Annotated in this window: 59 protein-coding genes, 1 other RNA gene and 1 other annotated feature (1 of these 61 running past the window's edge); of the genes, 52 read left to right on the top strand and 8 right to left on the bottom strand. The window is 42.0% G+C overall.

All coding sequences use genetic code 11. The features are described from left to right. The 3 genes from CUU66_RS23990 to CUU66_RS04765 form a co-directional block, all read left to right on the top strand. Positions 1-304: hypothetical protein (locus CUU66_RS23990; protein ID WP_374702972.1), on the top strand; the 304-nt coding region annotated here is incomplete at its 5' end. Then, a complete protein-coding gene (locus tag CUU66_RS04760) occupies positions 294-1,283 on the top strand; it encodes a phosphotransferase (RefSeq protein WP_180955156.1) in 990 nt (329 codons plus the stop codon). The genes CUU66_RS23990 and CUU66_RS04760, both read left to right, overlap by 11 nt. 79 nt (positions 1,284-1,362) lie before the next feature. Further along, positions 1,363-2,028 (top strand): YhcN/YlaJ family sporulation lipoprotein, encoded by a 666-nt coding sequence (locus tag CUU66_RS04765; RefSeq protein WP_101640536.1) that lies wholly within the window; start codon positions 1,363-1,365, stop codon positions 2,026-2,028. Positions 2,029-2,069: 41 nt separating this feature from the next. Here the strand turns inward: CUU66_RS04765 and CUU66_RS04770 are convergent, their stop codons facing one another. Next, a complete protein-coding gene (locus tag CUU66_RS04770; RefSeq protein WP_101640537.1) occupies positions 2,070-2,726 on the bottom strand; it encodes an SIMPL domain-containing protein in 657 nt (218 codons plus the stop codon). 147 nt (positions 2,727-2,873) lie between these two features. Between CUU66_RS04770 and CUU66_RS04775 the strand changes: the two genes are divergently transcribed. From CUU66_RS04775 to yajC, 6 genes are all read left to right on the top strand, one after another. Further along, a complete protein-coding gene (locus CUU66_RS04775; protein ID WP_257967900.1) occupies positions 2,874-3,413 on the top strand; it encodes an intercompartmental signaling factor BofC in 540 nt (179 codons plus the stop codon). A gap of 227 nt (positions 3,414-3,640) precedes the next feature. Continuing rightward, complete coding sequence (gene ruvA / locus CUU66_RS04780; RefSeq protein WP_101640538.1) at positions 3,641-4,252, top strand: Holliday junction branch migration protein RuvA; 612 nt, start codon at positions 3,641-3,643, stop codon at positions 4,250-4,252. A 12-nt stretch (positions 4,253-4,264) separates the two neighbouring features. Then, on the top strand, positions 4,265-5,266 hold the full coding sequence (gene ruvB, locus CUU66_RS04785; protein ID WP_101640539.1) for a Holliday junction branch migration DNA helicase RuvB: 1,002 nt from the start codon (positions 4,265-4,267) through the stop codon (positions 5,264-5,266). 275 nt (positions 5,267-5,541) lie between these two features. After that, entirely contained in the window at positions 5,542-6,570 is a 1,029-nt protein-coding gene (queA, locus tag CUU66_RS04790) for a tRNA preQ1(34) S-adenosylmethionine ribosyltransferase-isomerase QueA (RefSeq protein WP_101640664.1), read from the top strand. A 34-nt stretch (positions 6,571-6,604) separates the two neighbouring features. Beyond that, positions 6,605-7,744: a tRNA guanosine(34) transglycosylase Tgt gene (gene tgt / locus CUU66_RS04795; RefSeq protein WP_101640540.1), complete on the top strand. Its 1,140-nt coding sequence runs from the start codon at positions 6,605-6,607 to the stop codon at positions 7,742-7,744. Positions 7,745-7,771: 27 nt separating this feature from the next. Further along, positions 7,772-8,062: a preprotein translocase subunit YajC gene (yajC, locus tag CUU66_RS04800; protein ID WP_101640541.1), complete on the top strand. Its 291-nt coding sequence runs from the start codon at positions 7,772-7,774 to the stop codon at positions 8,060-8,062. Between the two features lie 137 nt (positions 8,063-8,199). Here the strand turns inward: yajC and CUU66_RS04805 are convergent, their stop codons facing one another. Beyond that, on the bottom strand, positions 8,200-8,580 hold the full coding sequence (locus CUU66_RS04805) for a TIGR04086 family membrane protein (protein WP_101640542.1): 381 nt from the start codon (positions 8,578-8,580) through the stop codon (positions 8,200-8,202). Between the two features lie 119 nt (positions 8,581-8,699). After that, positions 8,700-10,262 (bottom strand): stage V sporulation protein B, encoded by a 1,563-nt coding sequence (gene spoVB, locus CUU66_RS04810; protein ID WP_101640665.1) that lies wholly within the window; start codon positions 10,260-10,262, stop codon positions 8,700-8,702. Between the two features lie 182 nt (positions 10,263-10,444). Here spoVB and CUU66_RS04815 point away from each other — a divergent pair, with 182 nt between their 5' ends. From CUU66_RS04815 to dtd, 7 genes are all read left to right on the top strand, one after another. Continuing rightward, the gene (locus CUU66_RS04815) at positions 10,445-10,744 is read left to right on the top strand and encodes a post-transcriptional regulator (RefSeq protein ID WP_101640543.1); all 300 of its coding nucleotides are present in this window, start codon (positions 10,445-10,447) and stop codon (positions 10,742-10,744) included. A 223-nt stretch (positions 10,745-10,967) separates the two neighbouring features. Continuing rightward, complete coding sequence (gene secDF, locus CUU66_RS04820) at positions 10,968-13,223, top strand: protein translocase subunit SecDF (RefSeq protein ID WP_101640544.1); 2,256 nt, start codon at positions 10,968-10,970, stop codon at positions 13,221-13,223. A gap of 1,050 nt (positions 13,224-14,273) precedes the next feature. Continuing rightward, positions 14,274-14,591 (top strand): LapA family protein, encoded by a 318-nt coding sequence (locus CUU66_RS04825; protein WP_101640545.1) that lies wholly within the window; start codon positions 14,274-14,276, stop codon positions 14,589-14,591. 66 nt (positions 14,592-14,657) lie between these two features. Next, positions 14,658-17,021 (top strand): single-stranded-DNA-specific exonuclease RecJ, encoded by a 2,364-nt coding sequence (recJ, locus tag CUU66_RS04830; RefSeq protein WP_101640546.1) that lies wholly within the window; start codon positions 14,658-14,660, stop codon positions 17,019-17,021. Then, positions 17,012-17,524: an adenine phosphoribosyltransferase gene (locus CUU66_RS04835; protein WP_101640547.1), complete on the top strand. Its 513-nt coding sequence runs from the start codon at positions 17,012-17,014 to the stop codon at positions 17,522-17,524. The genes recJ and CUU66_RS04835 overlap by 10 nt, the downstream gene beginning before the upstream one ends. Before the next feature lie 270 nt (positions 17,525-17,794). Next, on the top strand, positions 17,795-19,990 hold the full coding sequence (locus CUU66_RS04840) for a RelA/SpoT family protein (protein WP_101640548.1): 2,196 nt from the start codon (positions 17,795-17,797) through the stop codon (positions 19,988-19,990). A gap of 21 nt (positions 19,991-20,011) precedes the next feature. Beyond that, a complete protein-coding gene (gene dtd / locus CUU66_RS04845; protein ID WP_101640549.1) occupies positions 20,012-20,458 on the top strand; it encodes a D-aminoacyl-tRNA deacylase in 447 nt (148 codons plus the stop codon). A 241-nt stretch (positions 20,459-20,699) separates the two neighbouring features. On the opposite strand, the gene CUU66_RS04850 is transcribed toward dtd, so the two are convergent. After that, positions 20,700-22,499: an SH3 domain-containing protein gene (locus CUU66_RS04850; RefSeq protein WP_101640550.1), complete on the bottom strand. Its 1,800-nt coding sequence runs from the start codon at positions 22,497-22,499 to the stop codon at positions 20,700-20,702. 160 nt (positions 22,500-22,659) lie between these two features. Here CUU66_RS04850 and CUU66_RS23995 point away from each other — a divergent pair, with 160 nt between their 5' ends. The 5 genes from CUU66_RS23995 (at position 22,660) to CUU66_RS04870 (ending at position 27,626) form a co-directional block, all read left to right on the top strand. Beyond that, positions 22,660-22,836 (top strand): hypothetical protein, encoded by a 177-nt coding sequence (locus CUU66_RS23995; protein ID WP_180955157.1) that lies wholly within the window; start codon positions 22,660-22,662, stop codon positions 22,834-22,836. 64 nt (positions 22,837-22,900) lie between these two features. Next, positions 22,901-23,135 (top strand) — a binding site (T-box leader). A 102-nt stretch (positions 23,136-23,237) separates the two neighbouring features. Beyond that, complete coding sequence (gene hisS / locus CUU66_RS04855; RefSeq protein ID WP_101640551.1) at positions 23,238-24,509, top strand: histidine--tRNA ligase; 1,272 nt, start codon at positions 23,238-23,240, stop codon at positions 24,507-24,509. A gap of 15 nt (positions 24,510-24,524) precedes the next feature. After that, complete coding sequence (aspS, locus tag CUU66_RS04860; protein WP_101640552.1) at positions 24,525-26,300, top strand: aspartate--tRNA ligase; 1,776 nt, start codon at positions 24,525-24,527, stop codon at positions 26,298-26,300. Between the two features lie 62 nt (positions 26,301-26,362). Beyond that, a non-coding RNA gene (gene ssrS, locus CUU66_RS04865) (6S RNA) lies at positions 26,363-26,549 on the top strand. A 300-nt stretch (positions 26,550-26,849) separates the two neighbouring features. Further along, positions 26,850-27,626 (top strand): tRNA threonylcarbamoyladenosine dehydratase, encoded by a 777-nt coding sequence (locus tag CUU66_RS04870; protein WP_101640553.1) that lies wholly within the window; start codon positions 26,850-26,852, stop codon positions 27,624-27,626. 48 nt (positions 27,627-27,674) lie between these two features. On the opposite strand, the gene CUU66_RS04875 is transcribed toward CUU66_RS04870, so the two are convergent. Then, the gene (locus CUU66_RS04875) at positions 27,675-28,964 is read right to left on the bottom strand and encodes a replication-associated recombination protein A (RefSeq protein ID WP_101640554.1); all 1,290 of its coding nucleotides are present in this window, start codon (positions 28,962-28,964) and stop codon (positions 27,675-27,677) included. Positions 28,965-29,188: 224 nt separating this feature from the next. Here CUU66_RS04875 and cymR point away from each other — a divergent pair, with 224 nt between their 5' ends. The 18 genes from cymR to CUU66_RS04965 all read left to right on the top strand — a co-directional run bounded on the left by cymR (position 29,189) and on the right by CUU66_RS04965 (position 48,645). After that, positions 29,189-29,608 (top strand): cysteine metabolism transcriptional regulator CymR, encoded by a 420-nt coding sequence (cymR, locus tag CUU66_RS04880; RefSeq protein WP_101640555.1) that lies wholly within the window; start codon positions 29,189-29,191, stop codon positions 29,606-29,608. A gap of 31 nt (positions 29,609-29,639) precedes the next feature. Continuing rightward, on the top strand, positions 29,640-30,794 hold the full coding sequence (locus CUU66_RS04885) for a cysteine desulfurase family protein (RefSeq protein ID WP_101640556.1): 1,155 nt from the start codon (positions 29,640-29,642) through the stop codon (positions 30,792-30,794). Positions 30,795-30,806: 12 nt separating this feature from the next. Continuing rightward, positions 30,807-31,922, top strand: coding sequence for a tRNA 2-thiouridine(34) synthase MnmA (gene mnmA, locus CUU66_RS04890; protein ID WP_101640557.1), 1,116 nt, complete (start codon positions 30,807-30,809; stop codon positions 31,920-31,922). A gap of 130 nt (positions 31,923-32,052) precedes the next feature. Beyond that, positions 32,053-32,748 (top strand): tetratricopeptide repeat protein, encoded by a 696-nt coding sequence (locus CUU66_RS04895; protein WP_257967903.1) that lies wholly within the window; start codon positions 32,053-32,055, stop codon positions 32,746-32,748. A gap of 30 nt (positions 32,749-32,778) precedes the next feature. Continuing rightward, positions 32,779-35,193, top strand: coding sequence for an SF1B family DNA helicase RecD2 (recD2, locus tag CUU66_RS04900; RefSeq protein ID WP_101640559.1), 2,415 nt, complete (start codon positions 32,779-32,781; stop codon positions 35,191-35,193). 79 nt (positions 35,194-35,272) lie between these two features. Further along, on the top strand, positions 35,273-35,710 hold the full coding sequence (locus CUU66_RS04905; protein ID WP_374702973.1) for a PRC-barrel domain-containing protein: 438 nt from the start codon (positions 35,273-35,275) through the stop codon (positions 35,708-35,710). 20 nt (positions 35,711-35,730) lie between these two features. Next, the gene (locus CUU66_RS04910) at positions 35,731-35,925 is read left to right on the top strand and encodes a hypothetical protein (RefSeq protein WP_101640666.1); all 195 of its coding nucleotides are present in this window, start codon (positions 35,731-35,733) and stop codon (positions 35,923-35,925) included. 1,040 nt (positions 35,926-36,965) lie between these two features. Further along, positions 36,966-37,964: an AI-2E family transporter gene (locus CUU66_RS04915; protein ID WP_101640667.1), complete on the top strand. Its 999-nt coding sequence runs from the start codon at positions 36,966-36,968 to the stop codon at positions 37,962-37,964. 369 nt (positions 37,965-38,333) lie between these two features. Next, positions 38,334-40,967, top strand: coding sequence for an alanine--tRNA ligase (alaS, locus tag CUU66_RS04920; protein ID WP_101640561.1), 2,634 nt, complete (start codon positions 38,334-38,336; stop codon positions 40,965-40,967). 213 nt (positions 40,968-41,180) lie between these two features. Then, entirely contained in the window at positions 41,181-41,450 is a 270-nt protein-coding gene (locus CUU66_RS04925) for an IreB family regulatory phosphoprotein (protein WP_101640562.1), read from the top strand. 1 nt (position 41,451) lies between these two features. Continuing rightward, positions 41,452-41,874: a Holliday junction resolvase RuvX gene (gene ruvX, locus CUU66_RS04930; RefSeq protein WP_101640563.1), complete on the top strand. Its 423-nt coding sequence runs from the start codon at positions 41,452-41,454 to the stop codon at positions 41,872-41,874. 13 nt (positions 41,875-41,887) lie between these two features. Continuing rightward, positions 41,888-42,175 (top strand): DUF1292 domain-containing protein, encoded by a 288-nt coding sequence (locus CUU66_RS04935; RefSeq protein WP_101640564.1) that lies wholly within the window; start codon positions 41,888-41,890, stop codon positions 42,173-42,175. A gap of 409 nt (positions 42,176-42,584) precedes the next feature. Further along, on the top strand, positions 42,585-43,715 hold the full coding sequence (gene mltG, locus CUU66_RS04940) for an endolytic transglycosylase MltG (protein WP_101640565.1): 1,131 nt from the start codon (positions 42,585-42,587) through the stop codon (positions 43,713-43,715). Between the two features lie 150 nt (positions 43,716-43,865). Continuing rightward, positions 43,866-44,525 carry an O-methyltransferase gene (locus CUU66_RS04945; protein ID WP_101640566.1) on the top strand — a complete coding sequence of 220 codons (660 nt, stop codon included), beginning with the start codon at positions 43,866-43,868 and terminating at the stop codon, positions 44,523-44,525. A 112-nt stretch (positions 44,526-44,637) separates the two neighbouring features. After that, entirely contained in the window at positions 44,638-45,327 is a 690-nt protein-coding gene (gene udk / locus CUU66_RS04950) for a uridine kinase (RefSeq protein ID WP_257967905.1), read from the top strand. A 250-nt stretch (positions 45,328-45,577) separates the two neighbouring features. After that, on the top strand, positions 45,578-46,054 hold the full coding sequence (gene greA / locus CUU66_RS04955) for a transcription elongation factor GreA (protein ID WP_101640567.1): 477 nt from the start codon (positions 45,578-45,580) through the stop codon (positions 46,052-46,054). Positions 46,055-46,153: 99 nt separating this feature from the next. Next, positions 46,154-47,866 (top strand): peptidoglycan D,D-transpeptidase FtsI family protein, encoded by a 1,713-nt coding sequence (locus CUU66_RS04960; protein ID WP_257967901.1) that lies wholly within the window; start codon positions 46,154-46,156, stop codon positions 47,864-47,866. A gap of 128 nt (positions 47,867-47,994) precedes the next feature. Continuing rightward, positions 47,995-48,645 carry a YrrS family protein gene (locus tag CUU66_RS04965; protein WP_101640569.1) on the top strand — a complete coding sequence of 217 codons (651 nt, stop codon included), beginning with the start codon at positions 47,995-47,997 and terminating at the stop codon, positions 48,643-48,645. A gap of 101 nt (positions 48,646-48,746) precedes the next feature. Here the strand turns inward: CUU66_RS04965 and CUU66_RS04970 are convergent, their stop codons facing one another. Continuing rightward, positions 48,747-48,953, bottom strand: a complete 207-nt coding sequence (locus tag CUU66_RS04970) for a DUF2536 family protein (protein WP_101640570.1) — start codon at positions 48,951-48,953, stop codon at positions 48,747-48,749. A gap of 141 nt (positions 48,954-49,094) precedes the next feature. On the opposite strand from CUU66_RS04970, the gene CUU66_RS04975 reads away from it, so the two are divergent. The 11 genes from CUU66_RS04975 to CUU66_RS05020 all read left to right on the top strand — a co-directional run bounded on the left by CUU66_RS04975 (position 49,095) and on the right by CUU66_RS05020 (position 55,251). Then, a complete protein-coding gene (locus CUU66_RS04975; RefSeq protein WP_101640571.1) occupies positions 49,095-49,733 on the top strand; it encodes a class I SAM-dependent DNA methyltransferase in 639 nt (212 codons plus the stop codon). Between the two features lie 16 nt (positions 49,734-49,749). Then, positions 49,750-50,448 (top strand): 5'-methylthioadenosine/S-adenosylhomocysteine nucleosidase, encoded by a 699-nt coding sequence (gene mtnN, locus CUU66_RS04980; RefSeq protein WP_101640572.1) that lies wholly within the window; start codon positions 49,750-49,752, stop codon positions 50,446-50,448. Positions 50,449-50,582: 134 nt separating this feature from the next. Further along, positions 50,583-51,506: a PLP-dependent cysteine synthase family protein gene (locus CUU66_RS04985; RefSeq protein WP_101640573.1), complete on the top strand. Its 924-nt coding sequence runs from the start codon at positions 50,583-50,585 to the stop codon at positions 51,504-51,506. Position 51,507: 1 nt separating this feature from the next. After that, positions 51,508-52,641: a bifunctional cystathionine gamma-lyase/homocysteine desulfhydrase gene (locus CUU66_RS04990; RefSeq protein ID WP_101640574.1), complete on the top strand. Its 1,134-nt coding sequence runs from the start codon at positions 51,508-51,510 to the stop codon at positions 52,639-52,641. A gap of 101 nt (positions 52,642-52,742) precedes the next feature. Continuing rightward, positions 52,743-53,006 carry a YrhC family protein gene (locus CUU66_RS04995; protein WP_101640575.1) on the top strand — a complete coding sequence of 88 codons (264 nt, stop codon included), beginning with the start codon at positions 52,743-52,745 and terminating at the stop codon, positions 53,004-53,006. Positions 53,007-53,459: 453 nt separating this feature from the next. Further along, on the top strand, positions 53,460-53,600 hold the full coding sequence (locus tag CUU66_RS24000) for a YrzI family small protein (protein WP_180955159.1): 141 nt from the start codon (positions 53,460-53,462) through the stop codon (positions 53,598-53,600). Between the two features lie 36 nt (positions 53,601-53,636). Next, complete coding sequence (locus CUU66_RS05005; protein ID WP_101640577.1) at positions 53,637-53,777, top strand: YrzI family small protein; 141 nt, start codon at positions 53,637-53,639, stop codon at positions 53,775-53,777. A gap of 39 nt (positions 53,778-53,816) precedes the next feature. Next, entirely contained in the window at positions 53,817-53,957 is a 141-nt protein-coding gene (locus CUU66_RS05010) for a YrzI family small protein (RefSeq protein WP_101640578.1), read from the top strand. 21 nt (positions 53,958-53,978) lie between these two features. Continuing rightward, positions 53,979-54,116, top strand: coding sequence for a hypothetical protein (locus tag CUU66_RS24005; protein WP_180955160.1), 138 nt, complete (start codon positions 53,979-53,981; stop codon positions 54,114-54,116). A gap of 26 nt (positions 54,117-54,142) precedes the next feature. Continuing rightward, positions 54,143-54,283: a YrzI family small protein gene (locus CUU66_RS05015; protein WP_101640579.1), complete on the top strand. Its 141-nt coding sequence runs from the start codon at positions 54,143-54,145 to the stop codon at positions 54,281-54,283. A gap of 134 nt (positions 54,284-54,417) precedes the next feature. Continuing rightward, positions 54,418-55,251: a GNAT family N-acetyltransferase gene (locus CUU66_RS05020; RefSeq protein WP_101640580.1), complete on the top strand. Its 834-nt coding sequence runs from the start codon at positions 54,418-54,420 to the stop codon at positions 55,249-55,251. Between the two features lie 53 nt (positions 55,252-55,304). Here the strand turns inward: CUU66_RS05020 and sigK are convergent, their stop codons facing one another. Continuing rightward, entirely contained in the window at positions 55,305-56,018 is a 714-nt protein-coding gene (gene sigK, locus CUU66_RS05025; protein ID WP_101640581.1) for an RNA polymerase sporulation sigma factor SigK, read from the bottom strand. 444 nt (positions 56,019-56,462) lie between these two features. On the opposite strand from sigK, the gene CUU66_RS05030 reads away from it, so the two are divergent. Further along, complete coding sequence (locus tag CUU66_RS05030; protein WP_101640582.1) at positions 56,463-56,879, top strand: hypothetical protein; 417 nt, start codon at positions 56,463-56,465, stop codon at positions 56,877-56,879. 177 nt (positions 56,880-57,056) lie between these two features. Here the strand turns inward: CUU66_RS05030 and CUU66_RS24010 are convergent, their stop codons facing one another. Continuing rightward, on the bottom strand, positions 57,057-57,218 hold the full coding sequence (locus tag CUU66_RS24010) for a hypothetical protein (protein ID WP_180955161.1): 162 nt from the start codon (positions 57,216-57,218) through the stop codon (positions 57,057-57,059). A gap of 347 nt (positions 57,219-57,565) precedes the next feature. Here CUU66_RS24010 and CUU66_RS05035 point away from each other — a divergent pair, with 347 nt between their 5' ends. Beyond that, on the top strand, positions 57,566-57,671 hold the 5' end (the start) of the coding sequence (locus tag CUU66_RS05035) for a sulfurtransferase (RefSeq protein ID WP_101640583.1). It continues 257 nt past the right edge of the window; the window shows 106 of its 363 coding nt (coding positions 1-106); it begins with the start codon at positions 57,566-57,568; its stop codon lies beyond the right edge, outside the window.

Consider the following 57,671-nt stretch of genomic DNA (forward strand, 5'->3'; position numbering starts at 1 on the left):
TGGCCAGGGCCAGTCGGGATATGGAACACAACGCTTTGGTGGCCAGGACCCAGCGGGATATGGATCCCAAGGTTATGGTGGGCAGGGACAGCCGATTTATGGTATGCAGCAGCCATCAGTACAGCAGGGAATTCCAGTTGAAAATGTAATGAGTCCTCCTGATACGCAGGGAAGCAGGGGTGCACAGCCTGGGCATCCGCCCTCTTTGGGGGCAGCTGATTTTTCCCAGCTCAGTCCATTCATTCAGCAAAAGCCCTTTAGTTCTTCAAAATATGCTGATGAAAGTGCGGACCATGAGCGCTAAGCCTAAAGGAGACAGTGCCTTCCGCACTCGTCTCCTTGCTTATTTAAAGGATCACGGATTTGACGTGAAAAAGATAAACAAAATTCGTGAAAACGTGTATAAGATTCAAACTCAAAGAAGGATTTATTTTTTTAAAGGGTTTTCAAGCTTTAGAAAATATGAAACACAAAAAGCACTAACTAAACTTCTTAGGCAATACGGCTTCTATAAGACCTATAAATTTTTATTTGATATCCAGCCTTTCGAACATAAGGGTTATTATTATGGGTTTATTGAATATTTGAAGCCTCATAAAGAGGAATTCCGTTTCAATACAAGGAAGAACCGGGCAGAAGGCTTGAGGGTGCTGGGAGAACTCCACCGGGCAACTGGAAAAATAATGAATGACCAGCGGTTTTACTATCCCATCCCGAAGTATAATCAAATTGCGAAATGGAAGCAGAGACTTGAAGAGTTTGAGAGTGTTTCACATATTGTTGCCCAGTATGTTCCAGAGCAGGTTATAAACCAAGCGATCATGTGGGGCAAATGGGCTATCAAAGGTGCTAAGGAACACGAAATTCACTTATATCAAGAACCTGATGTGATCACACATGGAGATGTAGCTTACCACAACTTTTTACGGGTTCAAACCGGGGAAGTCTATCTGATTGACTGGGATTTGATCTCCAAGGCACCGCCTATCATCGACTATCTGCAATTTGCCAACCGAATTCTTCCATCGATCAACTACTCTTATAAAGAGTTATGGTCATATCCGGCTTTTAGAAATCTAAAAAATAATCCTGCCTTTTTATACGGATTAGGCTTTCCTTCAGACATATTCAGGGAATGGAACAGGCTAGTGAGGGAGAACCTTCTTGCCAGCCAGTCACATATACACTCAGTATGGAAACTGACCGTGGAAGGGTTTGACAACAGAATTAAATTTCAGGAGCACCTTATGGAAAGGATCGCTCATATGACAGGGAAACGTTGAAATGCTGTACTAAATTTGCCTTTTTTATAGATACTAAAAGTGAGCATTTCGCTCGGTGTCTATAGAGGAGGTTTTTTAGTTGAGTAAGATAAAATGCTTTTCAGCAGCAGCTTCAGTTTTATTGCTCCTCAGCGCATGCGGAAAAAATGAAACGGAGTATGGGGCTGCCGGAAATCATCCAGTTTATAATACAGAAAGAGACTTTGTTACCAATAGCAGGGATGGAATTGTGCCCCGGCTTTTGTTTGGAGGAACAGGCAAACGAGATCGAGATGAGCAAGATTACCCTTCTCATACGGACAATGCCGTCTATCAGGGAGATGGACACAGTAGAAGGGATCAAAATTACCACGAGCATCTGGGGAGAAATAATAAGCAGGGAGGGGGCATGGATGTCCGTTCGTCTTACTACACTGCTTATGAAGGGAAACTGACAGAAAGACTGGAAAGAGCAGCGATTCAAAATCATAATGTAAGTACTGCAAGAGCAGCTGTTTATCAGGACAGAGTTATTGTTGCTGTTATTCTGTTTAAAAATTCAAATAAAGATAAAACCAGCAAAGAGCTGGAAAAATCCTTGCAGTATTCAGCTGAAGGAAAAGCGGTTACCGTTGTGACAGACCCTGGGACGTATAATCGTATTGATACCCTTGACAATGAATTAAGGGATGGTGGACCAAGAAGTATGGTTGATTCGGATCTGAAAGATTTATTCCGGAATATCCCAAACCGATCCAGTCAATAACGTGGGTAAGAGCAAAGCTTAAGCGGCCTTGCTCTTTATGTTTAGGGCTGAAGTGATCCTGAGTAGCGAAAGAGAGCTGATACTCTAGCAGCAATCTGTGTTTGGCCCGGTTCGATAGATGTGGCTGCTACGGCAGCAGACTGAAGGCCGAGTACTCGAGGCTGGGGTTCATTGTCTGTCAGTTCAATGATTTCAAATGGTTCCAATATGATTTTTGCATGAACTGACTTAGCGATCGATGATGCTTTATTTTGCGCATCCTGCACAGCAAGTGTAAGAGCTCTTTGGTAATGAACCGAAGATTGAGAAACTTGGAAGGTAACGTTTGAAAAAAAATTGGCTCCATTGGCTGCCGCAGCATCAATAACGGTCCCGGCAAGCTCTGTCCTGAGATTCGAAACCCTAAGCAGATGAGTTACTCTGTAGCCCTTGAAGACTTGTTTTCCTTCCGCAAAGTCATAGAGGATATCCATTTTATATTCACTAGTTTGTATTTGATCCCTCTGTACCCCGTTTTTAATAATGGCAGCAATAACCGCAGATATTTTCGCTGCATTTTCAGCTTGAACTGCTGCTGCTGAATTTCCTTCTGTAATAACTCCTACAGTTATAGAAGCCTTATCCGGCTGAACCATAACAGCGCCTATTCCGTACACTCTTATAGAAGGATGCTTTTCTCTTTTAACGCGAGTCTGCATGACATCCCCTCCTCTCCTGGTATTAGTAATCAATATATGTACTGACCGGAAAGGAGATTCAAATTAAGTGTAAGTCAACTTAATGGATATATTTTGAAATGAGGGGCAAGATACTCATAAAAGTCCTATGTATAAAGGTGATCTAAGGTGAAAATATATACCATTATCGTAAGCTGCTTTTTTATCATGATGAGCTCTTCACAAGCAGTCTCGGCTGCAGCCATTCGTGAGATATCTTCAGGGACCAATGATTCCACAACATTGATTTCAAAGCATAACAGCGGCAAGCCAGTTGAGAAGGAAGTTATTTTACAGCGTGTCTATGTGGACGGGGATATCAGTGAAGAATCAATTATGGAAACGATTTGGTCCATGGAGGACTTTCGGGCTCAGTACACAGGCTGGCAGCTGATTTCCCAAAATGATAAGAAGATCGTCTTCCAAAAAGAAATAAATGACATCTCTCCACTGTTAAAAACCAATGGCTATTTCGGTTTAAGTGATGATGGTACATTAACCATATTCAACGGCAGACCCAGCGAGTCTCATATTATCCAATCCTTTTTCCAGCTTGATATAAAGAAGCTTGAAGGCAGGACCCAGAAAAAACTGTATGATGGGATTAAGATATCTGACAAAAAACATTACAATGACGTGCTGGAAACGTTCAAAATGTATACAAAATAAGGGCTGCTGGCGGGCAGCCTTTATTGATATTGCAGATTATGGTGCTGACTTTAAATCCCCCCATTTTTCACCATTCTTGACCAAATCCATTTCTTTGACCTGGATCGATTTCTCCTTTTGGCTTATGTTCATATCGAACAAATGTTCATGGGTTGACTATCTTTTTATAAACTTCTTCTGAATTGTATGGTAAAATGATGTACAGCAAATCAGAGGAGCGAACGTATTTGTACGATTTTATAAAAGGTACGGTCGATTATGTCGGACCGGAATACATAGTTATTGAGAATAATGGAATCGGGTATCAAATCATGACACCTAATCCTTTTGTTTTTACGAAAAAAGGGAATGAGAGCGTCACTGTCTATATTTATCATTATGTAAGAGAAGATATTGCGGCACTTTACGGCTTTGGTTCCCGCGAAGAAAAGGCTTTATTCACAAAGCTTTTGAACGTTACAGGAATCGGGCCAAAAGGTGCGCTGGCGATCCTTGCTTCCGGTCAGGTAGAGCAGGTTGTCCAGGCGATAGAAAATGAAGATGAGAAGTTCCTGGTGAAATTTCCGGGTGTGGGCAAAAAAACGGCCCGTCAGATGATTCTGGATCTGAAAGGGAAGCTTGAACATATCGTTCCGGAATTCTTTCCTAATCTGTTCAATGAAGGCAGCCAATCTTTCTCAACAGGGAGTTTTTCGGAAGAGCTTGAAGAAGCGCTGCTGGCCTTAAAGGCCTTGGGATATTCGGACAAGGAAACACAGAAAGCTGCAAAAGAGCTCAGCAAAGAGAATCTGTCTACCGAAGAGTATATCAAACGAGCGTTAAAGACTCTGCTGAAATAGGGGGGAATCGGCATGGAGGATCGTATTGTTAAACAAGAAGCTGACCTCACTGAATTATCCTATGAATTAAGTCTGCGTCCTCAGAATCTCAAGCAGTACATTGGACAGGAGAAAGTAAAGTCTAATCTTGAAGTGTTCATTGAAGCTGCCAAAATCCGTGAAGAAACGCTGGATCATGTTCTTTTATATGGGCCGCCTGGGCTTGGGAAGACGACACTCGCGGCAATTATTGCGAATGAAATGGGAGTCAATTTACGGACCACTTCCGGCCCGGCGATTGAGAGGCCCGGCGACCTGGCAGCCATATTAAGCGCCTTGCAGCCTGGAGATGTTCTGTTCATTGATGAGATTCATAGACTGCCGAGAACTGTTGAAGAAGTGCTCTATCCCGCCATGGAAGATTTCTGCCTCGATATTGTCATCGGGAAAGGGCCATCGGCAAGGTCTGTAAGAATTGACCTTCCGCCTTTTACTCTGGTAGGAGCCACTACACGCGCTGGTTCTCTGTCGGCTCCTCTCCGGGATCGTTTCGGTGTACTTAGCAGGCTGGAATATTATACAGTAGAACAGCTGAAACAAATAGTAATCAGGACGGCAGAAATACTGGATACAGATATTGCTGGCGAGGCGGCAGACGAGATTGCCAGAAGGTCAAGAGGGACACCTAGAATCGCCAACCGGCTTCTCCGGCGGGTCCGTGATTTTGCGCAGGTAAAGGGAGACGGCTTTGTCACGGTTGCTCTTGCAGACCATGCCCTTGAATTAATGCAGGTGGACCGTTTAGGATTAGACCATATTGACCATAAATTACTTAAAGGGATTATTGAACGCTTCCGCGGCGGCCCGGTCGGCCTGGATACCATATCAGCTACCATCGGTGAAGAATCGCATACCATTGAGGACGTATATGAACCTTATTTACTGCAAATCGGATTTTTGCAGCGGACTCCCCGCGGGCGGATCGCCACCCATCTTGTATACGAGCATTTTAATATAGAGGTTCCATCGCAATGATTTACCATGCGGACTATTGCACACACAGGAATTATCTTCTTTAAAATAATGACAGAGTGAACCGAGATATATTATCTTGTTAAAGGCTACATTAAAGTCCATTGTGGTTTTTGCCTAATGTTGATGGCGGAAAGTGCGAAACTTAGCGGACAGCGAGTGCGTGCCAGCTGTATATTGACCAGAAGAAGGATCATGTATAGTCAGTTTAGTTAGTTTATATGTATATTTCTTTCGTTTCAGATGAAAGAGCAGCTTTGAAGAACGGAGTTGTAAACATGAAAGTAGATTTATTTGATTTCCACTTACCGGAGGAATTGATTGCACAGACACCGCTTGAACAAAGAGCGGAAAGCAGATTGATGGTGCTGGATAAGGAAACCGGCGAAATTAACCACGAAATTTTTAAAAATATCAAGAATTACCTAACACCTGGTGATGTCTTGGTCTTGAATGATACGAAGGTGCTTCCAGCAAGATTATTCGGAATCAAGACGGATACCGGCGCTAAAATTGAGGTTTTGCTTTTGAAACAGCAGGAAGGTAATAAGTGGGAGGCACTTGTTAAACCTGCTAAACGGATCAAAGAAGGAACGGAAATCCTATTTGGAGACGGCCAGTTAAGGGCAGTCTGTGAGGATGTAGGTGAGCATGGTGGAAGGATCCTGAATTTCCACTATGAAGGCATTTTTTATGAAGTACTGGAGGAGTTGGGCCAGATGCCGCTCCCTCCATACATAAAAGAACAGCTGGAAGATCAAGACCGGTATCAAACCGTCTATGCCAGAGAAAGAGGATCTGCTGCGGCTCCGACAGCAGGCTTGCATTTTACAGAGGAATTACTGGCTGAAATTCAGGAAATGGGAGTTCATATCGCTTTCATAACTCTGCATGTTGGTCTCGGTACATTCAGGCCAGTCAGTGTGGAGGATATTGATGAACACGAAATGCACTCTGAATATTACATTATGACTGAAGGTACCGCCCGCCTTTTAAATCAAGTAAAGCAAGAGGGAAATAGAATCATTACTGTAGGCACAACTTCTACAAGGACTCTAGAATCCATTGCAGCAAAGAATGGGGGAGTTTTTAAAGAAGAGAGCGGCTGGACGAATATTTTTATTTATCCAGGGTATGAGTTTAAAGCAATAGATGGGATGATTACTAATTTCCACCTGCCAAAATCGACTCTTATCATGCTGGTGAGTGCGCTTGCCGGGAGAGACCATATATTGCATGCCTATAATACAGCGGTAGAAGAGAGATACCGCTTCTTTAGTTTTGGAGATGCCATGTTTATCCGCTGATAAACATGCATCCCTTTGGAAGGAGATACACCACTTGAATCCGATAAGATACGAACATATTAAAACATGTAAACAGACCGGTGCCCGTCTGGGTATTGTACACACCCCGCATGGTTCATTTGAAACACCGGTATTTATGCCTGTGGGAACATTAGCTACCGTTAAAACCATGTCGCCTGAAGAGTTAACGGCTATGGGTGCAGGAATCATTCTCAGCAACACATATCATCTCTGGTTAAGACCCGGAAATGATATTGTAAGGGAAGCAGGCGGACTGCACAAATTCATGAATTGGGATAAAGCCATATTAACCGACTCAGGCGGTTTCCAGGTTTTCTCACTAAGTGAATTCCGTAAGATTGAAGAAGAAGGAGTCCACTTCAGAAATCATTTGAATGGAGATAAACTTTTTCTTTCGCCTGAAAAAGCAATGCACATTCAAAATGACCTTGGATCGGATATCATGATGGCATTCGATGAATGTCCGCCATTCCCAGCCACGCATGAATATATGAAGAAGTCGGTTGAACGGACATCACGCTGGGCAGAACGCTGCCTGAATGCCCATAACCGCCCGCAGGATCAGGGCTTATTCGGAATCGTACAGGGCGGGGAATATGAAGACTTAAGGAAAATGAGTGCTAAGGACCTGACTTCACTGGATTTTCCTGGATATGCGGTTGGCGGCCTTTCTGTCGGCGAACCAAAGGATGTCATGAACCGAGTTCTCGAATTTACAACACCGTTATTGCCAGCTGATAAACCAAGATATTTAATGGGTGTAGGTTCTCCTGACTCATTGATCGATGGTGCGATCAGAGGAATTGATATGTTTGACTGTGTGCTTCCTACGCGGATTGCCAGAAACGGCACATTAATGACAAGCAATGGCCGTGTAGTAATAAAAAATGCTAAATATGCCAGAGATTTCGGGCCGCTGGATGAAAATTGCAGCTGTCATGTTTGCCAGAATTATTCAAGGGCATATATCCGCCATCTGATCCGTTGTGAAGAAACGCTTGGAATTCGTTTAACGACTTACCATAACCTTCACTTTCTGGTAAACTTAATGGAGCAAGTCAGACAGGCTATCAGGGAAGACCGCCTTGGAGACTTCAGAGAAGAATTTTTCGAGCGTTATGGATTTAATAAGCCTGATGCTAAAAACTTTTAATTATTGAGATAGAAGGGAGGAAATATCATGGGTTCATTAGGATCACTTATACCATTGCTGCTAATGTTTGTTTTGTTTTACTTTTTATTAATCCGTCCTCAGCAAAAACGTCAAAAAGCCGTACAGAGTATGCAAGGCGGTTTAGCAAAAGGAGATAAAATTGTTACCATCGGAGGGCTTCACGGAATCGTGGATTCTCTTGATGAAAACAAAATGATCATCCGCTGCGGTGACGGAAGCAGACTTACATACGATAGGGCTGCTGTCCGTGAAGTAACGGAAAAAGCTCAAGAGAAGAATGTTTCTCTAGAAAAATAAGTAAAGAGATCCAGCCTGGCACTACTTTTGCTGCTGAATGGATAAGTGATAGCAAGGTAACAACTAATCATAAGGCAGGCAGCCTGGAGCTGGTCCACAAGAAAAGCGGCAATCCCGTAAGGGTAGCCGCTTTTTTTTTAATCAGAACCGCTGCTTAGATTCACCCCGAGTATTGCACCCATCATCGAAGTGATGATAAAGCAAATGTAATAGATCAGCTGTTTGAGAGTAAACAGAGTATCATGTCCAAGATATTGAAAGAGAAGGACCACAACTGCGTAGGCAAGACCGGTTCCGCCGCCCAGCAGCCATCCCTGTTTTTTACCTTTTCCTCCGCTGATAAAACCGCCCGCAAACATAGAGATAAATGACATGATCATTATGGGGTACGTCAGGGAAGACTCTGTCATGGATGTGAAGCGAAGCAAAATAGAAAAAATAAAACTTGAAAGAATCGCTAATATGAAAATAGAACCAACGCCATATAATACTGCACTCCCCATTTTCCTTGATTCCATCTGGATTCCACTCCTTTTATAGTATATATCTTTATACGCGTACAATTTTTACTTTCTATATGTCAGTACAAGCATATTCCCCGATGTGAATATGTAGAACAAGGTAAGGTCAAAAAATCCTATCTAAAAAAAACAATAAGCAGCAGCCTTCCGAATAAAGGGATTCTTCTGGCTTCTTCCTTGCTGATTAATTTAAAGAGAAAAGTCAGGCTTACAAAAAGGATTGTGATAATCAGAATTGTAGCAATTAGCTTTAGATTAGAATCCATTCCTGACAGTAACTGATAATAGCTATAGTGTCCGATGAACCCGGCCGGAACCATAATCAAAAAGGTAAATAAGTAGGGGCGGATATGAATGCTCATATTGATCTTCTTCATGATGGTTGCGTAATGAAGCATCGTTACCAGGACTGTACTGACTGCTATTCCTGCTGCTGCACCCATGATGCCAAACTGCTCCTGAGAAGCAAAAATGAAAATCACAGCCGTTTTCAAAATTGCCCCGATCAGACTGTTGTACATGGCCGCTTTAGCTAAGTTAAGAGCCTGAAGAGTTGCCTGCAGGGGCGCCTGGTAATAGGAAAAGATAAAAAAGGGAGCAAGAAATTTAATGAATACTGCAGCATGGGATGTTCCGTATAGTGCCTCCATCAGCGGATCAGCCAGGATATATAAAACCAATGCTGAAAGTGCTCCTGTAATAAACGAAAACCGTAGAGCCTGCTGAAGGCGGTGTTCCACCAGCCTGGTGTTGCCCATATAATTGGCTTCACTGATGGCCGGTACCAGCGAGGTTGATAAAGAATAGGTAACAAAGGAAGGCAGCATTAACAGCGGCAGTGCAAAACCGGTCAATTCCCCATATTGCTTGGTTGCCAGGGAAGAGGCTACTCCAGCAATTGCAAGGCTTTGTGCGACGACAATTGGTTCGACAAACCAGGAAAGTGACCCTATCAGCCTTCCTCCGGTCGTCGGTAAGGCAACCTCCATCAGCTCCCCGAACGTGCTTTTCCCGGATTTAACAGATTGAAAGAAATTTTTTCGGAATTTGAAATGCTTCTTAAGCTTGAACATGGTCAATAGGTAAAACAATGATATTAATTCACCGACCACATTAGCAAACATAGCCGCCGCAGCTGCATATTCTACACCGTATGGAAGGAATTTAGCAGTCAGAAAAGCAACAAGCGAAATTCGGACTATCTGCTCAAGAACCTGGGAATAAGCGGCAGGCTTCATATTCTGCCGGCCCTGAAAGTACCCTCTTAATACAGAGGAAATGGCCACTATTGGTATAATAGGAGTCATGGCCAAGAGTGGATATACAATTCTTGAATCCGTAAACAAGTAGTCTGAAAGCAAAGGAGCTAATAATAGGAGGAGCGGTGTGAAAATTATGGATAAGCCTACGGTTGTACTTAATGAAACAACCAATATTTTCTTTACCTTCTTCTCATCCTGTTTGGATAATGCTTCGGCAACACATTTCGAAATTGCGACTGGCAAGCCCAGCTGAATTATGGATATTACAAGGATCAAAGACGGAAATGCCATCATGAATAGGCCTACACCTTCTTCACCTATAGAACGAGCGACAACAATTCTATTTATAAATCCTAGAATTCTTGTAACTAAGCCAGCGGCCAAAAGAATCATGGTTCCTTTTAGAAACTTTGACAACATGAATCCCTGCCTTCTCAAAAATAGTGATTTCATATACAATTAACTATATGCAGGCAGGTGGACAAAGCATGACATGTCCAAAGGAAAAAGATAAAGCAGCAGAGCTCTCTTTCTCTTAAAGACCGGCAGTTCGTAATGATGTTTTACAAGGTGAATACTAAACGATTGGGGCGTTTCCTATGACGAATGTGCATCCATACCAGCATTTTAGAGAAAAAGTACAGCCCGCACTGCAATGTAAACTGGATGAGTTTTCCCTGCTTGGCTACGGAGATGTAAAAGAAGAAGAACTGTGGTTATTTTTAACAAAGAAAAAGTGGAAACGACCTAAGGAAGAAGTATACTTGTTTGAAGTTGTGGAGGACATCCTTTCCTTGGGTGTAGGGGAATATATGAATTTCACGACAATTGAGGCGTTTAAACAGCCTACCTGGTTTAGTGAAGAAGGGAAGAAGGAATTGAAAGAGCTGCTATTCTAAACGATAGGCGCGCGAAAAACCAAATTGACAGTGCTTTTAAATTAACTCATAATGGTCTTTGTATGGTTTTTCCTGCCACATATTCCAAGAATAATATGCCTGGCACATGCCAGGTTTCTTGATAATGAGATACACTTAAATGTTAGGAGTGATGCGGGGTTATTGTGAAAAACTTATAGGTAAGTACTATTTTTTAGAAAGTAAAGAGGGGGCAAAAAGCATAATGGTAAAAAGAGCTAGAATCGTTGCCTTTTTTATCTTGTTGCTTGCATTACTGGCAACTATAGGAACCACATCAAATGGGATATTAAAAAAGATAAATCTAGGTTTAGACCTACAGGGCGGCTTTGAGGTTTTATACCAGGTAAAGCCTGAGAAAGGCAAGAAAGTAACAGAGGCTACGCTGAAAAGCACCGCCAGTGCACTCGAAAAGCGTGTCAATGTATTAGGTGTGAGTGAACCTAATATCCAAATTGAAGGAAAAGACCGCATCCGTGTACAGCTGGCAGGTGTAAAAGACCAGGATAAAGCAAGGGAAATCCTGTCCACACAGGCTAAACTCACTTTCCGTGACTTCAATGATAAGGTTATGCTGAGCGGGGCGGATCTGAAAGCAAACGGAGCGAAGCAGTCTTTCTATGAAAATACTCCCGCTGTTGAAGTAACCCTAAAGGATGCAAATAAGTTTGGAGAAATCACAAAAACCATTTCTGGGATGCCGGCGCCTACCAATGTCTTGGCAATCTGGCTTGATTTTGAAGAAGGCAAAGATTCATTCCAGAAAACGGATACGCATGATAACATGATTTCTGCGCCTTCCGTTACAAAAGTCATTGATCAAAATACGGTGTTCATCACAGGTAACTTCAAAATGGAAGAAGCCACTGAGCTTGCCAATCTTCTTAATGCAGGTGCACTTCCTGTTGAATTGGATGAAAAGTATTCAACTTCAGTTGGTGCCAAGTTTGGTGAAGAAGCGCTACATAAGACAATTGAAGCAGGGATAATCGGAATAGCAGCAATATTCTTATTCATGATGGCATATTACCGTTTCCCGGGCGTGCTTGCGGTCATAACACTTGCTGCTTACATTTACCTGACACTACTTGTATTCCAGTTAATGAATGGTGTATTGACGCTTCCGGGTCTTGCGGCATTAGTGCTTGGAGTCGGGATCGCAGTTGATACCAACATCATCACCTATGAACGGATCAAAGATGAAATCAAGATAGGAAGGACGATTAAATCAGCATTCGCAGCTGGTAATAAGCATTCCTTTATCACCATTCTTGATGCCAATTTAACCACCTTGCTGGCAGCCGGAGTCCTTTTTGTTTTTGGGACAAGCTCTGTCAGAGGTTTTGCCACAATGTTAATCATTGCAATCCTTATAAGCTTCATTACCAATGTATTCTTCTCTAGAATATTGCTTGGATTATGGGTGCAAAGCGGATTCTTAAATAAAAAAGCCGGCTGGTTTGGAGTTAGAAAGAAAGACATTCATGATCTGAAAGACTCTGGTGATCCATTCAGCATGCCAACCAGATTTGATAGAATTGACTTTGTGAAACATCGTAAAAAATTCTATATCTTCTCGGCAGCTATAACGGTGATCGGGATTGTGTTCCTCTTGGTGTTTAAGCTGAATCTTGCAATCGATTTTACAAATGGAACCCGGATTGAAATCCCGGCAGATAAAAGTCTGACTGCGACTGAAATCGAGGAGGAGTTTAAGAGCCTTGATTTTGAAACAGATGACGTCATTTTATCCGGAAATAATAACACCACAGCTGTAGCCAGATTGCAGGATGTCCTGACTAAGGAAGAAATCTCCAAAGTGAAAGACCACTTTGAAGACAAATATGGTTCTGAGCCAGCTATAAGCACGGTATCACCAACAATTGGAAGGGAATTAGCTAAAAATGCCATTTATGCATTGTTAATTGCATCTGCAGGAATCATTATTTACGTGACCCTGCGCTATGAATGGAAGATGGCCTTCCCAGCCGTTCTGGCCCTATTGCATGATGCTTTCTTTATCATTACGGTCTTCAGTCTATTGCGTATGGAAGTAGATATCACCTTTATCGCTGCTGTATTGACGATCGTCGGGTATTCTATAAATGATACGATTGTTACTTTTGACCGGATAAGAGAAAATATGAAGAAGAAAAGAAAAATTAAAGACATCAAAGAACTTGAAGACATTGTTAACCTGAGCTTAAGACAGACGTTTGGACGTTCAGTTAACACTGTATTAATGGTAATCATTCCTGTCATTGCCCTCTTGTTCTTTGGAAGCGGAACGCTGTTCAATTTCTCTTTCGCGTTACTATTGGGCTTGCTTTGCGGAGTTTATTCATCCCTATTTATTGCTTCCCAGATCTGGCTTGACCTTAAAGAAAAGGAAATTAAAGAAAAAGGCAGTCTTATCACTTATGTAGAAAAGAAAAAGAGCAGCTCTGAACCACAAGTATAATCATACGAAACCTGCAGATTGAGAAATCAGTCTGCAGGTTTTTTTATTACTTGATAAGCATAAAAGTTGCTTGATGAGGAATTACCCTAAAGGGTAAACTAAGCTTGTGGATAAGGCATTACAATATGGAGCAGGCATGAAACATATGGGATAAACATAAATCCTATTTTAAAAGCATATACTCGATAAGATAAGCATAAATCCCATTTGAAAAGCATATGCTTGATAAGATAAGCATACAATTCGGCAGGATAAGCATAAAACTAAATAACATAAGCATAAAGAAGGAAAACATAAGCATAACTGCCAAAAACCTAATCATAAAATACTGAAACATAAGCATAACCCCATCGGCTTATCCGATATTCGTTGTAAAACACCTCCAAACCCCGCCAAAACCACCTCTTTATAAATGCCTATTGAACTGCAGAATAAAAAAAATGAGAAAAAATTATAATTCTTCTCAAAAAAACTCCTTTTTCTTATGAAAAGAACTCCAAGTTTTATGCTGCACGACCGCAGAGACTGTACAAGCCAGCCAATTGCCACGTGTCGTGGGTGAACTTGGTAAATACGTCTATTCTTCTGTCTACGCAAGTCCTTCGTCAGCCAGCAAGTCTTTTTTACGGTGTTTGCCTTTTATAAGTGAAGGGTAAAATCATCCTTCACACCTTTCTCCGCATATCGCTGCCAGCTGCAAACTGCCACCCAGTCAGCCTGGGGGAGATCTCCAACTGCCTTGCTCCAGTCAGCAAGTCTTCTTTAACTGTGTCAGCCATTCTAGTATTGTATATACCTAAAAATTATTAACACATTCCCCGCTCATCTCGTTCTCAGCAGCGAACTGCCACCCAGTCATCAAGCCTCTTTTATCAATTATCCGCTTTTCTAGGTAGACAGGCAGGCTCTAATAATCATTTGCATTTCTTGTTTTTGCAAAGTTTTTTTTAAAGAGGCCCCTTGTCCGGCTTTTCTTGTTCCAAGAGTTTTATCTATCGGAATTAGGGAAAATGAATTCATAGTCATACTGCTTGTAAAGGGGGAATTAATATGAAGGTACAATGGATGTTCATAATAGCTTTAGCCTTTGCTTTGCTTGTGTCTGCCTTTGCTGCTATAAATATTGAAAACGTCACGGTCGACTATTTCGCCGGCACCTCGAAGCTTCCTCTTATTGTTGTGATCCTAGGTTCAGCATTGATGGGGGGAGTTATCGTGGGATGCCTGGGCCTTCTTAAAGTATTTTCTTTGAGAAGGGATATTAGAAAACTAAAGAGAGACAGGGATGAAAAAGAAGTTCAGATTGAGCTCGCAGAACGTTCGATGGAAACAGATGTGCAGGGTGACCAAACATTGGATAGACCCTGAATTCTAATACACATTGAAACCCCTTAGCCACTTTTGTATAATAAGGAAGGTTAAGGGGTGAATGGTATGCTTAAATCAAAAACTCGCTGGATCGTAAATGAAACAGACAGCGAGATTATTAATGGACTAATTCAGCAGTTAAATATAACACCTCTAGTTGCAAAATTACTGGTGAACCGTGGGTTAACAAATACTGAATCTGCACGGTCTTTTTTATTTAATAGCGAAGAACCCTTTCACGATCCATTTCTCTTTGATGATATGGGACAGGCTGTCGATCGAATACATAGCGCGATAGCTAATAAGGAAAAGATATTAATTTTTGGTGACTACGATGCAGACGGTGTCAGCAGTACTTCTGTTTTGATGATTACATTGAAACAAATGGGCGCCGATGTAGATTATTACATTCCAAATAGATTTACTGAAGGGTACGGACCTAACATCCCTGCATTTGAACAAGCTGTAAATAAAGGCTTCAGGCTGATAATCACTGTGGATACAGGTATTTCTGCAGTGAAGGAAGCTGAATTTTTACAGAATGCAGGCGTTGATTATATTATTACAGACCATCATGAGCCGGGGGCCGAGCTTCCGGCTGCTCTGGCTATTATTCATCCGAAGCTCCCGGGAAGCAATTATCCCTTTAAGGATCTGGCGGGAGTCGGGGTAGCCTTTAAATTGGCCCATGCCCTGAAGGGAGAGCTTCCTGAAGAGCTCTTAGATATTGCTTCTATCGGAACAATTGCCGATCTGGTTCCGCTTTTTGGAGAGAACAGGCTGATTGCAGCGAAAGGTATCCAAAAGCTGAGACAAACAAACCGGCCAGGATTCCTGGCGATGTTCAAGAAGGCTAATATTAAACAAAGTGAGATTAATGAAGAATCAATCGGCTTTGGTCTTGCACCTAGAATCAATGCAGCTGGCAGGCTTGACAGTGCATACCCTGCAGTGGAGCTGCTGCTGTCGGATGACAGTGGAGAGGCTGAGTCCCTTGCTGCTGAAATAGATGCGATGAATAAAGAACGGCAGAAAATTGTGAGCGAGACTGTTGAGCAGGCAGTCCGGGAAGTCGAAGAATACTATCCGCCTGAAAGCAATGGAATTCTTGTGATTGGAAAAGAAGGATGGAATCCGGGAATCGTCGGAATAGTAGCTTCGAAGCTTGTAGATAAATTTTACCGGCCTGCGATCGTTCTGAGTTTTGATCAAGAGAAAGGTATTGCCAAGGGATCTGCAAGAAGCATCGAAGGCTTTGACTTGTTTGCTAATTTATCTAAGTGCCGCGACATCCTTCCCCATTTTGGAGGCCATCCAATGGCTGCAGGAATGACACTCGCGCTTGGTGACGTGGAAGAACTAAGAACAAGGCTGAATAAGCTGGCGGGTGAACAGCTGTCGGAAGAGGATTTCACTCCGATCACAAAGCTCGACAGCAGGATTACACTAGAAGAAATCACGCTTCCCGCGATTGAGGAATTGCAGATGCTCGCACCTTTTGGAATGGGCAATCCAAAACCGCGTATATTAATTGAATCAGTTCCAATGAATTCTATAAAAAAAATTGGCGCCGATCAAAGCCATCTTAAAATTATCCTTGATAATGGGTCTGCGGCACTGGACGGAGTAGGCTTTGGACTCGGGGTCCACTATGATCATATTTCTCCGTATTCCAGGGTATCGGTAATCGGGGAGCTTTCCATCAATGAGTGGAATAATGTCAGAAAGCCCCAGATTTTTCTGGCTGATCTGTCTGTATCCGAGTGGCAGCTGTTTGACTGCCGGGGAGTCCGCCCAGCTTCTAAATGGCTTTCCCATATTCCCGAGAGCACATTACATGTTATTGTGTTTAATGAGAATACATTAGACAGTTTTAATGAGGATTTAAAGAACAAGACGGTTCTTTTTGATGGGAGCCATGATAACATGGAATTCCTGGATGGCAAAAACATCGTTCTATTTGATATGCCGAAAAGCAGTGCCGTTCTTGAAAAATTACTAAAGGGCCGCCGGCCGGAACGGATTTATGCACATTTCCACCAAGAGCAGAGCCATTTTTTCAGCACCAGGCCGACCAGGGAGCATTTTAAATGGTATTATGCATTCCTCTCTAAAAGAGGAACATTCGATTTGAAAACACATGGCGATCAATTGGCAAAATACAGAGGCTGGACGAAAGCAACCGTTGAATTTATGTCACAGGTGTTTTTTGAATTAGAATTTGTTAGAATAGACAATGGATTGATTACACTAAATAAGAATGTGAATAAACGGGAATTGAGCGATTCAGATACATATCGCCAAAAGCAGGAGCAATTTGAATTAGAACAGGAATTGCTTTATTCCTCTTACCGTGAATTATATGATAAGTTTAATCAATTAATAGAAGAAACCGCAGTCCTTGAGGAGGATCATAAACAATGGATTTAAAGCAATATATTACAATCGTTCCAGATTGGCCAAAACCAGGAATTAAGTTTAAAGATATAACTACTCTTATGGATAATGGCGAAGCGTACAAGTACGCAACAGACCAGATCGTGGAGTATGCCCGGGAAAGGCAGATCGATGTAGTAGTGGGTCCTGAAGCTAGGGGCTTTATCATCGGGTGTCCGGTGGCTTATGCGATGGGAGTTGGCTTTGCTCCTGTGAGAAAAGAAGGAAAGCTGCCTCGCGAAACCATTAAAATGCAGTATGGCCTTGAATATGGAAAAGACGTACTCACTATTCATAAAGATGCAATCAAGCCTGGACAGCGTGTTTTGATTACGGATGATCTCCTGGCAACTGGAGGTACTATTGAAGCTACGATTAAATTGGTAGAGGAGCTTGGCGGCGTTGTAGCTGGAATAGCTTTCCTTATTGAACTTTCTTACCTTGATGGAAGAAACAAGTTAAACGACTATGATATTTTAACTCTTATGACATATTAATTACAAAAAATGTAAAGGCACTCTATTAGCAAATAGAGTGCCTTTTCTGTTAAAATGATAAGATATACACTTATTGGTCAAAAAATGTCCGAATTTGACAGGGAAATTATGAGAAGAATGGCAAAACCGGTTATTTCCCCTTTACAGATTGAACTTTTACTTTGATAATAGTTACAATCAGAAAAAATAAATTCAAACCAGATTTTCGAAATGGAATATACTACAACTTATCTTTGTGCGGATAATTCTTATATATAAAAAGGTGATTGAATGGCAAATGAACAAATATTAAGTGCAGATCAGGTAATTCAGAAAGCAAAGGAATACCTAGGCGCTGAAGATGTCGAATTTTTGGAAAAAGCCTTTAGATACGCTGAAAACGCTCATAAAACCCAATTCCGTAAATCAGGTGAACCATACATTATCCATCCGGTACAAGTAGCAGGCATTTTAGCAGATTTGCAAATGGATGCGTCTACTATAGCTGCCGGTTTTTTGCATGATGTGGTGGAGGATACAGAGGTAACTTTAGATGACCTTAAAGCAGCCTTTGGCAAAGAAACAGCCATGCTGGTTGACGGAGTTACGAAGCTGGGGAAAATTAAATATAAGTCCCAGGAAGAACAACAGGCAGAAAACCACAGGAAAATGTTTGTAGCAATGGCCCAGGACATTAGAGTGATCCTGATTAAACTTGCAGACAGGCTGCATAATATGCGGACCCTTAAACATCTGCCGCTGGAAAAGCAGCGCCGGATCTCCAATGAAACACTTGAAATATTTGCTCCGCTGGCACACCGTCTGGGGATTTCAAAAGTTAAATGGGAGCTTGAAGACACCGCATTACGATATTTGAATCCTCAGCAATATTACCGGATTGTTAATTTAATGAAGAAAAAACGCGCTGAGCGTGAAGAATATCTCGATGACGTTATAGAAGAAGTGCGGTCCCAGGTAACGGATGTAAATATCCATGCTGAAATTTCAGGCCGGCCGAAGTATATATACAGTATATATCGTAAAATGGCCCTGCAGAATAAGCAGTTTAGTGAGATTTATGATCTGCTGGCAGTCCGGATTGTTGTGAACAATATTAAAGACTGCTATGCAGTACTCGGGATTATCCACACATGCTGGAAGCCAATGCCCGGCCGTTTCAAAGACTATATTGCCATGCCCAAACCCAACATGTATCAATCGCTTCACAGAACTGTCATAGGGCCTAAGGGAGACCCTCTTGAAGTCCAGATCCGTACAACAGAAATGCACCGTATAGCGGAATTCGGGATCGCTGCCCACTGGGCATACAAGGAAGACAAAAAAGCAGATTCACCTTCACAGCTTGGCAATAAACTAAGCTGGTTCCGAGAAATCCTGGAATTCCAGAATGATGCAACGAATGCAGAGGAATTCATGGAAGGCCTGAAAATCGATTTATTTTCCGATATGGTTTATGTATTCACCCCTAAAGGAGATGTTATAGAGCTTCCTTCAGGGTCCGTTCCAATTGATTTCTCCTACAGAATTCACTCGGAAATCGGGAATAAAACGATTGGTGCGAAGGTCAATGGGAAGATGGTCACTCTTGATTATAAGCTTAAAACAGGGGACATCATTGAAATTTTAACTTCTAAGCATTCATATGGACCGAGCCAGGATTGGCTTAAGCTTGCCCAGACCTCCCAGGCCAAGAACAAAATCCGTCAGTTCTTTAAGAAACAAAGACGAGATGAAAACCTTGAAAAAGGAAAAGAGCTAGTAGAAAAAGAAATCCGCAATATGGATTTTGATTTGAAAGAAATTTTGACACAAGACAATATTAGAAGAGTTGCTGACAAGTTTAATTTCTCTAATGAGGAAGATATGTATGCTGCAGTAGGGTATAACGGCATAACTGCCGCTCAGATCGCAAACCGCCTTACTGAAAAATGGCGCAAACAAAAAGAGAAAGAACAGGAAACAACCATTAAAGAATCAGTAGCTGATCTTAAAACGTTCCCTAATTACAGGAAAAAGGAATCCGGTGTCAGGGTCCGTGATATTGATAATCTTTTAATCCGTCTGTCCAGATGCTGCAACCCTGTACCTGGAGACGATATTGTCGGCTTCATTACAAAGGGAAGAGGAGTTTCAGTCCATCGATCCGACTGTACAAATCTTCAGAGTGAAGAAGCGGAAGACCGCTTAATACCAGTTGAATGGGAAGGCGGCCTGAATGACCACAAAGAGTACAATGTGGATATTGAGATAAACGGCTATGATAGAAGCGGTTTATTGAATGAGGTCTTGCAGGCAGTAAATGAAACTAAGACCAATATATCTGCAGTGTCTGGCAAATCAGACCGGAATAAAGTGGCTACCATCCATATGTCCATTTCCATAAACAATGTGAATCATCTGCAGAGGGTTGTCGAAAGAATCAAACAAATTCACGACATTTATGCCGTTCGAAGAATTATGAATTAAAGATGAAGAAGGAAGAGATGTATGAGAGTCGTTTTACAGCGTTCCGGAAAAGCGTCTGTCAAAGTAAATGACAGGATAATCGGCCAAATAGATAGAGGCCTGGTCCTCCTTGTCGGGGTTACTCACGACGATACAGAGGAGGACGCAGTCTATCTTGCAGAAAAGATCGGAAATCTCCGTATTTTTGAGGATGAGAATGAAAAGATGAATCTTTCCCTCAACGATGCGGGAGGTTCGATTCTTTCTGTTTCACAGTTCACTTTATATGGAGACTGCCGTAAAGGCAGAAGGCCAAACTTCATGGCTGCGGCAAAACCTGATACCGCAAATAGGTTATATGAGAAGTTTAACGCGAAGCTTCGGGAAAATGGTTTTACAGTCGAAACAGGTGAATTCGGAGCAATGATGGAAGTGAGCCTGGTCAACGACGGCCCGGTAACATTGATTGTTGATAGTAAAGAAAGATAGATTGTGTAAGGCCAGGTTCTTTAGGGGACCTGGCTTTTCGTATGGTGAAGAGTCCATCCCGAAAAAGTAATAGGACACCATTTCTCTTAGTCTTTGAAATAGGCTGTTTTTGCAAACTCGGCTGCTACCTGAAAAAGAGGTTGATTGGAGCGCAAGGCATGCTCGCTTTCCGCGGGGCGGTGAGCCTCCTCCTCTTCACTAGCGGGGTCTCACCTGACTCGACCGGCTGCAGCCAGCACGCTTATTCATCCTTAAAATAATGGGCCAGTCCATTAAATATGCCAGTCGCAGCTGCCTCCTGGTACCTGCCGCTGACGATGGTCTCTTCTTCCGCAGGGTTGCTTAGATAGCCCAGTTCCAATAGCGCTGCTGATCTTTTGTTTTCCCTCAGAACATGATAATCACCTTCTCTTACTCCCCTGTCCTTCAGCTTCACATACTGACTGAGAGAATAATGCAGCTCTTGGGCCAGGGTTTCTTGATAGCCATGAAGATAATAAGAGGTAAATCCGTTTGCGTTATCTTCGGGAGATCCGTCGTAATGGATACTTATAAACGCATCGGCACTGTAACGGTGAGATATACTTACTCTAGATTCTAAGGATATGTATGTATCGGTGCTTCTTGTGAGAATGGCATTTGCTCCTGCCGCCTTTAGTTTGTCGTACAATAAAGATGCTGTCCGGAGAGTAATGTTTTTTTCAAGGTTCCCTTTTAATCCTGTGGTCCCATTGTCTCTGCCGCCATGTCCTGGATCTATAATGATCGTTTTGTTCTTTAAATGTAGGTCTGCACCCGGCTTTTTCACTTGAGGACCGAAGCCGTCAATAGAAACCATCCAGCCGGCAACCCATGCTGTTTGACTGTTGTTCCGTTTGATTTGATACCAATCATTCTTTATGGAAAGAGCTGTGTATATCTCTCCTTCCTCTGCTCTTTTAATCACATTAGAATTTGCATCTGCTTTTTCTCTTAAACTTGTTCCGTTATATAAAATTTTAATTTTGTTTCCCTTGATTACCTTTTTAGCTGATTGCTGTTCATTACTAGAATTTTTTTCTATATACCATCCAGCAGCCCACCCGGTTTTTCCTGGCTGTAATCGAATTTTTACCCAGCTGTTTTTTTCATCTAAAATGGTATATTGATTACCATTGGCAGCGGTATCAACCACCTTCCCATTTAATGATGGCGTATCTCTGATAACCAGGCGTTCTGCCGTAATGGTAGCAATCGTGTCCTGGGACTCATTGGAAGTGGGGCTGTCAGTGTCAGCGAATGAGTTAACCTCCGCAAATGCTGAATGTATCCAGCCTGTTCCCCTTTGATAATTGACCTTGATCCAGTCACCGTCATTCCCTTCAATCGGCAAGCTTGTACCTTTATTCACCTTGCCAAGAATGCTGCCGTCTTTACTAGGAGTTTCCCTGACATTTACCTGATCAGCTCTAACCACTGCAATTTTCAAATTAGCCTTCTTCGTCTTCTTCGTCTTTGGCTTTTTTTCCTTTTCGTCAGCTTCGCTTTTTGTTAGAAATTCCGCTGCCGCCCAGCCTATGATCTCGTCCGTTTGAATCTTAACCCAATTTTCATTCTTTTCGAGAATTTCGGCTTCTTTTCCTTCTGTAAGGCTGCCGATTACTTGAAACTGTTTTCCAGGTCCATTTCGTATTCTTAGTGTATCTGCTGATACAACAGCTGTCACAGAAGCAGGCAGTTCTGACTCCTTCAATGAGGATAAAGATTCACTGCTCTCCGTTTTTTTGTTCCTGCTGACCAGCCATCCGGCTACCCAGCCGCTGCTGTTCCCCAGGGAAATTTGAATCCAATCACCTTGTTCAGCTGTAATCGAATAGTTCTCCCCATAAGAAATTTCTGAAACGATTGGAGCGTTTAAATCGGGATCAGCCCGAACGTTTAGTACATCGGTGATAACCTGTATTTTTCCCCTGTCAGTCCTCGCTTTCAGTTCAGCAGGAAAAACGCCGGCTGTTATGAGCAGGAGGATAGGTATAAGACAAAGGATTATCGTTTTTTTCATGAATCATTCCACCTTACCCTGAGCTAACTGATTATAGTTCAGTTAAGTAATGAAATTCGGTAAGCAACGAAAAAAAACCTCCTAAAATGGCAAATAAATTCTCAAAGAATCGGACAAGATAGTAAGAGATAAACTGTGAAAAAATAAAGGGGGATTTCCATTGAGGTTTAGTGATAAAGGAACGATGAGTGCAAATGGCTCCAGCCAGATTTTCGGCGTAGACTTTCATGACTTTATTCAACGAGAGGAAAGCTCCTCTATGGTTGAGCTGGCTTCTGAGTTCGGATTGAATATGAGAGAAGTCAAACAGTTGAAAAAACGAATAGAAAGATCTTGAATTTCCTTGACAATGTAAAACTCGGTACGTATTATTATTAAATATATGAAAATACATATTTACTGCAAAACCAATGATGGAGAAGAGTAATTAAGAACCGGATGACAAGAGAGGGAATGCCTTAGGCTGAAAGCATTTCTACTGATGGCTTGATGAAAGAACACTCCTTAGGCTTCGCTCTGAAAAGATAATCCTTAGTAGGAGATGAACGTATACAGGCGTTAACTGTTAAAAGTGGAAGCGTAGAAATGGCTTCAACCAGGGTGGCACCACGGGAATTCCAAACTCTCGTCCCTTGTAATTTATTTACAGGGGATGGGAGTTTTTTATTTTTGTCGAGCCTCCCTTATTGTTGTTAATCCAGCACTTATACTTGGATACAAAAAGAAAGGAACGGTTATATGTCCATTCAGATACCTAGAGGTACACAGGATATTCTGCCAGGCCAGTCCGAGATTTGGCAGTATATCGAAAGTAAAGCAAGAGACTTAAGCAGAAGATATCAATATTCAGAAATCCGTACTCCTCTATTCGAGCATACTGAACTGTTTTTACGTGGGGTAGGGGACACCACTGATATTGTACAAAAAGAAATGTATACCTTTCAGGACCGGGGAGGAAGGGACCTGACGCTTCGCCCGGAAGGCACAGCACCCGTGGTTCGTTCTTATGTTGAAAATAAAATGTTCGGTCTTCCAAATCAACCGGTGAAATTGTTCTACTTTGCCCAGATGTTCCGTTATGAGCGACCGCAGGCCGGAAGATACCGCCAGTTTGTTCAATTTGGTGTGGAAGCGCTCGGAAGTTCAGATCCGGCCATAGATGCAGAAGTGATTTCACTTGTTATGAATCTATATAAAGAATTGGGACTCCGGAAAATAAAACTTGTAATAAACAGCCTGGGAGATAAGGAAAGCAGGACGGCACACCGTGATGCACTCATGTCTCACTTTTCACCAAGAATTAGTGAATTCTGCTCAGACTGCCAAAATCGGCTTGAGAAAAATCCAATGAGGATTCTGGATTGCAAAAAGGATAGAGAACATGAGCTTATGAAAACCGCTCCATCTATTCTGGAGTATTTAAATAATGAGTCCTCCGCTTATTTCGAGAAAGTGAAACAATACTTATCCGACCTGGAAATAGAATTTGTGGTAGATCCAACCCTTGTTCGAGGACTTGATTATTATAATCACACTGCCTTTGAGATTATGAGTGATGCTGAGGGATTCGGCGCAATAACTACTCTCTGCGGGGGCGGCAGATATAATGGATTAGTTGAGGAATTGGGAGGTCCCGAAACTCCTGGAATCGGCTTTGGATTAAGTATTGAACGATTAATTTCGGCACTAGCAGCAGAAAACGTAACATTGCCGGTTGAAACCCAGCTTGACTGCTATTTTGTCGCTTTGGGAGATGCAGCAAAGGATTATACAGTCAAACTGGCTCAAGCACTCCGTTTACAGGGATATTCTGCCGACCGTGATTATCAGGATCGAAAAGTCAAAGCGCAATTTAAAGCTGCAGACCGCCTAAATGCTAAATTCGTGGCAGTCCTAGGTGATGACGAACTCAAAGAAAAGAAAATTAGTGTGAAAAATATGGCAACCGGAGAACAGACTGCAATCAGCCTTGATTCATTTGTGGATGAATTCCGCAGACTGCAGGCATAAGGAGGAAAAAAAGAAATGTTTGGAAGATCATATTTCTGTGGAGAAGTAACAGAAAAAGCCATCGGCGAAAAAGTAACACTTAAAGGCTGGGTTCAAAAAAGACGTGATTTGGGCGGACTTATTTTCATCGATCTTCGTGACCGTACGGGAATTGTCCAGGTTGTATTTAACCCGGGACATTCAAAGGATGCATTAGATACAGCAGAACGGATCAGAAACGAATATGTTCTTGATATTCAAGGGACTGTGGTTGCCCGGGAAGAGGGTACCATCAATCCCAACGTAAAAACTGGCAAAATTGAAGTGCAGGCCGAAAGCGTAACTATATTAAACGAGGCGAAAACCCCTCCGTTTATTATTTCAGATAGTACGGATGTTTCCGAGGATGTACGCCTTAAGTACCGCTATTTAGATCTTCGCCGTCCGGCTATGTATGAAACATTTAAGATGCGCCATCAGACGACGAAGGCAATCCGGGGTTTCCTGGATAGTGAAGGGTTCTTGGATGTAGAAACACCGATCCTTACAAAAAGCACTCCTGAAGGTGCCCGTGATTACCTTGTGCCAAGCCGTGTTCATGACGGGGAATTCTATGCTCTCCCACAATCTCCGCAGCTTTTTAAACAGATGCTGATGGCAGCCGGCTTTGAACGCTATTATCAAATCGCCCGCTGTTTCCGTGATGAAGATCTGCGCGCTGACAGACAGCCGGAATTTACGCAAATCGATATTGAAACAAGCTTCATGAGCCAGGAAGACATCATCGAACTCACGGAAAAAATGATGAGTAAAGTGATGAAAGAAGTAAAAGGTACCGAGCTAACGCTTCCGCTTCCGCGCATGACTTATGAGGAAGCTATGGGTTCATACGGGTCAGACAAGCCAGATACAAGATTCGAAATGAAGCTGGTAAATGTATCTGATCTTGTAAAGGACAGCGGCTTTAAAGTGTTCTCAGGTGCTGTTGCTTCCGGGGGGGAAGTAAAGGCGATTAATGCAAAGTCAGCAGCTTCAAAATATTCCAGAAAAGATATAGATGCACTGGGCGAGTATGCAGCGATCTACGGAGCAAAGGGGCTTGCCTGGCTTAAAGCTGAAGAAGACGGCTTAAAAGGGCCAATAGCTAAATTCTTTGGTGAAGAAGAACAATCTCACCTTAAAGAAGCACTTTCAGTAGAAACAGGAGATCTCTTACTCTTTGTTGCTGATAAAAAGAATGTGGTTGCCGACTCTCTTGGGGCGCTCCGATTGAAGCTAGGGAAAGAGTTAAACCTTATTGATGAAAAACAATTTAATTTCCTCTGGGTGACAGATTGGCCGCTGCTTGAATATGACGAAGAATCCGGGCGTTATTTCGCTGCACATCATCCATTCACCATGCCTTTCCGTGAGGACCTCGATAAACTGGTTACAGATCCGGGCAGCGTGAAAGCACAGGCTTACGACCTTGTATTGAATGGTTATGAATTAGGCGGAGGGTCTATCCGTATATTTGAGAGAGATATTCAAATGCAAATGTTCGAAACTCTTGGCTTTACCCAAGAATCAGCAAAAGAGCAGTTTGGCTTCCTGCTAGACGCTTTCGATTACGGTACACCTCCACACGGCGGAATTGCTCTTGGCTTGGATCGCCTGGTCATGCTTCTTGCCGGCAGAACGAACCTGAGAGATACCATTGCCTTCCCGAAAACAGCCAGCGCAAGCGACCTGTTAACACAGGCGCCTGGGGAAGTAAGCAAAGTACAGCTGGACGAGCTTCACCTTGCTTTGAAAACAGAAAAAAGCGAATAAAGTCCTATTTCACTTTTGTTGAAACAATAGTGTTCTCTGTGTTAGAATTACATCAATAAGCAAGAGTCCTGATGTGTTCGTTAAAACCTCTATACGTTTTGACCGAACACTTATAGTTTCGGGAGCACGAGTTTCTATGGCTGCGTACATGCCTTTCCTTGAAGAGGACTTACAAATGTCTAGAACAGGGCACCCACCTGCTGAGAGCGGGTTCAAAACTATGGCACTGACGGCACAATTGGGGCTCTTGCACCTTACATAATCAGATAATACCTGTGTCATATGTACACAGGTTTTTTTATGCTGTTTTTTGTGTAATTAAATAGATATGATATATTTTACTAGAAGAAATGCTATGTTAAAATTCATTGTTGGTTTTCGTCCTATGGGATAGACGGGTACGCGGGAATATGCGGAATCAGGGGCCAAGGGAGACCCAGCAGTACTCTCCTGTCAAAGGAAGCTCCCGGGATGCCCGCGGACGATGCAATCAACAAGCAAATTTAACAGGCTTACAAAGAAAAGATCATAATAATTGGAGTGAGACAAATGCTTCATCAATTTTCCCGGAATGAGCTGGCGATCGGCAAAGAGGGACTGAAGACATTAAAAAATACAACAGCTGCCGTGCTTGGAATCGGTGGAGTAGGATCGTTTGCTGCTGAAGCGCTTGCACGGTCGGGGGTAGGCAGATTAATCCTCGTCGATAAGGATGACGTGGACATCACGAATATAAACAGGCAGAATATTGCCTTTTTATCAACGATAGGGAAATTTAAGGCAGATTTAATGAAGGAAAGAATCAAAGATATCAATCCCGAATGTGAAGTTATTTCTTTAAAAATGTTTTATACAGAAGAAACATATGAAGAATTCTTCAGCTATGGCTTGGATTATGTAGTAGATGCTTCAGATACCATATCTTATAAAATTCACTTAATAAAAGAGTGTCTGAAGAGAAATATTAAAATCATTTCCAGTATGGGTGCTGCCAACAAAATGGATCCAACAAGGTTCCAGATTGCAGATATTTTCAAAACTCATACCGATCCTATCGCAAAAGTCATCCGCACCAGATTGAAAAAAGAGGGAATCAGAAAGGGAATTCCCGTGATTTTCTCAGATGAAAGTCCCATTGTAATCCGCGAAGAGGTTCGTAAAGAGGTAGGGAACGACCAGGCGCCGATCAGAAAGGCGAAAATGCCTCCTTCATCAAATGCATTTGTCCCATCAGTAGCAGGATTGATTGCGGCAAGCTGGGTCATTCGTGACATTGTGAAGGATATTCATATTCAAAGAGTGAATGAAGAAAAATCAAAACGGTAACAATTAGCCATGGCTAAACAGTGCAATAAAATAAAAAAAGGTTCAGGCTTATTTCCCTTTTGGAATACTGCCTGAACCTTCTATTTTTTCATAAACGGCTGCGAGTGCCTGCTCGAATTTTCCTGTTTTTTTCGGTTTATAATATTTCTTTCCTGAAAGTTTTCCAGGAAGATACTGCTGCTTAACCCATCCACTCTCATAATCATGCGGATAAAGATAGCCAATTCCTCTTCCCAGGTCTTTAGCGCCCTTATAATGGGCATCCTTCAAATGATCAGGTATATCACCATAATTCCCGCTTCGTATATCTGCAAGTGCGGCATCCAAAGCCATATAAGCTGAATTGGATTTGGGAGATAAACACAATTCTACAACTGCACTTGCGAGCGGGATCCTTGCCTCTGGAAAACCGAGCCTTTCTGCAGCTTCAACGGCTGCAAGAGTCCGCGGGCCTGCCTGCGGATTTGCAAGGCCGATGTCTTCATAGGCCATGACAACAAGTCTGCGGCTGATGCTCACGAGATCCCCTGCTTCTATCAGTCTGCCCAAATAATGCATGGCAGCATTGACATCACTGCCCCGGACCGACTTCTGAAGGGCGGAAAGAACATCATAATGCGCATCTCCGTTCTTATCATGGGAAAAGCTCTTTTTTTGGATGCATTCTTCAGCTGTGTGCACATCGATGGAAATGACGCCGTCTTGATCCGGTTCAGTTGACCTTGCTGCAAGTTCGAGCGCATTTAAAGCACTTCGTACATCGCCATTGACAGCCGATGCGAGGTGAAGGTATGCTTCCTCAGCGATGTCCAATTTCAGGCCGCCAAGTCCCCGGTCTGGATCATCAGCTGCTCTTTTTAAGGCCGTTACGATATCCTCAGGCTCCAGCGGTTTCAATTCAAATATCTGGCATCGGCTTCTTATGGCCGGATTGATCGCATGGTAGGGGTTGCTCGTGGTCGCACCGATGAGAGTGATCATCCCATTTTCAAGAAAAGGAAGGAGAAAGTCCTGTTTAGCTTTATCGAGGCGATGGACTTCATCAAGGAGCAAAATGACTTTTCCGGACATTTTTGCTTCCTGAGCTACAATCTCCATATCTTTTTTATTATTGGTTACCGCATTTAAGCTGCGGAAAGCAAACTTTGTACTGCCGGCAATTGCACTGGCAATGGATGTTTTCCCTATGCCCGGAGGACCATATAGGATCATAGAAGAAAGCTGTTTTGCCTTTACCATTCTCCTGATTATCTTTCCTTCACCCACCAGGTGGTCCTGGCCAATTATTTCGTCTATATGTGTTGGGCGCATACGAAACGCCAAAGGCTTTATACTCATTGAAATCTCTCCGGAAAATGTATTGTCAGATAGAAAACCGATTAGACTTAGTTGTTTTCCTTACTTTAACATAGAATATGGTAAACTTAAAATGCATTGAATTGTTGAATGTGTTATAATTTCAAAAGCATTTCCGGGAGAGAATAGTAATATCGAATAAAATCAGTTACTTAACGACTAACTAGTAGTAGAAAATATAACTTTTTTTAATAGAGGTGTAGGGTATGAAAATATCGACAAAAGGCCGTTATGGGCTCACCATCATGATTGAGCTTGCACGGAAGCATGGTGAAGGGCCGACGTCTTTAAAGGCAATCGCTCAGACACATGATTTATCAGAGCATTATCTTGAACAGCTGATTGCCCCATTGAGGAATGCAGGTCTTGTGAAAAGCATCCGTGGTGCTTATGGAGGCTACCTGCTTGGGAGAGAGCCCGAACAAATTACGTCTGGAGATATTATCCGCGTTCTAGAAGGCCCGATCAGCCCTGTTGAAGGTATTGAGGATGAAGAACCGGCTAAGCGGGAATTATGGATAAGAATCCGCGATGCAGTAAAAAATGTATTAGATAATACTACGCTGCAGGACCTTGCCAATTATTCGGATGACGGAAATACAGATTCTTATATGTTCTACATTTAAATTGTTTTAACCCCTGAGGAGGGCGCTTGTTTTGGAAAAAATTTATCTGGATCATGCAGCAACATCACCTATGCATCCTGACGTTATAGAAAAATATGCACAGGCTATGAAGAATACATTCGGCAACCCTTCAAGCATTCATTCATTTGGCCGTGAAGCCAGGCACATTTTAGATGAATCAAGGGCCGCTGTGGCAAGAAGCATTAACGCTACAGAAAATGAAATCATTTTTACCAGCGGCGGTACGGAAGCCGATAATCTTGCCATCATGGGCATTGTTCAGGCAAACAGTCATAAAGGGCGGCATATTATCAGCACAGTGATTGAGCATCACGCTGTTTTACATAGCTGCCAAAGTCTTGAAAAACAGGGCTATGAAGTCACATACCTGCCAGTAAACAGTGATGGCAGGATTGCTATAGAGGATTTTCAGAGGGAACTAAGAGATGATACGATCCTTGTCACCATTATGTACGGAAATAATGAAGTGGGAACGATACAGCCGATTAAAGAAATAGCAGGTCTTTTAAAAGACCATCAGGCGGCTTTTCATACGGATGCTGTACAGGCATATGGCATGGAAAAGATAGATGTAAAGGAAATGGATATAGACCTGTTGTCCGTCTCTGCACATAAAATAAATGGGCCAAAAGGGATCGGCTTTTTATATGCAAAAGACGGAATAAAATTGGCCCCATATTCATTTGGGGGCGAGCAGGAAAGAAAAAGGCGCGCCGGTACTGAGAATGTCCCGGGCATTGCCGCATTTGCAGAAGCGGTCAGAATTTCACAAAGCACTGCTGAAGAAAAAAGGAAAAAATATGAGGACTTTAAAAGAACCCTGAGCCAAATTCTTGATGAAGAAGACGTGAAATTTGCAATTAACGGTTCAGAGGAGTATGCTCTTCCACATGTATTAAATATTAGTTTTGAAGGCACTCAGGTTGAAGCTATGCTGGTTAATCTTGATTTAGCGGGAGTTGCCGTATCGAGCGGTTCTGCCTGCACAGCTGGCTCAATTGACCCTTCGCATGTTTTGGTGGCAATGTTTGGAAAAGAGTCGGACAGGCCAAAAAATTCCATCCGTTTTAGTTTTGGATTCACTAATACAGATGAAGAAATAGAAAGAGCTGCCAGAGAGACAGCTAAAATCATTAAAAAACTTACCGCTAAGGTAATTTCATAAAGGGGTGAAAGCATGAATAAATCACCTAAAGATACCCGGGTTGTTGTGGGTATGTCAGGGGGAGTGGACTCTTCTGTAGCTGCATTATTGTTAAAGCAGCAAGGCTACGATGTAGTCGGCATTTTCATGAAAAACTGGGATGATACAGACGAGAACGGCGTTTGTACGGCAACGGAGGATTACAATGATGTAATTCGTGTGTGCAACCAAATCGGGATTCCTTATTATGCCGTTAACTTTGAAAAGCAATATTGGGACAAAGTGTTCACTTACTTCCTCGATGAATATAAAGCAGGAAGAACGCCAAATCCCGATGTAATGTGCAATAAAGAAATTAAGTTTAAAGCGTTTCTTGAACATGCCGTTAATCTTGGTGCGGATTACCTTGCAACTGGCCACTATGCTCAGGTCCAATTCCAGGACGGTGAGTATAAAATGCTCAGGGGAATCGACGAGAACAAGGACCAAACGTATTTCCTAAATCAGCTGACACAGGAACAGCTTGAAAAAGTGATGTTCCCGCTTGGCGGCATCGATAAGCCAAGGGTACGTGAAATCGCTAAGGAAGCAGGCCTGGCAACAGCCGCGAAGAAAGATTCAACAGGAATTTGTTTTATCGGCGAAAGAAACTTCAAAGAGTTCCTCGGAAACTATCTTCCTGCACAGCCGGGTGTGATGCAGACGTTAAGCGGTGAAGAAAAAGGCGGACATGACGGGTTGATGTATTATACCATCGGCCAGCGCCATGGGCTTGGAATCGGCGGAAGCGGTGAACCTTGGTTTGCTGTAGGCAAAAATTTAGCTGATAACATTCTTTACGTAGAGCAAGGTTTTGATCATGACAGCCTTTACTCCACTTCTATCTCTGCGGTAAATGTCAGCTGGGTTTCTGCTAAAGAAAAACCGCAGGAATTCACCTGTACAGCTAAATTTAGATATCGGCAGGAAGATAATGAAGTAACGGTCCGCTTAACCGGAGACAATTCGGCAGAAGTGATATTTGACAAACCCATCCGTGCCGTTACTCCCGGCCAGGCAGTTGTTTTTTATAATGGCGACGAGTGTTTGGGCGGAGGCACCATCGATGAAGTATATAAAGGCAGCGAAAGATTAACTTACGTTGGATAAAATCAGGCAGGCCTTTTTAGGTCTGCCCGTTTTATTTTCATATGTCATCGGACATTTTGGATCAGCCGTTATCCAAATGCCCGTAAAGCTCTGAAGCAGGGCTTTTATTAAATATGTTATACTTCTTTTTATAGAATATTGGAGAGTGAAAACAGTGGACAAAAACATGCAAGGCATTCAATATATGCAAGAAGGAAAGTATGAAGAGGCAGTAAAACTTTTTTCGGAAGTAATCGAAGAAAGTCCGAAAGATCCTGTCGGGTATATCAACTTTGGAAACGTACTGACCGCTGTCGGCGAAAATGACAAAGCAGCCAGTTTTTTTAAAAAAGCTCTTGAAATAGACACCAATGCTTCAGCTGCTTATTATTCGCTGGGAAATCTATTATTTGAACAAGAAAAATTTATGGAAGCAAAAGATATGTATGAAAAGGCGGTTAAGACAGGCCTTGACAATGCGGACGCCTATTTTATGCTCGGATTGACACTGATGCAGCTGGACCAGCCAAAGCTTGCGATGCCTTACCTGCAAAGAAGTGTAGAATTGAATCCTGGGGATGCCGAAGCGAGATTCCAGTACGCTCTTTGTTTAGCCCACGCTGAGCTTTACGAAGAGGTAATTAAGGAATTGAAACTGGTTTTAGAAGCAGATCCCGAACATGGGGATGCCTACTACAATTTAGGAGTTGCCTATGCTCTGACAGACAATGTACCTCTAGCTCTGGAACAGATGATTAAGGCGCTAGAAGTACAGCCGGACCATATGCTTGCAGCACACGGAAGAAAGCAGATGGAAGCTATTCTAGAAGAAGAAGGGCAGCAATAACATTTTATAATCATGAAGGGAGGGGAATGTATGCTTCAGCAAGATTCACTAAAACTTTTCACTGATGAGGACAAAAAATATATGAAAGGCCGCCATCTGGTTACGATCTTTCATAATGAACAAAACCTGTACTCGGTTGTAAGAATCCGATTGGATGATACGAATCTGAACTATGAAGAAAAAGAAGCTGTTGTGACTGGATATTTCCCTCGAATTCATGAGCATGAAACCTATATCTTTTTCGGCCAGATGAAGGATCATCCTAAATTTGGACAGCAGTTCCATGTTGAGCATTTCAGAAAGGACATTCCTCATACAAGAGATGGGATCATCAACTACTTATCATCTGAGCTGTTTAAGGGAATCGGTAAGAAAACCGCAGAAAGCATCGTGGATTCCCTAGGTGAAAACGCCATTTCCCGGATACTTGAAACACCATCCCTTTTAGATTCGATTCCTAAGCTTAACCCTGAAAAAGCTAAAGACCTCTATGACAATTTAATGGAGCATCAAGGTCTTGAAAAAGTCATGATTACCCTGAATCAGCTTGGATTCGGACCCCAGCTGTCCATGAGGATCTACCAGGTCTATAAGCAGGAAACACTGACCATTATCCAAAAAAATCCCTACCAGCTTGTAGAGGATATCGAGGGGATCGGTTTCGGAAGAGCGGATGAATTAGGTTTCCAGGTTGGAATTGCCGGCAATCATCAAGACCGGATTAAAGCTGCCTGTCTTTATACGCTTGAACAGGACTGCCTCCAGGAAGGGCATGTGTTTCTTGAAACTGAGCAGCTCCTGAAAAGTGTAAAAGCACTGCTCGAAGAAAATAAGCGTGATGTAATCGACTATAATGATATCTCAATTGAGGTCATTAAGCTGGGCGAAGAAGGCAAAATTATGGTAGAAGATGATCGGGTGTATACGCCTTCGTTATTTTTTTCGGAAAAAGGGCTTGCGTCTAAAATTGAAAAAATACTGATGCAGACAGAATATGCTGAACAATTCCCTGAGTCCGAATTTTTACTGTCCTTAGGCAGCCTTGAAGAAAGACTGGGTGTTGAGTATGCTCCTGCCCAAAAAGAGGCCATACAAACAGCCTTGCTGTCGCCTATGCTCATTCTGACTGGAGGACCGGGAACCGGGAAAACCACAGTAATAAAAGGGATTGTAGAGTTATTTTCTGAGCTCCATGGTGTTTCACTTGACCCAAAGGATTACAAGAAGGACGACCCATTTCCATTCGTTCTGGCTGCACCAACAGGAAGGGCAGCCAAGAGGATGACAGAATCCACCGGACTCCCCGCTGTAACGATCCACAGGCTTCTCGGATGGAATGGCAGTGGAGACTTTTCCCACAATGAAGATCATCCTATTGCAGGTAAAATTTTGATCGTCGATGAAATGTCGATGGTGGATACCTGGCTCGCCAATCAGCTGTTCAAAGCGCTTCCAGAGCAGATTCAAGTGATCATGGTGGGAGATGAAGACCAGCTGCCTTCAGTGGGTCCGGGACAGGTGCTCAAAGATCTGCTGCGTTCGAAGCGGATTCCGACTGTTCAGCTTCAGCATATTTACCGGCAGGAAGATGGCTCCTCCATCATAGGCCTGGCTCATGAGATTAAGCAGGGCAAGGTGCCTGCAGATATCCGCAGACAGCAGCCTGACCGTTCCTTTTTTCCATGCAGTACCGCCCAGATTGCCGAAGTGGTGCAAAAGGTTGTCGAGAATGCCAAGAAAAAAGGCTACTCCTCAAAAGATATACAGGTACTTGCGCCCATGTACCGCGGGCCAGCAGGAATTGACAGACTGAATGTCTTGATTCAGGGGATTTTTAATCCAAACCAGGATGGGAAGAAAAGAGAGCTCTCATTTGGGGACGTCATATACAGAGTCGGCGATAAGGTTCTTCAGCTCGTGAATCAGCCGGAAAGCGGCGTTTATAACGGTGATATCGGCCAGGTTGTGTCTATAATCTATGCTAAGGAAAATACCGAGAAACAGGATATGGTGATTATTTCGTTCGATGGCCTGGAAATTACCTATACCAAAAATGACCTATCCCAAATTACGCTCGCTTATTGCTGTTCCATCCATAAATCACAGGGAAGTGAATTTCCAATCGTCATAATGCCTGTGGTAAAAAGCTATTACAGGATGCTCCGAAGAAACTTAATCTATACCGGAATCACCAGAAGCAAAAAATTCCTCATACTCTGCGGGGAAGAAGAAGCACTTCGGCTTGGTGTTGAAAGAAATAATGAGCTGGAGCGAAAAACCACTTTGTGTGATCGAGTTCAATCAACATTAACAGCTGAAAATGTTAAAAGCGGAGAGCAGAGCTTAGACTCAGAGGAAAGAGTCTTTACTGCCAAATTAATGAGTACGAATCCCATGATTGGCATGGAAAACGTTTCACCTTATGATTTCCTGGCAGAAGAATAATAATAAGAATGTTCATGTAAGGATTGCTTCCTAAGAAGGGTGGTGTATCCTCCTGCGAACATTTTCTGTCCTGAAAAACCTGCCAGTTTACACAGAACAGGGTGAGAAAATCGGTGAGGTTTGTGACCTGATGATTTCACGAAATGGTCAGATTAACGAAGTGGTTGTAAGCAAGAAGCATTTATTTAAGAAACCAAAAACCATTGGGGTGAAGCAAATTTTCACTTGCGGGCCTGATGGTATTTTGGTCAAAAATATAGCTGAATCACCTTCCCCTGATACCAGCAAGCCGATTTCCTATCACCAGAATGTGGATGGAAAAAGGCTGTTAACTGCAAAGGGAGAGGATCTTGGGATTGTAAAAGATGTATATTTCACAGAGGATTTGGGCACAATCGTAGGGTACGAATTTTCGGATGGCTTCTTTTCAGACATAACTGAAGGAAAGCATATAGCCCGCACCACCCTGCCTGCTGCGATAGGGAAAGATGCCATCATTATAAATGTAAATGATTAGTGAGGTGTCTGACTTTGCAGATGAAGTGCCCAAATTGTTCAAGCAAAGATATAGGGAAAATAGGAGTCAATCAATTCTACTGCTGGAATTGCTTTATCGAATTATCAGTTTCAAAAGGAATGATTTTTACTCATCAAGTGGAGGAGGACGGATCGTTAAGCTCCCTTGATGACTTGTTTGAAGAAGATAACCGGCGTATCAGCGGTGAATTTTAGAATGGAATACAAGGCTTTGCCCGAATCAAAACTTGGTTCGGGTTTTTTGTTAGACGGAACTGGATTTTCGAGGGTTCTTTTGCTGAGTAGACCACTGAGCTGCTCGGCAAGTCCCCCTAGTAAAGAAAATCCTCCTTAAATCCGTAAAAATCCCCTTAAAATTGCAAATCCGCTCTTAAATTTTGAAAAACGCACTTAAAATTGGAAATGAGCACTTAAATTCTAAAACGCACTTAAAATTGGAAAACCGCACTTAAAATTGGAAATCCCAACTTAAATTCCAAAAAATGCACTTAAAATAGGAAATCAGCTCTGAAAATTGCAGTTCCGCTCTTAAATTCGAAAGACGCACTTAAAATTGCAAATCCGCTCTTAAATTCGAAAAGACGCACTTAAAATTGCAAATCCGCTCTTAAATTCGAATAGACGCACTTAAAATTGCAAATCCGCTCTTAAATTTGAAGAGACGCACTTAAAATAGAAAATTCGCACTTAAATTCGAAAATTCGCACTAAAATTCGAAAAGACGCACTTAAATTCAAAAAGGGGCACTTAAAATAGGAAATCCTTTCTTAGATGTACAAAGACCCTCTTAAAACTTGGCTCTTATCTAAAAGGTTGTTGTTGGATGGATCTTTTCTTGAAAAGCACCATCCTCCGCTTTTCGATCAGGTCAGACCCCACAGTCGAAGCCGAGGAGGCTCGGGCGCCCGCCCCGCGGCAAGCGAGCATCCTCACGTTCCAATCAACCCCCATGTTCAATAACAACAAAGTTTGCGAAAACAGCCTAAAATATAAACGCTTAACCCCTGGCAGAATCCTATAAACACTGAAAATCATAATAAGATCATTCCTCAAAAAAACGTAAGGTATATACCACCTCATAAGCTTTTCCGTATGGATTTATGCAGAAAGACAAACCATATGGAAAAAGGAGGACGGGAATTGAATATTCAGCTTAAGTGGTATTACCGTCTGGGCTTTTTACTGTTGCTGTTTATCGTTCTGTATGTGTGTTTTTTATATTGCGGCCGTTATGGATGCCTATATTCCGGATACTCATTGCCGTGTCGCTGCCTTTTATTATTGGGGGATTTATCGCCTATTTACTGCATCCTGTAGTGGAGAAACTTCACAGTCAGGGCTTGCATAGAGGCTTATCGATTTTCATAATCTACCTGATTTTCTTCGGTGGAACAGGATATGCCATATATAAAGGAGTACCCGCTATTATCGGGCAGATCAGGGAGCTTTCAGAAAGTGCCCCGGCGGTTGCCGAACAATACCGGGAATGGTTCAGCAGCATGCATAAACAAACCGTGTCTTGGCCATTTGGATTGCATCAGCGGCTGGAGGAAGGAATTATATTCCTGGAACAGAAGCTGGACAGCCTGTTTGATATGGTCATGGACGGAATCATGGGCATGCTGGACTTTGTTTTATTAATTGCACTTATTCCCTTCGTAGCTTTTTACTTTCTGAAGGATATAGATGGAATCAAGAGAATGGTCTGGTATTTCACCCCGAAAAAATGGCGGCATAACGGAGTATCATTCCTAAAGGATGTTGATAATTCCTTAGGCAGTTACATTAGAGGGCAGTTTATTGTGTGTGCCGCTATCGGCGGGCTTTCTTCCGTGATTTTCTGGTTCATTGGGATGAAGTATCCTCTTCTTTTTGGTGTGATCATCGGTATCACTAATATCATCCCTTACTTTGGACCGATATTCGGTGCCTTGCCCGCCATGCTTATTGCCGCAACGACTTCAATGAAGATGGTGGCGACCGTGGCTGTCATTGTGTTCGGACTTCAATTTTTAGAAGGAAATGTCCTTTCTCCATTGATTGTAGGAAAAAGTCTTGCTATGCATCCTCTGGTCATAATGGCGGCCCTTCTTCTTGGCGGCGAAATAGGGGGGATCCCGGGATTAATAGTCGCAGTACCAGTGTTAGCTGTCCTTAAGGTAGCCGTAATTCACGCAAAGGAGCATTTTGCTAAGAGTAGGACCATAGGAATGCCAGACTCCGAGCGAAAATGAAAGAACGCGAGAGGACAAAGCATTGACAAATACTTTTCATATTAATATAATCATGAATAATTAAGGAAATCGAAAATAAAAGAAATCTATGATGGATCGAGTATGTTAAAGACCATTTGAGTGCTGTCCGCACATAAGAGAGGAATCCCCGAGGCTGAAAGAGATTCTAAATGAAGGTTAACAGAATGCTACTCCTAAGTGCAGCTAATTCCTGCCGTTTGCCGCGTTAAGGTTATTGATGAGGTGATGAATGCCTGCATATCGGCATTCATAATCAGGGTGGTACCGCGAGTTAACTCTCGTCCCTGTCAAGGGATGAGGGTTTTTTTGTGTCTAAAAAAGGTTTTTATATAAAAGGAGGAAATAAAGATGAAGAAGCTGACCGGAGCTCAAATCCGCCAAATGTATTTAGACTTCTTTCAGGAGAAAGGACACAGCATCGAACCAAGTGCATCGCTTGTTCCGCATGACGATCCTTCCCTGCTTTGGATTAATTCAGGGGTTGCTACACTCAAGAAATATTTTGATGGCCGTGTAATTCCTCAGAACCCAAGAATTACAAACGCTCAAAAATCAATCAGGACTAATGATATCGAGAATGTGGGCAAAACGGCCCGCCATCATACGTTCTTTGAAATGCTTGGGAATTTCTCAATCGGTGATTACTTTAAAGAGGAAGCCATTACTTGGGCATGGGAATTTTTGACCGATGATAAGTGGATCAATTTCCCTAAAGAAAAGCTGTCTGTAACCATTCATCCTGAGGATGATGAAGCGTTCAAGCTATGGAATGAGAAAATTGGTATCCCTACAGAAAGGATCATCCGCTTGGAAGAGAACTTCTGGGATATCGGGGAAGGCCCAAGCGGTCCAAATACTGAAATCTTTTATGACCGCGGTCCGGAATATGGCGACGATCCTAACGACCCCGAGTTATTCCCTGGCGGCGAAAATGAACGTTATTTAGAGGTTTGGAACTTGGTGTTTTCCCAATTCAACCATAATCCTGATGGAAGCTATACACCGCTTCCTAAAAAGAATATTGATACCGGAATGGGACTTGAAAGAATGGCATGCGTTGTGCAGGAAGTTCCGACTAACTTTGACACTGATTTATTTATGCCAATCATCAAGGCTACGGAAGAAATCTCTGGTGTGAAATATGGTTCAGGTAAAGAAGCAGACATGGCTTTTAAGGTGATTGCCGACCACATCCGTACTGTATCGTTCGCGGTAGGCGATGGAGCACTGCCTTCTAATGAAGGGCGCGGTTATGTTCTCCGCAGGCTGCTTAGAAGAGCAGTAAGACATGCTAAAAAGATCAGTATCAACCGTCCATTCATGTTTGAATTGGTTTCTGTTGTTGGAGAAATCATGAAAGATTTCTATCCAGAAGTAAAAACAAAGCAAGAATTCATTGAAACCGTTGTGAAAAATGAAGAAGAGCGCTTCCATGAAACACTGAATGACGGCCTTCACATTCTTGCAGAGGTCATCAAAAAAGAAAAAGAGAAAAACAGCAGTACTATTCCTGGGGAAGACGTGTTCCGCTTATATGATACGTATGGTTTCCCTGTAGAGCTTACTGAGGAATATGCAGAAGAAGAAGGAATGAAGGTTGACCACGAAGGATTCGAGCAGGCTATGGAGGCACAGCGTGAGCGTGCCCGTGCTGCCCGACAGGATGTCGGCTCCATGCAGGTTCAGGGCGGAGTGCTTGGAGATATAACAGCAGAAAGTAAATTTGTCGGCTATGATCATCTTGAAGCCGATGGAACAGTGGAAGCAATTGTAAAGAATGGTCAATTGGCTGAAGAGGCAGGAGCTGGAGAGGAAATCCAAGTTGTCTTAACAGAAACTCCTTTCTATGCAGAAAGCGGCGGCCAGATCGCAGATATAGGAATCATTACCGGCACTGATGTAAAGCTATCCGTTAAAGATGTCCAAAAAGCACCAAACGGCCAAAACATTCATAGAGTGATCGTTGAATCTGGAATCCTTAAAAAAGGAACAAGTGTCCATGCAGTTGTTGACGCTGCTAATCGCACAGAGATCACGAAGAACCATACTGCTACACATCTCCTTCACCAAGCACTGAAGGACGTTCTCGGAGTGCATGTTAATCAGGCTGGATCGCTTGTGCAGAACGACCGCCTGCGCTTTGACTTTTCCCATTTTGGACAGGTTAAACCAGACGAACTTGAAAAAATTGAAGAAATCGTTAATCAAAAGATCTGGGACAGCTTAGCTGTACAAATTGATTACAAAAACCTGAACGAAGCTAAAGAAATGGGAGCTATGGCTCTTTTCGGCGAAAAGTATGGCGACATCGTAAGGGTCGTTCAAGTTGGAAAGTACAGCCTCGAGCTTTGCGGGGGATGCCATGTTCCAAATACATCCGTAATCGGACTGTTTAAAATTGTTTCCGAAAGCGGCATCGGAGCAGGGACTAGACGTATTGAAGCTGTCACGGGCGCAGCTGCGTACGGACAGCTGAAAGAGCAGATTAACATCCTTCAGGATGCAGCTGCTAAATTAAAAGCTAATCCTAGAGAACTGCCGGTAAGAATTGAATCGGTATTAGCTGAAATGAAAGAGCTCCAAAGAGAAAACGAATCTCTTACTGCTAAACTGAGCAATATTGAAGCAGGGAATCTTGTTAATCAAGTAAAACAGATTGATGGTGTTCCTGTTCTAGCAGCCAAGGTTCAAGCTCAGGATATGAACAATCTCCGCTCTATGGCAGACGACTTAAAACAGAAGCTTGGCTCAGCTGTAATTCTACTGGGATCCGTTCAAGGCGAGAAGGTAAACTTGATTGCTGGTGTAACAAATGATTTAATGGAAAAGGGATACCATGCTGGAAAATTAATCAAAGAAGTTGCTGCACGCTGCGGCGGAGGCGGCGGAGGCCGTCCAGATATGGCCCAGGCAGGCGGAAAAGATCCGGACAAGCTGGATTCTGCGCTTAGTTATGTTGAGGAATGGGTAAAATCTATATAAGAATCTAGATGAATCTGTTCATCTTTTAAGCAGCCCAAGCAGGGAAATAACAAGCAGCAATTGAATATGTAAATATAAAACTGCAATTGTGGCGGACCGGGGATTTTTAAGGCTCTTGTCTTTCAGGTACCTCAGACTTGATATGAGGATACAGGTAAGTGAGGCTGACGAAGAAATCCGACGGTCATCACAATTCAAAAAAGGGGTGCGAGTATGAGTTCCTTTGACAAAACAATGAAATTTAGCTTTCCTGAAGAGCCTTTTGAACGGGATGTGCAAGAGGTCTTATTCCAGGTGCACAATGCACTCCAGGATAAGGGATACAATCCAATTAACCAGATTGTAGGATACTTATTGTCTGGTGACCCTGCCTACATTCCGAGACATAATGATGCAAGGAGCATTATTCGTAAGCTCGAGCGGGATGAAATCATTGAAGAATTAGTGAAATCATATCTTAAGCATCAGCGTGAGGGAAAATAGTATGAGGGTAATGGGTCTTGATGTTGGTTCAAAAACCGTAGGCGTTGCCATTAGTGATGCCATGGGCTGGACCGCTCAAGGAATTGAAACAATTAAAATTGACGAGGATAGAAATATGTTTGGCTTCAAGAGAATTGGAGAACTTATTAAGGAATATGAAGTTTCAAAAATCGTAGTCGGACTGCCAAAAAATATGAATAATACCATCGGCCCAAGGGCTGAGGCGAGCAAGTCTTATGCGGAGACTCTTGAATCTAAGTTTAAACTTCCTGTAGAAATGTGGGACGAGCGGCTGACTACGATGGCTGCAGAACGTGTTCTCCTTGAGGCTGACCTTAGCCGGAGCAAGCGTAAGAAAATTATTGATAAAATGGCAGCTGTCATGATCCTGCAGGGGTATCTAGATAGACAAACTAATTTATAAGAGGTGTACTTAAATGGAAAACGGTGAAAAGAATATTACAGTAGTAGACGAAAACGGCAACGAACAACTATGTGAAGTCTTATTTACATTTGAATCTGACGAAACTGGGAAGTCTTATGTATTGTACTATCCAATCGGATCCGATCAAGATGAAGAGGATATCGAAATCCATGCTTCTTCTTTCGTGCCAAGCGCAGACAATGAGGATGGCGAACTTCAGCCGATCGAAACAGAAGAGGAATGGGAAATGGTTGAAGAGATGCTGAATACATTCCTAGCTGAAGAAGGAGACGAAGAATAAGCCGTCTGTAAGAGTAATTTTCTGATACACTGCCTGCCAATGTTATTGGCAGGTTTCTTTCATATATGTTGCTGGATCCTTGCTTGAGCGAAAACCTCGCTGCTGTGTAAAACACAAGTCAGGCGGAATCCCCATAAATGTTTTACCCCTCAGAAAAAATGATTGCCCCCATATATTTGGATTCCCCCATAAAGTTACAAAATCCCATCAACTAATTTTACCAGCCTCCCCAGGTTTAAGAAATAATGCCATAAAAATCAGTCGTATAAACCCTAATTTTGTAGCATCCTGTAATTTATTTGGGTATTTTGTATGTCCCGATGCTGCTCTTGTAGTATAATGATTCGAGTGAAAGAAAAATGGCAAAAGGATTTGAACACTTCTTGATTGGTTTCTTGGAGGGGAAAAAATGAGTGACAAAGATACAAAAAAGCAATACATAAAAGAGCAGCTTCTAAAGAGGGAAAGCGAAGCGAAGACGGTACGCAAGATTGTTTTGATATCTGTAGCATCTATTCTTGTACTTTGTTTGGCTGGAGCCCTAGGCGGATACTTTTACATTCAATCAGCATTAAAGCCAGTTGACCCAGGTAACGAGAAAGTGACCAAGGTGACCATCCCAATTGGTTCAAGTGTGTCAGGTATATCGAATATCCTTGAAGATAAAGGAATCATAAAGGATGCACGTGTTTTCCGCTATTATACTAAATTTAAAAATGAATCGGGATTTCAGGCAGGCGAGTATGAATTTTCTCCATCCATGAAATTAAACGAGATTACAGCCAGTTTGAAAACTGGGAAAGTGATGCAGAGCGCGGCGCTGAAAATTACGATTCCAGAAGGTAAGCAGCTTGATCAGATAGCAGGTATACTTGCCGAGAAAGCAAAGCTTAAGAAGCAGGACGTTTGGAAGACCTTAAATGATAAGGCCTTTATTAAAAAGATGCAGTCGCAATATCCACAACTGTTAAAGCAGGATATCTACGGCAAGAATATTAAATACCCTCTTGAAGGCTATTTGTTTCCTGCTACCTATTCTTATCATGAAAAACACCCTACTGTTGAAGATTTAATAACCCCCATGCTGGAAAAGCAGGATGAGATCCTTCTTCAATACAGGGATTCTATGGCTAAGAAGAAATTATCTCCTCATAAGCTGCTGACAATGGCTTCACTGATTGAGGAAGAGGCTACTGAAAAAACACATAGGGAATCTATTGCTTCCGTGTTTTACAATCGGTTAGAAACGGGCATGCCGCTGCAGACAGACCCAACGGTTTTATATGCTAAAGGAAGCCATCAGAAACGGGTTTTATACAAGGACTTAGAGGTGAAATCGCCATATAACACGTATCAGAATACTGGCCTGCCTCCGGGACCGATTGCCAATGCTGGTACGAGTTCGATTGAAGCAGCATTAAATCCATCTGATACAAAGTATCTATATTTCCTGGCAGCCTCCGATGGAAAGGTCTATTTTTCTAAAAGCCTGGAAGAACACAATAAGCTGAAAGCGGAGCATATTACAAATAAAAAATAGAAACATAAGAGCAATGGGGAAGGTATCATTCACTTTCCCCATTCTTTTATGTTAAAATATTCGAAGTGAAAATGTACAGAGTATATTGCATACCTGCTATTGTCACAAAAAGTTATTTTGAAACCGAAGTTTGGTTTGGGAGGAAATGTAATGAATGATAAGGTTGAAGAATATCTTCAGTCCTTAATACCCAATACTTCAGATTTATTTGCCGGGATGGAACAGTTTGCGGCTGAACATAATGTCCCGATCATGGATAAGCTTGGAATGGAAGCTTTACTTCAATTCTTAAGGCTGCACCAGCCTTCAAGGATTCTCGAAGTAGGGGCGGCGATTGGATATTCTGCATTAAGGATGGCTGACGCTTTGCCGGGTGCTACAATTGTTACACTTGAGCGTGACGAGGAAAGAGCAGCTCGGGCACGTGAATATATAGAGGCAGCAGGGAAGCAGGATACCATACGATTGGTTGAGGGTGATGCTCTGCTGAGTTTTAAGGAAGTGGAAAGCTGCGGTCCGTTTGATGCTATTTTTATCGATGCGGCGAAAGGGCAGTACCGAAAGTTCTTTGAAATCTATGAACCGCTGCTGAACCAAAATGGCATCATCATCACTGATAATGTCCTGTTTAGAGGCTTGGTAGCCGTTGATGAATCAGAAATAGAGCAAAGAAGGATAAAAAGCCTGGTCAGAAAGATCAAGGATTTTAATGATTGGCTCATGTCTAATCCATCTTACAACACCGTGATTCTTCCTATCGGTGATGGAGTGGCTATCAGCAAGCAGGCCGGCCGCGCTTATAACGGATAAATAGAGTCCAGTTCCCGCGAAGGAAACTAGTAGGAGAGCACTACAGCGAAAGGGTATAAACAGTAAAAATTTGGGTACCATAGCAAAAAAGATAAGCTTTGATATCCAAAACCTGTTTCCTCCCTATTATGCCTTTAGCGCATATGAAGAGAAAAGGAGAAATGAAATGAGTAAAAAACCGGTAGTAATTGGTGTTGCAGGAGGATCAGGCTCTGGAAAGACCAGTGTAACGAAATCAATTTATAAGAGTTTTCAGGGGCATTCCATTCTCATGCTTGAACAGGACTACTATTATAAAGACCAAAGCGAGCTTCCTTATGAGGAACGTTTACAGACCAACTACGATCATCCGCTTGCATTTGATAACGATCTGCTAATCGAGCATATTCTTAAACTGTTGAAATATGAACCGATTGAAAAACCGGTATATGACTATTCGATTCATACACGTTCAAAGGAAACCATTGATGTTGAGCCTCAGGATGTCATCATATTAGAAGGAATTCTGGTTTTGGAGGATGAAAGATTACGGAACTTGATGGATATGAAGCTGTTTGTCGACACAGATGCAGATATCCGGATTCTCCGCAGAATGGTTCGTGACATCAATGAACGGGGACGGACGATTGAATCAGTCATCGATCAATATTTAAGCGTGGTAAGGCCAATGCATAACCAGTTTATTGAACCGACGAAGCGGTATGCTGATATCATTATCCCTGAGGGCGGGCAGAACCATGTCGCCATCGACTTAATGGTAACAAAAATTAAAACAATCCTTGAAGAAAAGTCATTTTTATAATACTATTGCATAAATAAAGATTAAGTCCCTGGATGAAAGCCTTTTCTGGATAGAAGTTTTCTGAGAAGTTTTTTTCAAAAAAGGTGGACAAATCCTAAAAAAGGAAATAATCTTACAAATGAGAGACAAAGGCGCGTCCTTTCCAGAGGACGCGCAGGTTGTGTTTTTTATGAAGGATTTCTTCATACATACGTTGAAACTCACCAATAGGTTTCGGGGAATGGTGAAAGACTAGAAGGAGTGAAGGATTTTGGCTATAGAAAAAGTTTTTCCAATGACAAAGCAAGGAAAAGAAAAGCTTGAGCAAGAGCTTGAATATTTAAAGAGTGTTAAAAGAAAAGAAGTAGTTGAGCGTATAAAAATCGCTAGAAGCTTCGGTGACTTATCTGAGAACTCTGAGTACGATTCTGCCAAAGAAGAGCAGGCATTTGTGGAAGGACGAATTACAACTTTAGAGAATATGGTCCGCAATGCGAAAATCATTCAAGAAGATGAAATGAATTCAGATACTGTGTCTCTTGGAAAGTCCGTTACTTTTGTAGAATTGCCTGATGGAGAAGAAGAGACTTATACAATTGTAGGAAGTGCAGAAGCAGACCCGTTCGAAGGTGAAATTTCGAATGATTCACCAATTGCCCGGAGCCTGATCGGCAAAAAGGTTGGCGAAGAAGTAACGGTTCAAACACCTGGCGGAGATATGTTCGTCCGAATTGTAACAATTAAATAAAACACTTTATGTGTTTAAATAAAAACACCTCGTCAACACTGTGGATGAGGTGTTTTTATTATGCCAGTTAAAAGAATCAAGATCATAGGAGGACTTCTTATGATTTTATTATTCGCCTTACTCGGCAGGCTGGTCCAGATCCAGCTTGTAAGTACTGAGTCGTTTACGGATCATCATATAAACTTAATTCAATCCAGCGTGAATCAGAGAACACAGGTATTATCTGTGGACAGCGGAAGAGGAAAGTTCTTTGATCGAAATGGGGAGCCGCTTGGGCATGAAGAAGTACCGGCGCTTGTTTTATTCCCATTCCTAAAAGGAATGCCCTGGCCCTCAAAAACGGTTGCAGAGGCAGCGGGGATAAGCGAAAGAGATCTCCTTTCGGCGGTAGAAAAGGCAGAAAAGCCATTCACATATGGAGGGAAGACACCTCTGTATCTTACTGAGGCCCAAATGGATGAAATCAACTCCTTAAAGATTCCTGGAGTGTTTGCCATCAGCCAAAGTGTGGCAAAAAAGATGCCCGCAGAACAGCTTATTGGAACGTTAACAAAATGGGAGAATCGAAAGAAACAGCTTTATCCCGATCAGAAGTTATCTCCTGAAGCACAGGTGGGGAATACAGGGCTTCAGGCATCCTTTGATGAGTTTCTTTTATCCGAGGGCGAGTCCAAACTTGTATATCATGTCGATGGAATGGGAGGTCCTTTATTCGGGATAGATGTAAAATATGTAGAGCCTGCCAATCCATTATACCCTGTCCGTGTTGTGACTACTCTGGATGCAGGCCTGCAGGCGGCTGCAGAACAACTGGCTGATAAATACCAAATCCAGAACGGAGGCCTCATTCTATTGGATATTGCGACGAGTGAAATTCGGGCACTTGTTTCAAGGCCGTCTATCGATAAGAAAAACCCAAACGTCGGTTCGGAGAATAAAATGTTTTCACAGGCCAAGATTGGATCGGTATTTAAAACGGTAGTCGCAGCGGCTGCGATCGATTATCAGCTGATAAAGCCAGGCAGGTTGTTTGACTGCAACTTGACCATCAATGGTACACCCGATGTAAAACGAAAGCTGGGGACACTAGATTTTGAAGAAAGTTTTGCCCAGAGCTGTAACCGGACATTCGGGGATCTGGCCATCCAACTAGCTGGAATTAACCCTGATATTCTCGATAACTATGCACGAAAGTTACATATTACAGGTCAATCCGGATGGCAGGGACAGATCTTTCATACGGAGCTCAAACAACTATTTAAGGAAGAATCGGGAAAAGTCTGGGAGAATGGTACTGATAAAAAAGACAAAAGGCTGGCAGCTCATACCGGAATAGGTCAGCAGGATGTCCAGGTAACGCCTCTCGCAGCTGCCAATATGATGGCGACGATAGCAAGAGGAGGTGAATCCATGATGGTGAAGGCAGTAAATAAGATTACATTCAAGAATGGCTCAACCGTTGTGGATTTTCCGGAACAAACACTAGAGTCCGAATCTATATCGCCCTATACAGCGATGAAACTTCAAACCATGCTTAGGAGGGTTGTGACGGACGAAAAGGGTACAGGAAGGTTCCTGCAGGGAATGCCATATGAGGCTGCAGGAAAGTCTGGAACAGCACAGACAGGAAAAATGAGGGATGGGAAGGAATTATATAATAAGTGGTTTGCAGGTTATTTTCCTTATAAAAATCCGAAATATGCACTAGTGGCTGTAAATTTGGAAGTGCCTGAAGAAAGCGGGGGGATCAATCCACTGTTTCAGGAAATGGTGAGGGAGGCCTACCGTCTTGACCAAAATAAAAATGACTAATTCACCATGGAAAGAAGGGCCAAAGGCTGGCAGAATAAAATGGAAGGACATTATTCTTCAGTTGAAGGGCGCCGGCATGTTACTATATAAACAATGAAATGTCCGCATAAGTATGGTGGGGGGATTAGATGGATAGAGACCTAAACAAAACTACTACGCGTATTGATAAAACTAAACAAAGAAAAGCGAACCGCATTTATAACATTTTAATTGTTATCGTATCCGTGCTTATCCTCTCTGTTGCTGCTTTTATTTTTCTTGGCGGCGGGAGCAATCAAGCTTCTAAGGAGACAAAGAGCGAAACTCCCAAAACGGAGGCAGCATCGAAGGATGACAATAGGAAAGAGAAAGAGAAAGCGGCCAAAAAAAATGAAGAAGAAAAAGTAGATCTAAGCAGCCGCGATCTTGAGAGTGCCAAGGAAAGCGACCCGGACAAGGTGACCGAGGTGTCAGATAATGATGCTAATGTGAAGAGAGCCTATACAAACGAATCCTGGAAGCCGGTCGGTACAACCCAGCAGGGAGAACATACAGCATCATACGATCAAGGTTCTGTTGATTGGAAGGAAATGGAGAAAGCTCTTGCTTATGGGTCAAAGATTGATCCGGCTAACTTAACTGTATGGTGGATCGAAAATAACGGTACTCCTAACAGTGCTGTGGGAACAGTATCAGCCAAGGATAATGATCAGGCATACCGGGTCCATATTGAATGGGTAGATGGACAGGGATGGAAACCGGTGAAAGTCCAGGAATTAAAAGTAAATGATAAAAAATGATATCTGCATAAAAAAGGGAAACAGCCGGCTCCTCGAGCAAATGCTGTTTCCCTTTTTTCCTAAGGCTCTTTTCTAAAAAATTATTATACAGGTAATAAAGCTTATTTCTTCGCTTTAAAATGAACGACGGCACTATAGAACCTCCTGCCTTCTTCAGAAACGTGCATTTGATGTGAAACGGAAGACACCTCAAGAAGAATGGATTTATTAATTTCTATTTGGGCTTGTATTTTTTGTTCAAGGTCCTTGATATTCTCCGCTTCAAAAAATTCAATCTTGTCTTCAATTAAGTCTAAGTGAAAGTTCAAAGTTGTATCCTCCTCATTCATCCCTTGCTTATAATTTTACCAGAAAGAATAAATTACTTGCTATATTTCTAGAACTGTTTCATAGTTATATCATACTATGCTCATAGGAATAATTAATATTTGGAAAAGGTGGATTATTTCGTGGGCAGAGAGTTTATAGATTTATTCAATGAATGGTCTGAAACGTATGATGATACTGTAGTTGGCCATGATATAGAATATCGTGAAGTATTCAGAAACTACAACGAGATACTTAATATAACGGCTTCCAAAGCCCAGGGGTATGTGGTGGAGTTTGGTGTTGGTACAGGGAATCTTACTGAAAAATTGCTGCAGTCCGGGTGCCGGGTTACAGGTATAGAACCGTCTCCATCCATGAGGGAGATAGCAGAGGTAAAGCTTGGAGGTAGAGCTGAAGTTAAGGATGGGGACTTCCTTGAGTTCGAAGTTCTTGGGCAGGTTGACTCCTTTGTGAGTACTTATGCGTTTCATCATCTGACGGATGAGGAAAAAGAAAGGGCTATTAAACTTTATGCCAGCTTTTTAGAAAAAGGTGGAAAAATAATTTTTGCAGATACGATCTATGAATCCGTCGAGGCCTATGAAAAAGCAATAGCCGATGCAGAACACGCGGGATACGTGAAATTGGCGACTGATTTGCGCAGGGAATACTATACAACGATTCCTTTTCTAGAAAAAGCTTTAACTTCTAATGGTTTTTTAGTAACCTTTGAGAAGTGCAATGGATTTGTATGGATCCTGGAGGCAATTAAACAGTAAAGAAAGAGGTTGTACTATGAAAGCAGCAATTATCGGGGCAATGGAAGAAGAAGTAACCATCTTAAGAGACAAACTAGAGAATGTTACACAGGAAACAGTGGCAGGCTGCGAGTTTAATATAGGAACATTGAATGGAGCAGAGGTTGTGCTGCTAAAATCAGGAATAGGGAAAGTAAACGCTGCTTTGTCTACGGCAGTCCTTCTGGAAAAATATAAGCCCGATGTAATTATAAACACAGGTTCTGCAGGTGGCTTCCTCTCTTCATTGAATGTTGGGGATGTAGTTATTTCTTCTGAAGTCCGTCATCATGATGTGGACGTTACTGCATTCGGATATGAATACGGACAGGTGCCTCAGCTTCCTGCAGCATTTGCAGCAGATGAAAAGCTGGTTGCAGCAGCTGAGGAAGCAGCAGCGGAAATTAACGGGATTCAGGTTGTGACAGGTTTGATTGCGACAGGTGACTCTTTTATGAGCGATAAAGAGCGTGTAGAGTTTGTTAGAGGAAAGTTCCCGGAGCTTTATGCAGCTGAAATGGAAGCAGCAGCCATTGCTCAGGTAGCATATCAATTCGATGTACCATTTGTAGTCATTCGTGCACTCTCCGACATTGCAGGCAAAGAATCGGATATTTCTTTCGAAAAGTTTCTTGTGAGAGCAGCCGAAAATTCTTCTGAGCTTGTCATCAAGATTGTAGACAGAATAAACCGTTAATATGGAGAAAAAAACAAACATTCACAGCGATAACGTGTGAATGTTTGTTTTTGGGGGAAATTTATAGAGAGCAATGCAGCTTAATCTAACGGACATCATGAGTTTTCTTCAATAAACATAAAGGGAGATTAAGTATGAATGTATACCGCAATGTTCATGAATTAGTGGGAAAAACACCAATTGTTCAGATAACAGGTTTCGGAATTCCTGAAGACGTCCATATATACGCTAAGCTGGAGTTTTTTAATCCAGGCGGAAGTGTGAAAGACCGTTTAGGCCAAGAATTGATCCACGCTGCTCTTAAAAGTGGAGAATTAAAAGAAAATGGCACCATCATAGAACCTACGGCCGGGAATACAGGCATAGGCCTGGCTTTGGCTGCCCAACAGTCAGGGATAAAAGCAATTTTCTGCGTCCCGGAAAAATTCAGCCAGGAAAAACAGGAGCTTATGCGGGCACTGGGAGCTGAAATCATCCATACACCTACAGAGGAAGGGATGAAAGGAGCTATCAAAAAATCTGAGGAGCTTTTAAAGGAAATCCCGGATTCATACTCCCCGGCTCAATTTTCAAATCCATCGAATCCGGACACCTATTATAAAACGCTTGGTCCGGAGCTATGGAGCCAGCTTGAAGGAAATATAGATATTTTTGTCGCAGGAGCGGGCACTGGCGGCACTTTTATGGGTACAGCGAAATACTTAAAGGAGAAAAAACCATCATTGAAAACGGTAATCGTGGAACCTGAAGGCTCAATCTTGAACGGAGGCGTATCAGGCCCTCATAAGACAGAGGGAATCGGAATGGAATTTCTTCCTGAATATATGGATGAAAGCTATTTTAATGAGATTTATACGGTACCTGACAAAGACGCTTTTGATCTGGTCAGAGAATTGGCACTGAAATCCGGGCTACTTGTAGGCAGTTCCTCGGGAGCGGCATTTTACGCGGCATTAAAAGAGGCAGAGAAGGCGGAAGCCGGTACAAATATTTCAGTTATTTTCCCGGATTCCAGTGAAAGATATTTAAGCAAGAAGATATATCAGGGAGGAATGTAAAATGAAAAAGAAAACACAGCTCATACACGGCGGGATTTTTGGCGATGAAACGACAGGTGCTGTTTCTACGCCTATATATCAAGTAAGCACATATAAACAGGAGTCCGTTGGAAAACACAAAGGCTTTGAATATTCCAGAACCGGCAATCCTACACGATTTGCTCTTGAAGAACTGATTAAAGATCTAGAAGGCGGAGAGCGCGGGTTTGCCTTTGCTTCTGGCATGGCGGCCATCACTGCCGTCATGATGCTTTTTGATAAAGGCGATCACATCATCATGACTGATGATGTGTACGGTGGTACTTTCAGGGTCATCACAAAGGTCCTGAACCGTTTCGGCCTTGAAGCTACCTTTGTAGATACAAGCGATATCAATAACATCAAAGGCGAGATACGTCCTGAAACAAAAGCAATCTATCTGGAAACGCCGACTAATCCGCTATTAAAAATCTCGGATATCCAGGCGATTGCAGAACTGGCCAAAAACAGCGGTCTTCTGACAATAGTAGATAATACGTTCAGCACACCATACTGGCAGAATCCCTTAGCTTTGGGTGCGGATATCGTGCTTCACAGTGCTACAAAATATATCGGCGGCCACAGTGACGTTGTAGCAGGCTTAGTGGTGGTTAACAGTGAACAGTTAGGTGAGGACCTTCATTTCGTCCAGAATTCTACAGGCGGCGTGCTCGGACCCCAGGATTCCTGGCTGTTGATCAGAGGAATTAAAACACTAGGGGTACGGATGGAAGAAACGGAAAATAACACTGCACAGATTATTGCATTCCTGCAAAAACATCCGGCTGTAACAAAAGTCTTTTACCCGGGTCTAGAAACACATCCAAATCATGAAATTGCTAAAAAGCAGGCATCCGGTTTTGGCGGTATGGTTTCATTTGATGTGGGAAGCGCCGAAAAGGCCGATGAAGTGTTCAGTAAAGTAAAATATTTCACGCTTGCTGAGAGCCTTGGAGCTGTAGAAAGTCTGATCTCAATTCCAGCAAGAATGACTCACGCTTCTATTCCTCAGGAAAGAAGAGCGGAGCTTGGTATTACAGAAGGGTTGATCCGCATTTCTGTAGGTTTGGAAGATGCAGAGGATTTAATTGAGGACTTGGCTAACGCTCTGAAATAATGTGAATCCCATCTGTATTTACAGTAATTTACTAATTAATAACACCTGCTTTTGTGTTATTGTTGTAATTAGTCTTTACTAGAAAGTGCAGGTGGGATATAGTGGCCTTTAACGAGAAAAAGAAATCTATGGTGACCGTTTACCGTGAAAAAATGATAGATTATAAAAGATTTGCTTTCGTTTTGATGTGCGCAAGTGTTTTCTTTTATCTTGGCGTAATGATTTCTTCTTACGCAAAACATGTAAATCCTGATTATGTCATGATGGGAGCGACCCTTCTTTTCATTGCGCTTGCAGCGATATTCTTTTATCTGTCGGCTAAATATAGAAAACTCGTAATGAAATCTGAGGAAATCGATATTTAAACGTCCTTTTTATTAAAGAAAGGACGTTTTTTTATGGCGTTTTTTAGAGATAGGAGCCTTTAAAATTTGCAGGCAAAAAACACATTTCTCGAAATTTGTAGAAAAATTAGGCAAAAAACAGGTTTACAAACCGCACCTAGTTGGATATACTTACCAATGTAAGCTCTGATAAAGAGCAAAATTAACCAAGGGAGGTCGAATGACATGTTATATAACCAAAAAGCTACTACAGTCTTACAACTTAATATGTCAAAGTTATATATTCGACCTGGCAGGCTCGGTTAACTCTTAATACTAATGTTAAGAATGCAATCATTCGATATGGCCGCAGGGAAGAATATTCCGTGCGGCCTTTTTATGCCGCGTGGATGGATTTCCTGCGGTTTTTTTCGGGCCGCAGAAGCTTTCTGCGGCCTTTTTATGTCTGCATGTAATGCGAAGGAGGTGATATGTATGACAATCCATATGCTTTTCTTTACGATCATTGTGAAGCCAAAGGAAAAAAGCCCTGAGGAATCTTTCCATCAGGAACACATACAAAAATGGCATAACCAGAATAGGGACCGGATGCTCCAGATTCCCAATGTCATGTAAAGGCGTTTGAAAGATCAATTAAGGGAGGTGAATTGTATGACTATAAATATGCTTTTTTTCACAATCAGCATTAGACAGATAAAATTAAGCAGGCAAGAATCGTTCCATCAAGAAAAGATTCAAAAATGGCATGACCGGAATAGGGACCGGATGCTTGATATCCACAATGTCATGTAGACAGTAGAAGTAAACTCATACAATGCGGAGGTAGTAGATATGACTATTAATATGCTTTTCTTCACCATCATCATTAAACACGTTAAAACAAGCAGGGAAGAAGCTTTTCATCAGGAACAAATCAGGCAGTGGCATGATCAGAATAGAGACCGTATTGCTAAGCTTCAGAACATTATGTAGCAGGAATGAGGTGATAGGAATATGATCCAAATGTTGTTTTTCAGTATTTTTATGACACAGAAGCGGATGAGCAGAAGACAGAATGTTCATCAGGAAAAGATACAGCAATGGCATGAACAAAAGCTTTACAAGTGGGCAGAGATGAATAATGTTATGTAACTCAGGAAGAACCAGGAGGTGGTAGTATGACAATTCATATGCTCTTTTTTACAATCAGTATTAAGAAAAAAAGTTTAACGCGTGAAGAGGCCTTTCATCAGGAATCCATAAGGGAGTGGCACGATAAAAAAATCGACAGAGTGATGACAATCGGAAATATCATGTAATAAAAAAACAAACAAAAGGTGGAGATGGATATGACTAAATTATTAAATCGCAAAGGACTATTATGGATTTATAAAGATACCGGCTAAGGTAGGATATCTTTTGTTGTTTAGTCTAGTGATTAGGGGGATTGGATATGACTATTCAGTATCTAGAAGATTTAAGAAAGCTGCAAAGGATATGCGAAGAGGAAGAGAAGATCCAATTAAAGCTTAATTGGGATACACTAGAGCAAAGAAGTGAAGCGGAGTTGAGAGAGCATTCCGTCTTCGTTCATGGCAGACTAGTCGGTTTTATTGGATTTTACGATTTTGGCAGCAAGGTTGAAATCTGCGGTATGGTACATCCCAAATACCGCCGGCAAGGGATTTTCACTAAACTATATCAGAATGCAATGGAAGAGGCAGAAAAGAGGAAGTTCCGTGAAATTTTGATTAACGCTCCCTCAAATTCACAAACGGCAAAGTTGTTTCTGAACCATATTCCTTTTCAGTATGCTATTTCTGAATACCAAATGAAATGGCATGAAAGTCCGCTGGAATCAGAACAGGAAGTGACAATCCGTCAAAGAACAGAGGAAGACACTGAGCTGGAAATTGAGCTGGATGTCAAATGCTTTGGCTTATTAAGACATGAAGCAGTCAAGTTTCACACCGAAAACAGAAAGGAAAGAAATCAACAATCCTACATTATAGAACACGAAGGAAAAGCAGTAGGAAAGATGCGCGTATCATGCATGGACCAAAAGGAGTCATGGATTTATGGTTTTGCCGTACTTCCTGAGTATCAGGGAAAGGGAATTGGGAGGCAGGCTCTGAAAGCGGTCATCCGGCAGGAGCAGGAATCAGGACATGAGATTTTTCTGGAAGTAGAAGCAAAGAATCAGCACGCACTGCGTCTGTATACATCGTCTGGATTTCAGCCGTACTATACACAGGATTATTATAAATATTCCGGAGTTCATAGCTGAACAATTAAACTGTATGTATTATACATGTTTTATAGAGAAAAGGAGGGCTTGAATCAGCCTCTCCTTTTGTCTTTTTCTGCCCTGTAAAATTCATGGAACATCTTCATCAGAGCACGCTTTTCTATCCGCGAAACATAACTTCTGGAAATCCCAAGCTCCTTGGCAATTTCCCGCTGTGTTTTCTCCTTTTGCAGATCGAGTCCAAACCGGCCTATTATAACCTCTTTTTCTCTGTCATCCAATACATCGATAAACTGTTTAACCTTTTCAATTTCCAAGTTTAATTGTATCGTATCCACAACGTCTTCCGATTCAGATTTTAACACGTCAATTAAGCTTATCTCATTCCCTTCTTTATCCTGTCCAATTGGATCATGGAGTGACACATCCTTCTTTGTCTTTTTAGTAGCCCTTAAATGCATAAGGATTTCATTTTCAATACAGCGGGCTGCGTAGGTAGCGAGTTTGGTGCCTTTCCCTTCAGAATAGCTCTCGATAGCCTTAATGAGGCCAATCGTGCCGATGGAAATCAGATCCTCTGTATCCTCTCCTGTGTTTTCAAACTTTTTCACAATATGTGCCACAAGACGAAGGTTGTGCTCAATGAGAATGTTTCGTGCCTCGCTGTCCCCTTCCGCCATCAGCAGAAGATATTTACGTTCGTCTTTTGCTGACAGAGGCTGAGGAAATGCATTGTTTTTAACATATGAAACTAATACAAAGAATTCTTTGACCATATAACTGATTGCAGTCAGTATGCCTGGCATGGTAACACCTCCGTTAGTTTGGGCATGCGCCTATGAACATGTGTATGTTGGAACGGCCTTGTCTGTGTCTGTACGGATTGTTTTATTTTTCGTAATGTAAAAATTCTCTAATTATTAAAGCGGTAAATGAAGAGAGCGGTGCCTTCTGAGCTTGATAAACCTGAGTCAACTGAAATTTAGAATTCCTCCTTGATATAGCCAGACTCCTGATAAAAAAGAGCGAGCGAATCTGACACTTGAGAAAGACGAATATTTTATTCTCGTTTTTGGTAGTGATAACCAGTAAACATTTTTAAACAAACAATTTAAGAAAATGAATGTCCAAAACAGGCGTTCCTTTTTTGTATATACTTTGTGATTTGTATTTTTGGTTAAATCTTTAGAATACGGTCACTAAAGACTAAACGTTTGCTTGAGAGAATAAAATTAACAAGGAGGTGTAGGATGAAAAATTATGCATTTCTGTTGGTTAGCTTTGTATCAATATTTATATTGGCAGGATGTTCTCTGGAAGATAAGGAGAAAACATTTTATGATGTCTTAACGCCTGTTAAAGGGGATGAAAGCTCTTTCAGGACGGAACGACATATTTCCAAAAAGGACGATGTGAAAACAGTTCAATCTATATTGCATCACGTGAAATGGGTGAATGGTAAGGTTCAGATGAATCGGCAAGCCGACTTTATGATATATACCAGCAATTCTAATGCTTCAGAGAAAGCGGCCAGTTATTACTTATGGAAACAACCAGGCAAAGAGGAGTTAGAAATTATGTATAAAGACCAAAATAAATATGTGAAACTGCCAAAAAAAGAATCAAAAGTTTTGTATCATCTCTTATCTGGAAAAGACATTAAATAGGTCTTTTTTTTTAGGTCCACAATAAACACAGAGGAAAAAGAATGGAGAAGTAATAGATATACAAGGTGGATAATATCGCATGTAAGGCATATAATCCTAAACCCCTGCCGAATTGGAAAGGTTATATTTATGCACTCGCCGCAATATCTTCTTAATCGGCAGGTTATTCTAAGTATTTCAAAGATCAAAGTTAATGAGACTCTCAAAGATATTTGCTAGGTTGTTCTGGACCCCTTCCAGGTTACTATTAACCTTCTTAAGTTCAAGTCCGATAAAAAGGAGTAAGGCAAGGAGCAGGACAGCGAATATATATAAGCTGATAACATGATTCTTTTTCATGGTTATCCCCCATCTATTCTTTTTATCATGTGTATGTTGATCTTTATTTTAGCATTCTTTAATTATTGTGATTTCGTGACAATAAAGCTGGCTCATCAATTCATATTCAAAATTAAAGCTGTGCTAGTTAAAAAACAAGTTGTTTAAGGGTAGCCCTACAAATCGATTGACTGAAAGAACTAATGCTAATAAACTTCCTTTTATGTTAAGGAAGGAAAATTTAAAGCATTCCGGCATCTGCTAGTACGGGATTCATTTATGATAAAGTATTAAGGCTTGACTTTATACCCACGGGGGTATATTATATCGGTAGCAGACAAGTTAAATAATGATTGGTGGTGTTCATTATGCTGATCTTAATCCTACTGGTAATTTCCTTACTGCCGATTTTATATAAACGTTATTATCCTGTAAAAGGGACTGCATGCATAGAAAATCGCATTGATTTAAAGC

Source organism: Peribacillus deserti (assembly GCF_002863585.1).
GTDB classification, from domain to species: domain Bacteria; phylum Bacillota; class Bacilli; order Bacillales; family DSM-1321; genus Paraperibacillus; species Paraperibacillus deserti_A.

What these genes read in the sequence shown, in the direction of transcription:
- CUU66_RS04760 (WP_180955156.1), top strand. Translation starts at nt 294, where the DNA reads ATGAGCGCTAAGCCTAAAGGAGACAGTGCCTTCCGCACTCGTCTCCTT.
- CUU66_RS04770 (WP_101640537.1), bottom strand. Translation starts at nt 2,726, where the DNA reads ATGCAGACTCGCGTTAAAAGAGAAAAGCATCCTTCTATAAGAGTGTAC.
- ruvB (WP_101640539.1), top strand. Translation starts at nt 4,265, where the DNA reads ATGGAGGATCGTATTGTTAAACAAGAAGCTGACCTCACTGAATTATCC.
- queA (WP_101640664.1), top strand. Translation starts at nt 5,542, where the DNA reads ATGAAAGTAGATTTATTTGATTTCCACTTACCGGAGGAATTGATTGCA.
- yajC (WP_101640541.1), top strand. Translation starts at nt 7,772, where the DNA reads ATGGGTTCATTAGGATCACTTATACCATTGCTGCTAATGTTTGTTTTG.
- CUU66_RS04805 (WP_101640542.1), bottom strand. Translation starts at nt 8,580, where the DNA reads ATGGAATCAAGGAAAATGGGGAGTGCAGTATTATATGGCGTTGGTTCT.
- CUU66_RS04815 (WP_101640543.1), top strand. Translation starts at nt 10,445, where the DNA reads ATGACGAATGTGCATCCATACCAGCATTTTAGAGAAAAAGTACAGCCC.
- secDF (WP_101640544.1), top strand. Translation starts at nt 10,968, where the DNA reads ATGGTAAAAAGAGCTAGAATCGTTGCCTTTTTTATCTTGTTGCTTGCA.
- CUU66_RS04825 (WP_101640545.1), top strand. Translation starts at nt 14,274, where the DNA reads ATGAAGGTACAATGGATGTTCATAATAGCTTTAGCCTTTGCTTTGCTT.
- recJ (WP_101640546.1), top strand. Translation starts at nt 14,658, where the DNA reads ATGCTTAAATCAAAAACTCGCTGGATCGTAAATGAAACAGACAGCGAG.
- CUU66_RS04835 (WP_101640547.1), top strand. Translation starts at nt 17,012, where the DNA reads ATGGATTTAAAGCAATATATTACAATCGTTCCAGATTGGCCAAAACCA.
- CUU66_RS04840 (WP_101640548.1), top strand. Translation starts at nt 17,795, where the DNA reads ATGGCAAATGAACAAATATTAAGTGCAGATCAGGTAATTCAGAAAGCA.
- dtd (WP_101640549.1), top strand. Translation starts at nt 20,012, where the DNA reads ATGAGAGTCGTTTTACAGCGTTCCGGAAAAGCGTCTGTCAAAGTAAAT.
- CUU66_RS04850 (WP_101640550.1), bottom strand. Translation starts at nt 22,499, where the DNA reads ATGAAAAAAACGATAATCCTTTGTCTTATACCTATCCTCCTGCTCATA.
- hisS (WP_101640551.1), top strand. Translation starts at nt 23,238, where the DNA reads ATGTCCATTCAGATACCTAGAGGTACACAGGATATTCTGCCAGGCCAG.
- aspS (WP_101640552.1), top strand. Translation starts at nt 24,525, where the DNA reads ATGTTTGGAAGATCATATTTCTGTGGAGAAGTAACAGAAAAAGCCATC.
- CUU66_RS04870 (WP_101640553.1), top strand. Translation starts at nt 26,850, where the DNA reads ATGCTTCATCAATTTTCCCGGAATGAGCTGGCGATCGGCAAAGAGGGA.
- CUU66_RS04875 (WP_101640554.1), bottom strand. Translation starts at nt 28,964, where the DNA reads ATGAGTATAAAGCCTTTGGCGTTTCGTATGCGCCCAACACATATAGAC.
- cymR (WP_101640555.1), top strand. Translation starts at nt 29,189, where the DNA reads ATGAAAATATCGACAAAAGGCCGTTATGGGCTCACCATCATGATTGAG.
- mnmA (WP_101640557.1), top strand. Translation starts at nt 30,807, where the DNA reads ATGAATAAATCACCTAAAGATACCCGGGTTGTTGTGGGTATGTCAGGG.
- recD2 (WP_101640559.1), top strand. Translation starts at nt 32,779, where the DNA reads ATGCTTCAGCAAGATTCACTAAAACTTTTCACTGATGAGGACAAAAAA.
- CUU66_RS04910 (WP_101640666.1), top strand. Translation starts at nt 35,731, where the DNA reads ATGAAGTGCCCAAATTGTTCAAGCAAAGATATAGGGAAAATAGGAGTC.
- CUU66_RS04915 (WP_101640667.1), top strand. Translation starts at nt 36,966, where the DNA reads ATGCCTATATTCCGGATACTCATTGCCGTGTCGCTGCCTTTTATTATT.
- alaS (WP_101640561.1), top strand. Translation starts at nt 38,334, where the DNA reads ATGAAGAAGCTGACCGGAGCTCAAATCCGCCAAATGTATTTAGACTTC.
- CUU66_RS04925 (WP_101640562.1), top strand. Translation starts at nt 41,181, where the DNA reads ATGAGTTCCTTTGACAAAACAATGAAATTTAGCTTTCCTGAAGAGCCT.
- ruvX (WP_101640563.1), top strand. Translation starts at nt 41,452, where the DNA reads ATGAGGGTAATGGGTCTTGATGTTGGTTCAAAAACCGTAGGCGTTGCC.
- CUU66_RS04935 (WP_101640564.1), top strand. Translation starts at nt 41,888, where the DNA reads ATGGAAAACGGTGAAAAGAATATTACAGTAGTAGACGAAAACGGCAAC.
- mltG (WP_101640565.1), top strand. Translation starts at nt 42,585, where the DNA reads ATGAGTGACAAAGATACAAAAAAGCAATACATAAAAGAGCAGCTTCTA.
- CUU66_RS04945 (WP_101640566.1), top strand. Translation starts at nt 43,866, where the DNA reads ATGAATGATAAGGTTGAAGAATATCTTCAGTCCTTAATACCCAATACT.
- CUU66_RS04960 (WP_257967901.1), top strand. Translation starts at nt 46,154, where the DNA reads ATGATTTTATTATTCGCCTTACTCGGCAGGCTGGTCCAGATCCAGCTT.
- CUU66_RS04965 (WP_101640569.1), top strand. Translation starts at nt 47,995, where the DNA reads ATGGATAGAGACCTAAACAAAACTACTACGCGTATTGATAAAACTAAA.
- mtnN (WP_101640572.1), top strand. Translation starts at nt 49,750, where the DNA reads ATGAAAGCAGCAATTATCGGGGCAATGGAAGAAGAAGTAACCATCTTA.
- CUU66_RS04985 (WP_101640573.1), top strand. Translation starts at nt 50,583, where the DNA reads ATGAATGTATACCGCAATGTTCATGAATTAGTGGGAAAAACACCAATT.
- CUU66_RS04990 (WP_101640574.1), top strand. Translation starts at nt 51,508, where the DNA reads ATGAAAAAGAAAACACAGCTCATACACGGCGGGATTTTTGGCGATGAA.
- CUU66_RS24000 (WP_180955159.1), top strand. Translation starts at nt 53,460, where the DNA reads ATGACAATCCATATGCTTTTCTTTACGATCATTGTGAAGCCAAAGGAA.
- CUU66_RS05005 (WP_101640577.1), top strand. Translation starts at nt 53,637, where the DNA reads ATGACTATAAATATGCTTTTTTTCACAATCAGCATTAGACAGATAAAA.
- CUU66_RS05010 (WP_101640578.1), top strand. Translation starts at nt 53,817, where the DNA reads ATGACTATTAATATGCTTTTCTTCACCATCATCATTAAACACGTTAAA.
- CUU66_RS24005 (WP_180955160.1), top strand. Translation starts at nt 53,979, where the DNA reads ATGATCCAAATGTTGTTTTTCAGTATTTTTATGACACAGAAGCGGATG.
- CUU66_RS05015 (WP_101640579.1), top strand. Translation starts at nt 54,143, where the DNA reads ATGACAATTCATATGCTCTTTTTTACAATCAGTATTAAGAAAAAAAGT.
- CUU66_RS05020 (WP_101640580.1), top strand. Translation starts at nt 54,418, where the DNA reads ATGACTATTCAGTATCTAGAAGATTTAAGAAAGCTGCAAAGGATATGC.
- sigK (WP_101640581.1), bottom strand. Translation starts at nt 56,018, where the DNA reads ATGCCAGGCATACTGACTGCAATCAGTTATATGGTCAAAGAATTCTTT.
- CUU66_RS05030 (WP_101640582.1), top strand. Translation starts at nt 56,463, where the DNA reads ATGAAAAATTATGCATTTCTGTTGGTTAGCTTTGTATCAATATTTATA.
- CUU66_RS24010 (WP_180955161.1), bottom strand. Translation starts at nt 57,218, where the DNA reads ATGAAAAAGAATCATGTTATCAGCTTATATATATTCGCTGTCCTGCTC.